Annotated in this window: 57 protein-coding genes and 1 tRNA gene (1 of these 58 cut by a window edge); 27 read left to right on the forward strand and 31 right to left on the reverse strand. The window is 46.7% G+C overall.

Annotated elements, in window-relative coordinates; all coding sequences use genetic code 11:
* Positions 1-166 precede the first annotated feature (166 nt).
* Positions 167-403, reverse strand: a complete 237-nt coding sequence (locus ACBP46_RS07185; RefSeq protein ID WP_371016066.1) for a hypothetical protein — start codon at positions 401-403, stop codon at positions 167-169.
* Positions 404-1,074: 671 nt separating this feature from the next.
* Here ACBP46_RS07185 and ACBP46_RS07190 point away from each other — a divergent pair.
* Complete coding sequence (locus ACBP46_RS07190) at positions 1,075-1,437, forward strand: DUF4870 family protein (protein ID WP_371016067.1); 363 nt, start codon at positions 1,075-1,077, stop codon at positions 1,435-1,437.
* Between the two features lie 64 nt (positions 1,438-1,501).
* Here ACBP46_RS07190 and purU read toward each other — a convergent pair whose 3' ends face one another.
* From purU to ACBP46_RS07205, 3 genes are all read right to left on the reverse strand, one after another.
* The gene (gene purU / locus ACBP46_RS07195) at positions 1,502-2,350 is read right to left on the reverse strand and encodes a formyltetrahydrofolate deformylase (RefSeq protein ID WP_371016068.1); all 849 of its coding nucleotides are present in this window, start codon (positions 2,348-2,350) and stop codon (positions 1,502-1,504) included.
* A 149-nt stretch (positions 2,351-2,499) separates the two neighbouring features.
* Complete coding sequence (gene pdxH, locus ACBP46_RS07200; protein WP_371016069.1) at positions 2,500-3,129, reverse strand: pyridoxamine 5'-phosphate oxidase; 630 nt, start codon at positions 3,127-3,129, stop codon at positions 2,500-2,502.
* A 2-nt stretch (positions 3,130-3,131) separates the two neighbouring features.
* A complete protein-coding gene (locus ACBP46_RS07205; RefSeq protein WP_371016070.1) occupies positions 3,132-3,746 on the reverse strand; it encodes a gamma-glutamylcyclotransferase in 615 nt (204 codons plus the stop codon).
* Positions 3,747-3,893: 147 nt separating this feature from the next.
* Here ACBP46_RS07205 and ACBP46_RS07210 point away from each other — a divergent pair, with 147 nt between their 5' ends.
* Complete coding sequence (locus ACBP46_RS07210; protein WP_371016071.1) at positions 3,894-4,697, forward strand: tRNA threonylcarbamoyladenosine dehydratase; 804 nt, start codon at positions 3,894-3,896, stop codon at positions 4,695-4,697.
* Here ACBP46_RS07210 and ACBP46_RS07215 read toward each other — a convergent pair.
* The 3 genes from ACBP46_RS07215 to uvrA are packed head-to-tail and all read right to left on the reverse strand — an operon-like array spanning position 4,687 to position 12,043.
* Positions 4,687-5,346, reverse strand: coding sequence for an aminotransferase class IV (locus ACBP46_RS07215; RefSeq protein ID WP_371016072.1), 660 nt, complete (start codon positions 5,344-5,346; stop codon positions 4,687-4,689). The two genes, ACBP46_RS07210 and ACBP46_RS07215, sit on opposite strands and share 11 nt — an antisense overlap.
* 4 nt (positions 5,347-5,350) lie before the next feature.
* Positions 5,351-6,463 carry an aminodeoxychorismate synthase component I gene (gene pabB, locus ACBP46_RS07220; protein ID WP_371016073.1) on the reverse strand — a complete coding sequence of 371 codons (1,113 nt, stop codon included), beginning with the start codon at positions 6,461-6,463 and terminating at the stop codon, positions 5,351-5,353.
* A gap of 3 nt (positions 6,464-6,466) precedes the next feature.
* On the reverse strand, positions 6,467-12,043 hold the full coding sequence (gene uvrA, locus ACBP46_RS07225; protein ID WP_371016074.1) for an excinuclease ABC subunit UvrA: 5,577 nt from the start codon (positions 12,041-12,043) through the stop codon (positions 6,467-6,469).
* A 134-nt stretch (positions 12,044-12,177) separates the two neighbouring features.
* Between uvrA and ACBP46_RS07230 the strand changes: the two genes are divergently transcribed.
* A complete protein-coding gene (locus tag ACBP46_RS07230; protein ID WP_257793892.1) occupies positions 12,178-12,306 on the forward strand; it encodes a hypothetical protein in 129 nt (42 codons plus the stop codon).
* 194 nt (positions 12,307-12,500) lie between these two features.
* Positions 12,501-13,454 carry a glycosyltransferase family 2 protein gene (locus tag ACBP46_RS07235; protein ID WP_371016075.1) on the forward strand — a complete coding sequence of 318 codons (954 nt, stop codon included), beginning with the start codon at positions 12,501-12,503 and terminating at the stop codon, positions 13,452-13,454.
* Here the strand turns inward: ACBP46_RS07235 and ACBP46_RS07240 are convergent.
* Positions 13,434-13,928: a hypothetical protein gene (locus ACBP46_RS07240; RefSeq protein WP_371016076.1), complete on the reverse strand. Its 495-nt coding sequence runs from the start codon at positions 13,926-13,928 to the stop codon at positions 13,434-13,436. The genes ACBP46_RS07235 and ACBP46_RS07240 overlap by 21 nt on opposite strands.
* An 83-nt stretch (positions 13,929-14,011) precedes the next feature.
* Between ACBP46_RS07240 and ettA the strand changes: the two genes are divergently transcribed.
* Positions 14,012-15,688: an energy-dependent translational throttle protein EttA gene (gene ettA, locus ACBP46_RS07245; RefSeq protein WP_371016077.1), complete on the forward strand. Its 1,677-nt coding sequence runs from the start codon at positions 14,012-14,014 to the stop codon at positions 15,686-15,688.
* Positions 15,689-15,833: 145 nt separating this feature from the next.
* On the forward strand, positions 15,834-16,061 hold the full coding sequence (locus ACBP46_RS07250) for a glycine zipper 2TM domain-containing protein (protein ID WP_371016078.1): 228 nt from the start codon (positions 15,834-15,836) through the stop codon (positions 16,059-16,061).
* 52 nt (positions 16,062-16,113) lie between these two features.
* Here ACBP46_RS07250 and ACBP46_RS07255 read toward each other — a convergent pair whose 3' ends face one another.
* Positions 16,114-17,016, reverse strand: coding sequence for a LysR family transcriptional regulator (locus tag ACBP46_RS07255; protein ID WP_371016079.1), 903 nt, complete (start codon positions 17,014-17,016; stop codon positions 16,114-16,116).
* Positions 17,017-17,111: 95 nt separating this feature from the next.
* On the opposite strand from ACBP46_RS07255, the gene mdlC reads away from it, so the two are divergent.
* From mdlC to ACBP46_RS07280, 5 genes are all read left to right on the forward strand, one after another.
* A complete protein-coding gene (gene mdlC / locus ACBP46_RS07260) occupies positions 17,112-18,716 on the forward strand; it encodes a benzoylformate decarboxylase (RefSeq protein WP_371016080.1) in 1,605 nt (534 codons plus the stop codon).
* 32 nt (positions 18,717-18,748) lie between these two features.
* Positions 18,749-19,309 (forward strand): TRAP transporter small permease, encoded by a 561-nt coding sequence (locus ACBP46_RS07265; RefSeq protein ID WP_371016081.1) that lies wholly within the window; start codon positions 18,749-18,751, stop codon positions 19,307-19,309.
* Complete coding sequence (locus ACBP46_RS07270) at positions 19,309-20,622, forward strand: TRAP transporter large permease (RefSeq protein ID WP_371016082.1); 1,314 nt, start codon at positions 19,309-19,311, stop codon at positions 20,620-20,622. Before ACBP46_RS07265 ends, ACBP46_RS07270 begins: the two co-directional genes overlap by 1 nt.
* 9 nt (positions 20,623-20,631) lie before the next feature.
* Entirely contained in the window at positions 20,632-21,669 is a 1,038-nt protein-coding gene (locus tag ACBP46_RS07275) for a TRAP transporter substrate-binding protein (RefSeq protein ID WP_371016083.1), read from the forward strand.
* A gap of 102 nt (positions 21,670-21,771) precedes the next feature.
* Positions 21,772-23,226 carry an aldehyde dehydrogenase gene (locus tag ACBP46_RS07280; protein WP_371016084.1) on the forward strand — a complete coding sequence of 485 codons (1,455 nt, stop codon included), beginning with the start codon at positions 21,772-21,774 and terminating at the stop codon, positions 23,224-23,226.
* A 43-nt stretch (positions 23,227-23,269) separates the two neighbouring features.
* On the opposite strand, the gene minE is transcribed toward ACBP46_RS07280, so the two are convergent.
* The 4 genes from minE to ACBP46_RS07300 all read right to left on the reverse strand — a co-directional run bounded on the left by minE (position 23,270) and on the right by ACBP46_RS07300 (position 27,023).
* Positions 23,270-23,536: a cell division topological specificity factor MinE gene (gene minE, locus ACBP46_RS07285; RefSeq protein ID WP_167662164.1), complete on the reverse strand. Its 267-nt coding sequence runs from the start codon at positions 23,534-23,536 to the stop codon at positions 23,270-23,272.
* Position 23,537: 1 nt separating this feature from the next.
* A complete protein-coding gene (minD, locus tag ACBP46_RS07290; RefSeq protein WP_371016085.1) occupies positions 23,538-24,353 on the reverse strand; it encodes a septum site-determining protein MinD in 816 nt (271 codons plus the stop codon).
* Positions 24,354-24,505: 152 nt separating this feature from the next.
* Complete coding sequence (gene minC, locus ACBP46_RS07295) at positions 24,506-25,216, reverse strand: septum site-determining protein MinC (protein WP_371016086.1); 711 nt, start codon at positions 25,214-25,216, stop codon at positions 24,506-24,508.
* Between the two features lie 49 nt (positions 25,217-25,265).
* Positions 25,266-27,023, reverse strand: coding sequence for a glutamine--tRNA ligase/YqeY domain fusion protein (locus tag ACBP46_RS07300; protein WP_371016087.1), 1,758 nt, complete (start codon positions 27,021-27,023; stop codon positions 25,266-25,268).
* Between the two features lie 107 nt (positions 27,024-27,130).
* On the opposite strand from ACBP46_RS07300, the gene ACBP46_RS07305 reads away from it, so the two are divergent.
* From ACBP46_RS07305 to recQ, 5 genes are read left to right on the forward strand one after another with little or no spacing between them, the layout of a single operon-like run.
* Positions 27,131-28,471, forward strand: a complete 1,341-nt coding sequence (locus ACBP46_RS07305; RefSeq protein WP_371016088.1) for a cytochrome ubiquinol oxidase subunit I — start codon at positions 27,131-27,133, stop codon at positions 28,469-28,471.
* Positions 28,468-29,517 carry a cytochrome d ubiquinol oxidase subunit II gene (locus ACBP46_RS07310; protein WP_371016089.1) on the forward strand — a complete coding sequence of 350 codons (1,050 nt, stop codon included), beginning with the start codon at positions 28,468-28,470 and terminating at the stop codon, positions 29,515-29,517. The genes ACBP46_RS07305 and ACBP46_RS07310 overlap by 4 nt, the downstream gene beginning before the upstream one ends.
* Positions 29,518-29,520: 3 nt before the next feature.
* Positions 29,521-31,293: a ClcB-like voltage-gated chloride channel protein gene (locus ACBP46_RS07315; protein ID WP_371016090.1), complete on the forward strand. Its 1,773-nt coding sequence runs from the start codon at positions 29,521-29,523 to the stop codon at positions 31,291-31,293.
* A gap of 10 nt (positions 31,294-31,303) precedes the next feature.
* Entirely contained in the window at positions 31,304-32,197 is an 894-nt protein-coding gene (locus tag ACBP46_RS07320) for a hypothetical protein (protein WP_371016091.1), read from the forward strand.
* A gap of 3 nt (positions 32,198-32,200) precedes the next feature.
* Positions 32,201-34,021 carry a DNA helicase RecQ gene (gene recQ, locus ACBP46_RS07325; RefSeq protein WP_371016092.1) on the forward strand — a complete coding sequence of 607 codons (1,821 nt, stop codon included), beginning with the start codon at positions 32,201-32,203 and terminating at the stop codon, positions 34,019-34,021.
* Here the strand turns inward: recQ and ruvB are convergent.
* The gene (ruvB, locus tag ACBP46_RS07330; RefSeq protein WP_371016093.1) at positions 34,018-35,076 is read right to left on the reverse strand and encodes a Holliday junction branch migration DNA helicase RuvB; all 1,059 of its coding nucleotides are present in this window, start codon (positions 35,074-35,076) and stop codon (positions 34,018-34,020) included. The genes recQ and ruvB overlap by 4 nt on opposite strands.
* A gap of 76 nt (positions 35,077-35,152) precedes the next feature.
* On the opposite strand from ruvB, the gene ACBP46_RS07335 reads away from it, so the two are divergent.
* Positions 35,153-36,124 (forward strand): threo-3-hydroxy-L-aspartate ammonia-lyase, encoded by a 972-nt coding sequence (locus tag ACBP46_RS07335; RefSeq protein ID WP_371016094.1) that lies wholly within the window; start codon positions 35,153-35,155, stop codon positions 36,122-36,124.
* Here the strand turns inward: ACBP46_RS07335 and ruvA are convergent.
* From ruvA to ACBP46_RS07365, 6 genes are read right to left on the reverse strand one after another with little or no spacing between them, the layout of a single operon-like run.
* Complete coding sequence (ruvA, locus tag ACBP46_RS07340; RefSeq protein WP_371016095.1) at positions 36,101-36,673, reverse strand: Holliday junction branch migration protein RuvA; 573 nt, start codon at positions 36,671-36,673, stop codon at positions 36,101-36,103. The genes ACBP46_RS07335 and ruvA overlap by 24 nt on opposite strands.
* A gap of 2 nt (positions 36,674-36,675) precedes the next feature.
* The gene (gene ruvC, locus ACBP46_RS07345; RefSeq protein ID WP_371016096.1) at positions 36,676-37,221 is read right to left on the reverse strand and encodes a crossover junction endodeoxyribonuclease RuvC; all 546 of its coding nucleotides are present in this window, start codon (positions 37,219-37,221) and stop codon (positions 36,676-36,678) included.
* 1 nt (position 37,222) lies between these two features.
* Complete coding sequence (gene purH / locus ACBP46_RS07350) at positions 37,223-38,812, reverse strand: bifunctional phosphoribosylaminoimidazolecarboxamide formyltransferase/IMP cyclohydrolase (RefSeq protein WP_371016097.1); 1,590 nt, start codon at positions 38,810-38,812, stop codon at positions 37,223-37,225.
* Between the two features lie 21 nt (positions 38,813-38,833).
* A complete protein-coding gene (locus ACBP46_RS07355) occupies positions 38,834-39,073 on the reverse strand; it encodes a helix-turn-helix domain-containing protein (RefSeq protein WP_371016098.1) in 240 nt (79 codons plus the stop codon).
* A gap of 21 nt (positions 39,074-39,094) precedes the next feature.
* Positions 39,095-40,126, reverse strand: coding sequence for a tRNA dihydrouridine synthase DusB (dusB, locus tag ACBP46_RS07360; RefSeq protein ID WP_371016559.1), 1,032 nt, complete (start codon positions 40,124-40,126; stop codon positions 39,095-39,097).
* 7 nt (positions 40,127-40,133) lie between these two features.
* On the reverse strand, positions 40,134-41,285 hold the full coding sequence (locus tag ACBP46_RS07365; protein WP_371016099.1) for a monooxygenase: 1,152 nt from the start codon (positions 41,283-41,285) through the stop codon (positions 40,134-40,136).
* Positions 41,286-41,442: 157 nt separating this feature from the next.
* On the opposite strand from ACBP46_RS07365, the gene ACBP46_RS07370 reads away from it, so the two are divergent.
* On the forward strand, positions 41,443-42,309 hold the full coding sequence (locus tag ACBP46_RS07370; RefSeq protein WP_371016100.1) for a cytochrome c oxidase assembly protein: 867 nt from the start codon (positions 41,443-41,445) through the stop codon (positions 42,307-42,309).
* Positions 42,310-42,321: 12 nt separating this feature from the next.
* On the forward strand, positions 42,322-43,800 hold the full coding sequence (locus tag ACBP46_RS07375) for a M48 family metalloprotease (protein ID WP_371016101.1): 1,479 nt from the start codon (positions 42,322-42,324) through the stop codon (positions 43,798-43,800).
* On the opposite strand, the gene ACBP46_RS07380 is transcribed toward ACBP46_RS07375, so the two are convergent.
* On the reverse strand, positions 43,797-44,888 hold the full coding sequence (locus ACBP46_RS07380; protein ID WP_371016102.1) for a YheT family hydrolase: 1,092 nt from the start codon (positions 44,886-44,888) through the stop codon (positions 43,797-43,799). The two genes, ACBP46_RS07375 and ACBP46_RS07380, sit on opposite strands and share 4 nt — an antisense overlap.
* A gap of 37 nt (positions 44,889-44,925) precedes the next feature.
* The gene (locus tag ACBP46_RS07385) at positions 44,926-45,129 is read right to left on the reverse strand and encodes a zinc-finger domain-containing protein (RefSeq protein ID WP_371016103.1); all 204 of its coding nucleotides are present in this window, start codon (positions 45,127-45,129) and stop codon (positions 44,926-44,928) included.
* A 118-nt stretch (positions 45,130-45,247) separates the two neighbouring features.
* Between ACBP46_RS07385 and ACBP46_RS07390 the strand changes: the two genes are divergently transcribed.
* Genes ACBP46_RS07390 through ACBP46_RS07400 form a run of 3 tightly spaced genes read left to right on the forward strand, consistent with a single transcriptional unit; the run spans position 45,248 to position 47,674 of the window.
* The gene (locus tag ACBP46_RS07390) at positions 45,248-45,955 is read left to right on the forward strand and encodes an AzlC family ABC transporter permease (RefSeq protein ID WP_371016560.1); all 708 of its coding nucleotides are present in this window, start codon (positions 45,248-45,250) and stop codon (positions 45,953-45,955) included.
* A complete protein-coding gene (locus tag ACBP46_RS07395) occupies positions 45,956-46,291 on the forward strand; it encodes an AzlD domain-containing protein (protein ID WP_371016104.1) in 336 nt (111 codons plus the stop codon).
* Positions 46,292-46,318: 27 nt separating this feature from the next.
* Entirely contained in the window at positions 46,319-47,674 is a 1,356-nt protein-coding gene (locus ACBP46_RS07400; protein WP_371016105.1) for a DEAD/DEAH box helicase, read from the forward strand.
* Here the strand turns inward: ACBP46_RS07400 and ACBP46_RS07405 are convergent.
* Entirely contained in the window at positions 47,654-48,037 is a 384-nt protein-coding gene (locus ACBP46_RS07405) for a thioredoxin family protein (RefSeq protein ID WP_371016106.1), read from the reverse strand. The two genes, ACBP46_RS07400 and ACBP46_RS07405, sit on opposite strands and share 21 nt — an antisense overlap.
* 59 nt (positions 48,038-48,096) lie before the next feature.
* Between ACBP46_RS07405 and ACBP46_RS07410 the strand changes: the two genes are divergently transcribed.
* The 3 genes from ACBP46_RS07410 (at position 48,097) to ACBP46_RS07420 (ending at position 50,599) form a co-directional block, all read left to right on the forward strand.
* Entirely contained in the window at positions 48,097-48,900 is an 804-nt protein-coding gene (locus tag ACBP46_RS07410; RefSeq protein ID WP_371016107.1) for an EI24 domain-containing protein, read from the forward strand.
* A gap of 10 nt (positions 48,901-48,910) precedes the next feature.
* The gene (locus tag ACBP46_RS07415) at positions 48,911-49,708 is read left to right on the forward strand and encodes a competence/damage-inducible protein A (protein ID WP_371016108.1); all 798 of its coding nucleotides are present in this window, start codon (positions 48,911-48,913) and stop codon (positions 49,706-49,708) included.
* Between the two features lie 96 nt (positions 49,709-49,804).
* Complete coding sequence (locus ACBP46_RS07420; protein ID WP_371016109.1) at positions 49,805-50,599, forward strand: IclR family transcriptional regulator; 795 nt, start codon at positions 49,805-49,807, stop codon at positions 50,597-50,599.
* Positions 50,600-50,636: 37 nt separating this feature from the next.
* On the opposite strand, the gene ACBP46_RS07425 is transcribed toward ACBP46_RS07420, so the two are convergent.
* A complete protein-coding gene (locus ACBP46_RS07425) occupies positions 50,637-50,930 on the reverse strand; it encodes a DsrE family protein (protein WP_371016110.1) in 294 nt (97 codons plus the stop codon).
* A 208-nt stretch (positions 50,931-51,138) separates the two neighbouring features.
* Here ACBP46_RS07425 and ACBP46_RS07430 point away from each other — a divergent pair, with 208 nt between their 5' ends.
* Positions 51,139-51,711, forward strand: coding sequence for a phasin family protein (locus ACBP46_RS07430; protein WP_371016111.1), 573 nt, complete (start codon positions 51,139-51,141; stop codon positions 51,709-51,711).
* 140 nt (positions 51,712-51,851) lie between these two features.
* On the opposite strand, the gene ACBP46_RS07435 is transcribed toward ACBP46_RS07430, so the two are convergent.
* The 5 genes from ACBP46_RS07435 to ACBP46_RS07455 form a co-directional block, all read right to left on the reverse strand.
* Positions 51,852-52,895 carry a quinone-dependent dihydroorotate dehydrogenase gene (locus tag ACBP46_RS07435; protein WP_371016112.1) on the reverse strand — a complete coding sequence of 348 codons (1,044 nt, stop codon included), beginning with the start codon at positions 52,893-52,895 and terminating at the stop codon, positions 51,852-51,854.
* A gap of 1 nt (position 52,896) precedes the next feature.
* Positions 52,897-53,613 carry an arginyltransferase gene (locus ACBP46_RS07440; protein WP_371016113.1) on the reverse strand — a complete coding sequence of 239 codons (717 nt, stop codon included), beginning with the start codon at positions 53,611-53,613 and terminating at the stop codon, positions 52,897-52,899.
* A 10-nt stretch (positions 53,614-53,623) separates the two neighbouring features.
* Positions 53,624-54,364 carry a leucyl/phenylalanyl-tRNA--protein transferase gene (aat, locus tag ACBP46_RS07445; RefSeq protein ID WP_371016561.1) on the reverse strand — a complete coding sequence of 247 codons (741 nt, stop codon included), beginning with the start codon at positions 54,362-54,364 and terminating at the stop codon, positions 53,624-53,626.
* Between the two features lie 20 nt (positions 54,365-54,384).
* Positions 54,385-54,966, reverse strand: coding sequence for an NUDIX hydrolase (locus ACBP46_RS07450; RefSeq protein ID WP_371016114.1), 582 nt, complete (start codon positions 54,964-54,966; stop codon positions 54,385-54,387).
* Between the two features lie 148 nt (positions 54,967-55,114).
* Positions 55,115-55,188 (reverse strand) — tRNA-Cys (locus tag ACBP46_RS07455).
* Between the two features lie 95 nt (positions 55,189-55,283).
* Between ACBP46_RS07455 and ACBP46_RS07460 the strand changes: the two genes are divergently transcribed.
* Complete coding sequence (locus ACBP46_RS07460; RefSeq protein WP_371016115.1) at positions 55,284-55,859, forward strand: DNA-3-methyladenine glycosylase; 576 nt, start codon at positions 55,284-55,286, stop codon at positions 55,857-55,859.
* 15 nt (positions 55,860-55,874) lie between these two features.
* On the opposite strand, the gene ACBP46_RS07465 is transcribed toward ACBP46_RS07460, so the two are convergent.
* Together ACBP46_RS07465 and ggt are read right to left on the reverse strand one after the other, a co-directional pair.
* On the reverse strand, positions 55,875-56,069 hold the full coding sequence (locus ACBP46_RS07465; protein WP_371016116.1) for a YqaE/Pmp3 family membrane protein: 195 nt from the start codon (positions 56,067-56,069) through the stop codon (positions 55,875-55,877).
* A 114-nt stretch (positions 56,070-56,183) separates the two neighbouring features.
* Positions 56,184-56,281 carry the final stretch of a gamma-glutamyltransferase gene (gene ggt, locus ACBP46_RS07470; protein WP_371016117.1) on the reverse strand. Its footprint extends 1,678 nt past the window's final position, so 98 of the gene's 1,776 nt are visible here — the last part of the coding sequence; its start codon lies beyond the right edge, outside the window — the gene reads right to left on this strand; the stop codon is at positions 56,184-56,186.

Genomic DNA, 56,281 nt, shown 5'->3' on the forward strand with positions numbered 1-56,281 from the left:
GAACAGGACAGTGAAACGCCTTTGCGCCGATGATAGTGGGCTGTGCGCCTGTGAAAGTAGGTCATCGTCAAGCTCTTATACTAAAAACCCCTGTTGGTGATCCAACAGGGGTTTTTTTTCGTCTTTTTTCCGTCTTTTCCGTCTTTTTTCTGCTTTGTGCTACGCGCTAACTGTACTGGGCTCGGGCGCAGCGTGCCGCAGCTAAGTCCCAAGCGGCACAGCCAATGGTTTTATACAGTAGGGGCGTGTGGTGCTTGCGGTGTGACTCATCTTGATGCAGGGCTTGCACAGCGGCCCAGTTGACGCGGGCTTGAATTAAATCCCCGGCCTCTTGGCGGGCGGCGTCATTATTATCAACAAAAATCTGGCTGCCTTGGACCGTACTGGGGTGAATTTCTGCCATGTCAGGGGTATACGCACCGACAGCAATGACGGGGCGGTTTCGGTAGGCTCACGCCATCACTTCCGGCAAAGTAGCTGAGCTACTAGAGCGCGCCACCCCATAGCTTCTTGTGCACACGTAGATAGTTTTTTGCGAACCATCCGGCTTGATACGCTTTTTAAGCTATTTAGCCGTGCCGACACGGCGTTCTTGAACGGGCGGTGGCTTCATCCGTGTTACTGTTTAACACCTGCCGTACTTGCTCCTGTTGTAGTCATGAGTCTAAAAAATCGGTAGATGCAAGCCCGCTTCAAGTGCGTGAACTGCGATTGCGAGGAAAATGCTGATCTTATTGGTGCGATCAATGTATTAAGGGCGGGACACACCCAGTTCACCAGTAAAGTGAGCGGTGCAGTAATGCCGCCAGCAACAGGAATCTCCCTAAAAAACGACTCAGAGGTGGCTCAATACCGCACTTGAGAGCTGTAGAAACTCTCACTCGTTAGGGTGGGGATGTCAATCAATTGTGGACTTTCAGTCACGCCTCAAAGCCTCTGCGGTCAGAATAGGTTCAAATTCGTATAATGAATTTATCTTTGCTGCAGAGCCACGGGTTTTTCTTTCCGTTTGGCGCAAACAAGGTAAAATAAGGATTGAAGGCGATCTGATTGAATTAGAACTTGGAGGAATACATGTCCCAACCTATGATGCCTGAACCTCAGTCGGGTTTATCACCACGCCAATTAACTCATGTGCTGTATGGCCTATTTATTCTTGCTTTAATAGCAAGTCCTATCCTTGGGGCAGCTGCACTGGCTGCTATCGTGGTGGCGTACTACAAACGTAGTGACGTGGCTGGCACCATTTACGCTAATCACTTTGATTGGATGATTAAAACCTTCTGGTGGGGTGTGCTTTGGGTGGGGCTTAGTGCGTTATTAACCGTGGTCTTTATTGGTTGGATTACAGGTATTGCCGCTTTTGTATGGTTAATTTATCGTTTTGCTAAAGGCTGGCTTGCTCTGTTTGAAAATCATGCGCCTACTTTAGAGTGATCTAAATCATAAAGTATTAAAAAGGCAGCCTAAAATTGGCTGCCTTTTGTGTTTGGTATAGCGTTTATTTAAACACCACCGTGCGCTCACCATTAAGAAAAATGCGATGTTCTACATGGGCTTTAACTGCACGCGCCAGTACTAGTGATTCCACGTCGCTACCGACCTGGGTTAACTCGTTGGGGCTCATGTCATGGGTTACACGCTCGATGTCTTGCTCGATAATGGGACCTTCGTCTAGGTCTTCGGTAACATAATGAGCAGTTGCCCCAATAATTTTCACGCCACGCGCATGAGCCTGATGATAGGGACGAGCCCCTTTAAAGCTAGGCAAGAAGCTATGGTGAATATTAATAGCACGACCTGAAAGTGCTTTACACATTTCAGGCGATAAGATTTGCATATAGCGTGCTAAGACCACTAAATCGACTTCAAGCTCATCCACAAATTGCAAAATCTGCTGCTCTTGCTGGGGCTTGGTTGCCGCAGTTACAGGCAGATGATGGAATGGAATATCATATGTAGCAGCTAGTGCTGCGTGATCAGTGTGATTAGATAGCACGCCTACAATATCAATAGGCAACTGGCCGCTATGGGTACGGAACAATAAATCGTTTAAGCAATGGCCTTGTCGACTAACTAAGAGCAAAACACGCGCTTTTTGCTTGGTGTCATAGATGTGGGCATCCATCTGGTAGCGGTCCGCAATATAGCTGAACTCTGCTCGTAGTTGCTCAGCGCTGCTAGGTTTTGGAATGCGGAAATGAATGCGCAAGAAAAAACGTTGAGTTTGTTCGTCTCCGAACTGCTCGGCTTCAATGATGTTTCCTTGTTTTTCTAAAAGCCAGCCTGTGACGCTATGTACAATGCCTGTGGTGTCTGGACAGGAAATAGTTAGAATGTAATCGCTCATTTTGACTCAGTACAAAAAGCGCTAAACCTCACTGACTAGAATGCCGTGAGGTTTAGCCTTTTAAATAAAGTTCAATTTTAGCCTATAGTCAGAGAGGGATACCAGCTAAAGCCCTTAAATAGCTGGGTAAATATTTATTCTGTGGTGATTTAAGGAGCCAGCCGTTGTATTTGCCACTGTTCATCGTCGAGTGTGTAGACAAAGCGGTCATGAAGACGGCATGTACGGCCTTGCCAGAACTCAATTAGGGTAGGAACCAGATAATAACCGCCCCAGTTATCAGGGCAGGGTGGGTTCTCGCCGTATTTGGCTGCTATTTCATCACAGCGCTGCTCGAGAGCAACGCGAGTAATGGGTTGGCTTTGGGGTGAGGCCAAGGCACTGATTTTTGAAGCCAATGGGCGGCTGGTAAAATAATCGGCTGAGACTTTGGCTGAGGCTTTGTGCACCGTACCCTCAAGACGAATTTGGCGTTGCAGAGTGGGCCAGAAAAAAAGTAAGCATGCTTGTGGGTTGTGAGCTAAATCATGCCCTTTTTTTGAGTCGTAGTTGGTGTAAAACAGAACACCTTTGGAGTCAAAGCCTTTCAGCAACACAATACGAGAGCTAGGTTGGCCTGATGGCGCGACGGTAGATAGACTCATAGCCGTTGGCTCGGGAGCTTGTAAGCGAATGGCTTCGTCTACCCATTGTGTAAATAGCTCTTTGGGGTCTGTGGTCAGAAGATGTTCTGGCAGATCAAACTTATCGTATTCGTTGCGAAAATCAGCAAGGCTCATAACTATAAATACTGTACAAGATGTTCAAGTTTAGGGTCTGCTATATTTGCCTGCTTTAGCGCCTGAGCAGTTTGTAATACGTAATCAATACATGCCCCATTTAAACCGTGGGCACGGTGAATGACTTGACGTAGTTGCTCTAAAGGCATGCTGGGCACATAAGCATCGGTTTGTGGGTTAATGATGAAAGTCAGTGCAGAAACGGTTTGGCCCTGCGCTGTATAACAATCAACCCATTTAGGATTGTACGCCCCACTGGGCATTTCGCGTTGCCATAATGCAGGAAAAGTGGCTTTTACCTGATCTGCCGCAAGACGATAGACCACGCCTTCACATTCTCCGCCCTGATCTAATGCGAAAACAATGCCAGGCAAATCGGGTGTGCCACGATTAATCCTAGACCACAAACATAATGAGCGATGATAACCCGCTAAACGAGCAGCACGTTGTTCTATAAATTCGAACTCGGGACGCCAAATAAGAGAACCGTAGGCAAACACCCAAACGTCGCTACATTGATCCCAGTGCAATAAACTGTTTTGTAACGAGAGCTGTAACTCGTCTGAAGTGAGTGTGCGGAATTGAGAAGAGACCGGAGCAGTAACGTAAGCATTCATGATCGTTATGAAATACAGGGTAAAATATAAACATAGCCTATTGCACAGAGAGATTGGCTATGTGCTTATTATTCTAAGCAAGAACTTCCTAGATATCTAATGCAATTGTTCAGGAAGAGTTGATTTTTACAAAACATAAGGGTTGTTATGGCACCGCAGCAACTAAATGCAGAGCGTCGTTTTGGTGGGTTAAATCGATTATACGGGGAAGGTAGTTTAGATCGCCTTCAGGCGGCACACATTATGATTGCTGGTATCGGGGGGGTAGGCAGTTGGTGTGTAGAGGCCTTGGCTCGTAGTGGAGTAGGTCAGTTAACATTAATCGACTTAGACCATGTGAGTGAGTCTAATATCAATAGACAGCTACCTGCATTAAGCTCTACCGTAGGCCAAGCCAAAATTGAAGCAATGCAAGCGCGCATTGTTGATATTAATCCAAGCTGTACCGTAAACGTAGTTGATGACTTTATTGGTATAGATAATGCCAGTCAATTGTTAGCAATGAACCCTGATGTGTTAATTGATTGTACAGATCAGGCTGAGGCTAAGATAGCCATGATTCTCGAGGCAAAACGCGCAAAAATTAAGTCGTTTATTTGTGGGGCAGCAGGGGGCAAGACGAATGCACTTGCTTTAAAACGTGGTGATTTATCACTTAGTACACACGATGCATTATTAGCCAAAATTCGTAATAAGCTTCGTAAAGAGCATGGTTTTGCTAAAGTACAGCCAAAACAAAACCAGCGCTCTGCTCGCATCCCTAAAATGGGCGTGGAAGTCTTTTGGGTAGAGCAAAATGCGGTATTGCCCAGTGCATGGCAGGCTGATTCTTTGGCTCAGGCACCTCAGGGGCTGTCTTGTGCAGGATACGGCTCAAGCGTCACAGTGACTGCCCCTATGGGGTTTGCGGCAGCACAGGCAGCCATAGACTACGTGTTAGCTAAATCTTAATGTCTAGCGCATCCACATGGGCATCAAGCCAGCCTCGTAATGCGTTGGAAACACGAATACGATCGGCCTGCATTAAATCGGTGCGGTACATGGTTTTTTCCTGAACTAGCCCCTGCGCAATTAATTTATTGCGATACACACCTGGTAGCAAAGCGTGTGTAAGAGGTGGAGTGAACCACTTGCCTTGTTGAAAAATATACAGCGTGCTGCGTCCCCCTTCAGTCAGCGCTCCATGTTGGTCGGTGTAAATAATATCAAAATAAGTGGGGTGTTTTTGTAGCCACCTTTCTCCATGCGCCCATTGGGCACGGACCGTCGTTTTATGGCGTAAATATAAAGGGTCGCAGTGGATAGGCTGAGCAGCTAAAGCCACACGTACTGGTCGTGGGGTGGTAGCTAAGGCAGAGCACTCCACGGTTACTTTGCCTGTTTTGTTTATGCTTAGTCTGATACGTTGAGGCTGGCAATAACATTGGTGCAGATAGGGTTTTAAACTATGCAAGATGGCATCTTGATCAAATTTAAACCCTAATTGGCAAGCAGAGCGGGCTAAGCGTTGTAAATGATAGGCCAACAAAAGAACTTGTCCGGTCCGCTCCAAACGCATGGTTTCAAAAAGAGCAAAAGATGAAGAAGCAGTATTCAGCATAGATTTACTCATCGAAACGAATGGGTGTACCCAAGACTCGCGCTTTCCAAAGGCATTCTTCCCATTCGTTATCGGGGTCCGAATCGATAACAATGGCCCCGCCTACACCAAACTGTGCGCTGTGATCATCATGGTACTCAATAGTCCTAATCGCTACATTAAGCTGTAGATCTCCGTTAGGAGCCAACCAACCTACGCTGCCACAGTAAATACCGCGGTCTCGTTGCTCTAGGTCATAAATGCAACGCATGGACGCAATTTTAGGCGTGCCGGTAATTGAACCACAGGGAAAGAGAGCTTGTAAAAGTTGCGCCACAGAGTGATTCTCACTTTGAGCCTGAATGGTTGACGTCATGGTCCAGACCGAGGGGTAGGCTTCTACGTCTAAAAGCCGTGTCACCTCTACCGTTCCGGTTTGTGCGATTTTTCCTAAATCATTACGCAATAAATCCACGATCATGATGTTTTCAGCCACGTCTTTTGCACTGTGCCGTAATTGGTGGGCGGCTTGCTGATCCAAAACGGGGTCCACATGACGAGCCGTAGTCCCTTTCATCGGTTTAACGCGTAAGGTTGAGCCAGTGCGCTCTACAAACAGTTCAGGAGAGAAAGATAAAATATGCCTAGACTCATCCTTAATATATGCCGCATAAGGAACGGGATGATTAAAAGCTAGCTGTTGGTAAAGCGCTTGCGGTGCAGCGGAGCTTTCAATAGCTATAGGAAGGCTGTAATTTATTTGATAGAAGTTACCCTCTTTAATGCCTGCTTGAATTTGTCGTATATGCTTTAGATACTCACTTTTACGGCGTAGCGCATGAGCTTGCAACTGAACAGTATGGGTAGGGGCTGCCCAAAGTTGGGCTTGTTGAGCAGAGCTAAACAAGTACACGCTTAATAAGGGGCGTGAACTAGCTGTAGCCCAATCTAAGTCCAATAGATGGGCTCCTAATTCGTAATTGATAACCAGTGCAGCCCAAAGGCCTTGTTGCTGAGCCTGCTCAAGTTGTTCCCAAAGGGAAGGCAGGTCTGCAGCACAATAAGCATACAGCTTTTGTACTAGACCTGTGAGCTCTAGAGCACGTTGATTTAAGCGGTTTTCAAAACGGCAATACATAAATTAGGGACGAGATAAAAAGTCGATTAAGGCCTGGCCTGTGTGAGAAGAGGGAGTATTTTGCACGGTATCAACGGTCCCTTCAACCACCAGTTTTCCACCGTCTACGCCACCTTCTGGCCCCATATCAATAATCCAGTCCGCTTCGGCTATTAAATCTAGGTTATGTTCAATCACCACCACGGTTTGCTGGGCATCTGTGAGGCGATGTAATACACGCAATAGCTTTTCCACGTCAGCGATCGCTAACCCTACTGTAGGTTCATCCAACACATACAAGGTATGGGGTTGTTTATAAGCACGACCTGTTTTAGTTAAGCCCTCATCTAAGCGAACTTTGCTGAGCTCGGTGACAAGTTTAATACGTTGAGCCTCGCCACCAGACAGAGTGGGCGAGGGTTGGCCTAGAGTAAGATACCCCAAGCCCACGTCTTGGAGTAGTTGTAGAGGTCGCAGTATGCGAGGGTGGGAGGCAAAATAGTCGACCGCCTCATCCACTTCCATGCGCAACACTTCACCAATGTTTTTACCTTGCCATGAGACGGAAAGAGTGTCGTTATTAAAGCGCAAGCCATGACAGCTTTCACATGGAATCTGTATGTCTGGCAAGAAACTCATCTCAAAGGTGACTAAGCCTTGGCCCCCGCATTCAGCACAACGCCCATCGCCGGTATTAAATGAAAAACGCGTGGGGGTCCAGCCTCGCATTTTAGCATCTCGGGTCTGAGCGAAAAGCTTTCTGATGTCATCCCAGAACCCCACATAAGTGGCAGGGCAAGAGCGGGGCGTTTTTCCTATAGGGGTTTGATCCACTTCTAAGACACGGTCCACATGCTCCCAACCGGTTATCGCTTGACAATGTTGCCAGTGATGCTGTTCAGGGGCAGCTAAATGGTCTTTAAGATTAGCAAGTAAAATATCGCGTGCCAGTGTGGATTTACCGGAGCCCGATACGCCAGTAACAACAGTCAAACGATTCAAAGGTATGCGAGCGTTAACATTTTTTATGTTGTGTAGATGGGCCTGTTCTATAGTTAAAAAATTTGTATCAGTTTCAATAGGTCTATAGCCCATCATGGGGTGGACTATAGGCTGACGTAAATAATGCCCCGTTAAGGAATGGGGATTAGCCATAATAGCGGCTAGATCGCCTTGGGCCACCACTTCGCCACCTCGTATGCCAGCGCCTGGGCCCATATCGATAATATGTTGCGCTTGACGTATGGTGTCTTCATCGTGCTCAACCACAACCAAGGTGTTGCCATTGCTCTCAAGGCGTTGTAAAGCCTGCAATAAAATACGGTTGTCGCGGGGGTGCAAACCTATGGTGGGTTCATCAAGTACATAACACACCCCTTGTAAGTTAGAACCTAGTTGGGCAGCCAAACGAATACGTTGTGCTTCGCCGCCAGATAAGGTGGGGGCGGCGCGGTCTAAAGCTAAATAGCCAAGCCCAACTTCTTCCATAAAATTCAGACGGCTTTGAATTTCGCTAAAAATATCCCGAGCTATTTGTTGTTCACGCTCAGATAGGTCGAGCTCGGCAAAAAAATGCTTGGCTTCGAGGATAGGCAGAGCAGAAAGTTGGGCTATACCTTGATTTTTCCACCGGAAAGCTAAAGCCACGGGGTTAAGGCGTTGCCCTGCACAGCTCGGGCATATGATGGGCTCGGCAGTAACCTCATCCTGATCATGGAGCCACTTAGCTTCTTCACCGCTTTGCTCGGCATCGAAGTTTGGCACGATACGTCCAGTACCAAAGCAACTCGTACACCAGCCATGTTTAGAGTTGTAAGAAAATAAACGCGGATCGGGTTCGGGGTAACTGGTATTACATGAAGGACAAGCGCGTAGCGTTGAAACTGTTTGATGATGAGAGCCAGACACTAGCACCATACGCTGCTGCCCATGCTCTAAAGCGCTGTGTATTGCTTGACGTAGCTCATCCTCGGAACCGGCACTAATAGTGAGCTCTGCAATAGGCAATTCAATAGTATGTTCTTTATAGCGATCTAAGCGGGGCCAATTATCAGTAGCTACGAGCTCTCCGTCAACACGTAGTGCGGCATAGCCCTTGCTGTGAGCCCATTTAGCTAAGTCAGTGTAATACCCTTTACGCGCCACAATGAGTGGAGCATAGAGGGCAATGTTTTGTCCGCTGTGATTACGTAACAGTTGTGCCATAATTTGCTCAGCTGTCTGGGGCTCTACGGGCACATTGCAGCATGGGCACATTTGCGTTCCTAGCTTCACATACAGCAAACGTAAAAAATGATGGATTTCTGTCATGGTAGCAACGGTGGATTTATACCCCCCGCGGCTAGTGCGCTGTTCAATGGCCACAGTAGGTGGAATACCATAGACAGCATCTACATCAGGTTGACCAGCTGGTTGCACTATAGAGCGCGCATAGGCATTAAGCGATTCTAAATAGCGGCGTTGCCCCTCATTAAATAATATATCAAACGCGAGGGTAGATTTGCCTGACCCAGAAACCCCTGTAATTACAGTGAAGGTATCACGCGGAATACTGACCTGAATGTTTTTGAGGTTGTGTTCGCGGGCATTCAAAATGTGAATGTTGGAGTCCGTGTTTGTGTCCGTTATATACTCGCCCGAGGTTTCTGCTAAGGTAGGAATGAGGTTTTTTCCTATGATTTGTTGTTCATACTCAGTTAAGGCTTGCCCCGTTAATGATTGCGGTGTGGCTTGAATCTGTTGAGGGCTGCCTGTAGCTACGAGATGACCACCTGCTTCTCCGCCAAAGGGGCCTAAATCAATAATCCAATCTGCAGCACGGATTACATCTAAATTATGTTCAATAACAATTAGCGAGTGCCCCGCCTGTAAAAGCTTACGAAAAGCGCGCATAAGTTTGGCAATATCATCAAAATGCAAACCTGTGGTGGGCTCGTCAAATAGAAAGAGTTTGCCTTTTTTGGCGACACGCGCACTGGCTAAGCGACTTTTAGAGGCTTCAGCAAGATATCCAGCTAATTTCAAACGTTGTGCCTCACCTCCCGATAGGGTGGGAACGGGTTGGCCTAAACTCAGGTAATCAAGCCCTACATCGGCAAGCGGAGCCAGAGCCCGCTGTACTTCGTTAAGCCCGGTAAAAAAGAGTAGGGCCTCGTTAACCGTCATTGCTAGAACTTCATCAATTGAGGCGGTGCGTCCTAAATGCTCAAGACGGACCTCGAGTATCTCAGGGCGAAAACGCTTGCCTTCGCAATCAGGACAACGTAAATACACATCAGATAGGAATTGCATTTCTATGTGTTCGAAGCCCGTACCTCCACAAGTAGGGCAGCGACCATCGCCGCTATTAAAACTAAAGGTACCTGGCTTGTAACCACGCTCTACCGCTAAGGGGGCGCGTGCAAAAAGTTTGCGTATAGCATCAAAAGCACCGACATAGCTGGCAGGATTAGAACGTGCAGTACGACCTATAGGAGATTGGTCTACCAGAATCACCTCTGCAATACGTTCTGCGCCCAGCAATGCCTCGAACCTTCCAGGCGCTTCGGTGGCCTCACCAAAATGTTTAAGTAAAGCGGGGTACAGCACATCTTGAATTAAGGTGGACTTGCCAGAGCCTGATACCCCAGTTACACATACCAAGCGCTCTAGCGGGAACGCCACATCAATATGCTTTAAGTTATGGGCTTGTACCCCTTCTAGTAATAGACGTGGGGTGTTCTCAAGTACAGGTTGGGGGTGAGGAGCTTCGATGGTTTTACGACTGCTCAAGTAGTCCCCAGTGAGCGTAGGGGCTGCACGCAGTTCACTAGGGGGGCCATCAAACAAAATAGTGCCCCCGCGTTCGCCAGGGCCAGGTCCTATATCTAAAATTCGGTCTGCGGCCACCATGACTTGGGGGTCGTGCTCGACCACGACTAAGGTGTTACCACGTTGACGCAGACGTTGCATGATGCGCACAATACGTTGCATATCGTGGGGGTGCAAACCAATAGATGGCTCATCAAGCACAAAAAGTGTGTTGACTAGAGAGGTGCCTAAAGCGGTAGTTAAATTAATGCGTTGAACTTCACCGCCTGATAAAGTGCGGCTCTGACGATCTAGAGATAAATAGCCTAGGCCCACTTCACATAAAAAGCGTAAACGCGTGGTGATTTCATCGCGTAATAACTGTGTTGCGGCGTTTAAATCACCATGGAATTGTAATTCCTGAAACCAAGACAGCACCGAACTGATCGGTAGGCGCATGAGATCATGAATGTGAAAACCAGGCAGCATTTTTAGCTGCTCGGTACTCCATGCGGTAGCAACAGGCATAAAGCGGGTGTAGGGCGCGGGGTCTTGGTCTGCTGTTTGCTGACCTAATCGCCATAACAAAGCATCGGGCTTTAAGCGCGAGCCAGCACAAGTAGGGCAGGTGTTGTAACTGCGATATTTAGACAACATAACGCGTACATGCATTTTATAGGCACGAGACTCTTGCCAGTCAAAATAACGTTGAACCCCATACCATTGCTGTTTCCAAGCCCGTGTCCCCCTTTTAAAGTCAGGCGCTCCGTAAATAACCCAGTCTTTTTCTTCTTGAGTTAGGGTATTCCAAGGGGCAGCTAGGCGTATTTGAGCCGCTTTGGCGTAACGCTCTAAGTCTTGTTGATGCACCCGGTTGGACTCGGTTTGCCAGGGTTTGATAGCACCCTCAAGCAAGCTTTTGTTTTCATCAGGAATAACCAAACCATAGTCAATGCCCATGACTCGACCAAAGCCTTTGCACGTCTCGCATGCCCCATACGGTGAGTTAAAGGAAAACGTACTAGGCTGTGGGCTGGCGTAATCAATATTACACTGAGCGCAATGTAAACCTGCACTAAACTCCCACTGTTCCTCGGTTTGATCGGCTGCAATAGCAAACACAGTGAGGTGTCCATTGCCATAATGCAAAGCAGTATCTAAGGCTTCCATAAGACGCTCAGGTTCAGCACGGCTGAGCCTAAAACGGTCTTGGATTACATAGAGTCGTTGAGTTGAGGTTTTGCCTTTTGGCTTGCTGCTAGGCGTGGGGTGGGTGCGCGTATAGCCTTGCTGCTCTAAGAACTGTTGCACTTCTTCGGTAGTGAAATTGGCCGGCACGTCCACCGCAAAGCTGATAATCAAACGCGGGTCGTTGTCGGCGCAGCGTTCGGCCAGTAAACCGGCTATACGTTGAGCATCTTCATGATGTACTTCCTGCCCACATTGCTTGCAATGTAAGTGGCTTAGGCGAGCATACAGCAGTTTGAAATAATCGTTTAACTCGGTCATTGTGCCGACAGAGCTGCGCGAGTTACGTACTGGGTTGACCTGGTCAATAGCAATGGCAGGAAGAATGCCTTCAATTTTATCAACTTGCGGCTTGTCCATGCGGTCGAGAAACTGACGCGCATAGGGTGAAAAGGTTTCTACATAGCGCCGTTGGCCTTCGGCATACAGGGTGTCAAAGGCTAGAGAGGATTTACCGGAGCCAGACACACCGGTCAATACCGTAATTTTGCCTGTGTCAAAATTGACATCCAGGTTTTTGAGGTTGTGTTGACGAGCACCAAAGATGCGAATTTGAGAGGTCATAGTACGAATCGAAGAAAAACGGGCAAGAAAAGTATTTTCTTTGTATATGAGGGCAGTATGGGCTAAAATCTATTGTATTCACAGCTAAGTCTACTTGTATAATCCTTAGCTTTGTTCATGTACCGGAGATTTTCATGGCTGAAATCAAACGCACACGTCGCAACACGCTAGAGCGTCGTTGCTTGGGTAAAGCATTCAAACGTTTGTATGTTCGCTCTCCCAAAAGCGTTTTCAAAATGCTAGAGAAAGTTAAGCGCGCTTAATTTTCCGTCTGATCACACGCTACATTCATTAATCTGTCGTAGATCTACTACGTTGAATAAATGTGTCTAGGTGTAAGTAAGGCAAAAAAAACCACAGATTCCTGATCTGTGGTTTTTTTTCGTCTACTATTTAATTAAGTGCGTGCTTTCACGTTTTACCTATTAAGCATGTTGAGCAAAGGAGATGTGCTGTTATGTCAATACACTCTGTTAGAGGCCCATCTGCTGTATGGCGGTATCAGTTTACCGTGTTAACACCTACGTTTAACCGTGCCCATACCTTGCATCGCGTGTATGAGTCGTTATGTGAGCAAACCTATCAGGATTTTGAATGGGTGGTAGTGGATGATGGCTCTACAGACGATACACAAGAGTTAGTCGCTATATGGCAACAAGAGGCAGTCTTTCCTATTCATTATATCTGGCAAAAAAATCAACATAAAAAAGTCGCCTTTAATCGTGGAGTACAAGCAGCACAGGGCGAGCTTATTGTGGCGCTAGATAGTGATGATCGTTTAGAGTCAAATGCGTTGTATGATATGGCTCGTACTTGGTGCGATATTCCTAAAACTGACCGTGCTTACTATGCGGCAGTGATTGGGCTGTGCAAAGCGCCTAACGGAAAAATCGTAGGCGATATGTTTCCCTACGATCAGCTTGATGCTAACCCTCTTGATATGCAGTTTAAATTTAATATCAAGGGCGAGAAATTTGGCTGTTTAAGCACTGAAGTATTACGACAATTTCCTTTTCCGGAAAATATCCCTGGTTTTGTACCCGAGAGCCTCGTGTGGCGTTGTATTGCTCGTGCAGGTTTTAAAACACGTTTTGTGAATCAAGTTTATCGTGTGTATTACGATAGTGGCGATTCTTTGTCCGTTCAAGGGCAAACTAATGTAGGACATCATGCGCTCGGGTTATGGTTGTTAGCTCATGATACGGTGGTATCTAGTGTGCCCTGGTTTCATTACCGTCCCCGAGAGTTTTTTAAAGCCGCTGCGCGTTATACCCGCTTTGGCTTGCATATGCGTAGTCAGGCCATACACAAACCACGGGGTTATGATTTAAAAGGCTTAATATCCCGAGCTCTGGTTTATAGTATGTCACCCATAGGGGCTCTGTTATATTTAAGAGACCGTTTTAGTTAGTGGCGCTGTTTGAGGGGCTGGCTGAATAAATGCCACGTCCTCGGGTGTGCTGTCATCGTCGTCAGCTAAAGGGTCGCTAGACAAATCAAAAGGTAGGATTTCTTGAAGGGTTTCCCCCCAGGCATTTTCCTCGCCCTCATGATTTATCTTGATGTATTTTACGGGGTCTAAATCGGTGCGTTGCACGGCCCACATAAAACGGCACGTATAGGTTTCATTTTCATTAACGTGTACCCCACCTTGGCTTCCCAAGAGCTGGGCATTTGCACCACCTATCTGAACTACTGGTATATCGCTATCATCTTCGTTAATATCTAAGGGGATAGCAAAAATAGCCCATTCAAAGCCTGTTTCGCTCGCATCAATGAGCTCAACTAAAACCGGTTTTCCCAGATAAGAGCTTAAAGCATCGGCAGTACGAGCTAATAGTTCAATGTCTTCGGTGCTAAATACAAGTGCGGCGGAATCTGTCATTTTGTTGGCCTATCTGTTTTCTATAATTAAGTCGCTTTTGCGATGCTATGTACTATAGCCTTATTCATCCTACTTAGGTTTCTATGGCCCAATACGTTTATACAATGAATCGGGTTGGCAAAATCGTGCCACCCAAGCGTCAAATTCTACGCGATATTTCTTTATCTTTCTTCCCTGGTGCCAAAATTGGTGTACTAGGTTTAAACGGTTCAGGTAAATCGACCTTACTCCGTATTATGGCTGGCGTCGATAAAGAAATTGAAGGTGAAGCCATCCCGATGCCGGGTATTCATATTGGCTATTTGTCTCAAGAGCCAGAGCTTGACCCCACTCATACTGTGCGCGAAGCGGTTGAGGCAGGTTTAGGCGAGGTGTTTGCAGCGCGCCAACGTTTAGATGAGGTGTATACTGAATACGCCGAACCTGATGCCGATTTCGATGCGTTGGCTGCAGAGCAAGCTGAGCTAGAAGCCATTATTGCTGCAGCTGCGACTAGCGGCAGCGATGACACCAATACACAAATGGAAATAGCAGCAGATGCGTTACGTCTGCCCCCATGGGATGCTGTAATTGGTAATTTATCTGGTGGTGAAAAGCGTCGTGTTGCTTTGTGTCAGCTTTTGCTTTCTAAGCCGGATATGTTGTTACTTGACGAACCCACTAACCACTTAGATGCTGAAAGTGTGCATTGGTTAGAGCAATTCCTAAGCAAATTTCCTGGTACTGTAGTTGCAGTAACCCATGATCGTTATTTTTTAGATAACGCAGCAGAGTGGATCTTAGAACTAGACCGTGGGCATGGAATCCCTTGGAAAGGGAATTACAGTTCTTGGTTAGAACAAAAAGAAAATCGACTCAAACAAGAAGAAGCCAATGAGTCAGCTCGTCAGCGTACGATCCGCAAAGAGTTAGAGTGGGTTCGCCAAAACCCTAAAGGGCGTCAAGCCAAATCTAAAGCCCGCTTAAATCGTTTCGAAGAGCTAGCCTCGCACGAATACCAACGACGTAATGAGACTCAGGAAATTTTTATTCCTGTTGCCGAGCGTCTAGGAAATGAGGTTATTGAGTTCAAAAACGTTTCTAAAGGTTACGGCGATCGCTTGTTAATTGATGATCTTAGTTTCACTATTCCTCCGGGTGCCATCGTCGGTATTATTGGCCCTAACGGTGCAGGTAAATCGACGTTGTTCCGTATGCTCGCTGGCGAAGAACAACCAGATAGCGGAGAAATTAAACTCGGCCAAACCGTACAATTGGCCTATGTTGACCAGTCTCGCTCTTCATTGCCAGATGAAAAAACGGTGTTTGAGGCCATCTCTGAAGGCGGCTCTGATATTTTACAAGTAGGACGGTTTGAGATCCCAGCCCGTGCTTATATTGGGCGTTTTAATTTCCGTGGTGCTGATCAAAATAAACTCGTGGGCAATTTGTCAGGGGGAGAGCGTGGACGCTTGCATTTAGCCAAAACTCTGGCTGCGGGCGGCAACGTGCTGTTGCTAGACGAACCCTCTAACGACTTAGACGTAGAAACATTACGAGCCCTAGAGGACGCACTGCTTGAGTATGCTGGCTCAGTATTAGTAATTAGTCATGACCGTTGGTTCTTAGACCGCATTGCCACGCATATTTTGGCTTTCGAAGGCGATTCTCATGTGGAATTCTTTAGTGGTAACTATCAAGAATACGAGGAAGACAAACGCCGTCGTCTAGGCGAGGAAGCCTCTCAACCCAAACGCATCCGCTACAAAGCGTTGAAATAATAACCATATTAACAGTAACAGCCCTGGTGCCAGGGCTGTTACACTTTTTGCGCTTATTCACAGAATAGAGCCGTTTTTGACTTGAGTTTGAGAGGTAGGGGTTTTATTGTAGAGGGAACTAGATTTATTACCCAAGGAGTTAAAAATGACACGTCAATCCATTATGAAGCTTACTGCCGCTACAGCACTCATTACTTTAATGGCAGGATGTTCGACTTGGGATAGCATGAGCTCACGCCAAAAAGGTGGTGTTGCTGGTGCCGGTGCCGGTGGGGTTGTAGGTGCAGCTGTAACCGGTGGTAGCGTATTGGGTACAGTTGGTGGTGCCGCGATTGGTGGTGTTATTGGCGACCAAGTAGGTAAACACCGTTAATGTTTTGCCATTGAATATTTAAAAGCCAGATGGGGTGTGTCTGGCTTTTTTATTATTTTAAAGGTAAATTTAAAAGTATATTACGAAACCAACTATGCATGGCTTTATGTTCATGGCGCTTACTCCAATGTAAAGCCACATTAAAATAGCGTAACGGCAAACCAACATCAATAACAGTGCAGTTGCGCTCTGAGCTAAATCCTTTGGCTATATCATACGGCATGATGGCAACTAGATCGGACGGGCCTACTATATCAGGCAATGCCAAAAAATTGCTAACTCTTAAACGTACACGATGTTCAAGTTGCAAGCTTTGCAGTATATGTAAAGTCACGGCATGTGAATGCACAGCCACGAACTCAAGCTCTTGCAATCGAGTCTTTATATGCTGTTGATTGCCCATCATAGATAAAAATGGATGCTGATTACGCATTAACAAACCATAATAATCCATTAAAAAAGTTTGTTTTACGCATCCCTCTAAGGTAGGAATGTACCCTAAAGCAAAATGCAATTCACCAGCATCAAGGGCTGGCACAATACTATGTAGAGGCCAAGCTTTTGATTCAACTCGCATATTGGGTGCTAACTGCTCAAGCTGCTGCATAATTACAGGCAAAAAACGAGCTTCCCCTATGTCGGTTAAATGAAGATGGACAGTGTCTGTTGCGCGAGACGGATCAAAGTTTTCTCCTTGGCGTAATGCGTAGTCTAAAGTTTCTAATCCTAAGCCAATCTGCTGAGCCATTTGACGAGCACGTTCTGTAGGACGAACTCCGTTCCCAGAGCGTTCGAACAGAGGGTCTTTTAAAATTAAACGTAATCGTGTTAAGGCTTGACTCGTTGAGGGCTGCGATAAACCTAGCTCTTCTGCAGCTTGCGACACATTTCTACGACGATAAATAGCGTCAAAAACACGAAGTAAGTTTAAATCAATGGTCCTGATATTAGCCATACCAATAATATAAATAAGGTTTATTTAATAGCCCTATATTAGATCGCTTCCTATACTAAAACAAACAAAATCGTGGATTAGGATTGGGATCTAGTATGAATAAAATAGCAAATAAGCAAATACCCACTGTACGCGACGCGATGTATCGTTTTTTGCGTGATAAAGGGGTTAAAACAATTTTTGGTAATCCGGGCTCGACTGAATTAGCCATGTTTCGGGATTTCCCCAATGATTTTCAGTACGTACTAGGGTTACAGGAGTCTGTTGTTGTTGGTATGGCTGATGGTTACGCACAAGCTAGCCGTAACGCTGCCTTAGTTAATTTGCATTCGGCTGTAGGGATAGGACATGCAATGGGGAATATTTTTACGGCCTACCGTAACCAAACCCCTCTAATTATTACAGTAGGACAGCAAGCCCGTTCTATCTTACCTTACGATCCTTTTTTAGGCGCTTCGCATCCAGAGCAAATGCCGCAGCCTTATGTGAAATGGGCTATTGAACCAGCACGTGGTGAAGATGTGCCCCATGCAATTGCTCGGGCTTATCACATTGCAATGCAAGCTCCACGTGGCCCCGTCATGGTATCTGTTCCGGCAGATGACTGGGATAAACCTTCGGAATGGATAGAGAATCGTGAGGTTAGCTATGATCGTGCTGTAGCGAAAAAAGATATTGAAGCTATAGCTCAACAGCTAGATCAGGCGCAGCGCCCTTATTTCGTTGTGGGAGCAGGAGTCGATCGAGACTTAGCCGTTGATTTGGTAATTGAGTTAGCTGAGCGTCATCATGCCAAAGTATTTGTTGCTCCCATGAGTGCACGCTGCAGTTTTCCTGAAACACACCCACTGTTCGGGGGATTCCTTCCTGCTATGCGTGAGCGAATTGTAGAAAAGCTAACGGGAGCAGATCTGATTTTGGTGCTTGGGGCACCAGCCTTTACCTATCATGTACATGGTGAAGGTCCTCATTTGCCTCCTCAGGCAGAACTCATTCAGGTTGTAGACAATCCGGATGTAGCAGCATGGACGCCCACAGGAAAAGCAGTGGTGGCAAGCCTACATTTGGCGTTAAAAGCATTGCTTGAGATTTCCATGCCTATTGCAAGACCTGCACCAACACCTAAGCCTGTGGTGCAAAGGGCAATTGCGTCACTACCCATGTCAGAGCATTATGCTCTGCAGTGTTTATCAGAAGCCCGTCCCTTGGATTCTATTGTAGTAGAAGAAGCCCCTGGTTCACGGTCTGCCATACATGACTATTTACCTATGCAAGGACAAGAGAGCTTTTATACCATGGCGAGTGGAGGGTTGGGTTATAGCATGCCAGCTTCTGTTGGGATCGCTTTGGCTCGTCAAAAGGCAGGGAAAACAGGACGTGTCATTGCTTTAATAGGTGACGGATCTAGTATGTATTCCATTCAGGCTTTATGGACTGCACAACATTTAAATCTACCTATTAGCTTTGTTATCTTAAATAATCAGCGCTATGCTGCCTTACAAGATTTTGCTCCTGTATATGGATTTAAGCCAGGGGAGCATCCGGTTGGAACAGACCTACCACAGTTAGATTTTGTGCTTTTAGCAGAAGGCCAAGGTGTTAAGGCGCAACGTGTAGAAGAGCCTACTTTATTACCAGAGGCATTAAAAGAAACCTTAACAGAAACTGGACCGTGCTTATTAGAAATAATAATTAATTAACACATATTTAGTGATCTAAAAAGGAGACAGTGATGAGCGAGGTTTTGGTTGAGTATACGGCTGATGCACGCATAGATAATTCAAGGTTAGGGCGCAGTTTATTACGAGTGAGTCAGCTATTAGCCATCATTGGAGGAGTGATTTTTCTACTATTAATTTTGATTACTGTAATCTCTATCATCGGACGCAAGCTTTTTGCTTTACCTGTGCCTGGTGATATCGAAATAATGCAAATGGCTGCAGCCTCAGGTTGTGCTTGTTTTTTTGCTTATTGCCATATTACTTTTAATGACTTAAAGGTTGAGTTGCTAACAGTAATGTTAGGTAACCGCAGTAAAGCAGTACTAAATACGATGGCATCACTAGGTGTTGCAGTATTTGGTTTTTTCTTAACATGGCGCACATATGCTGCAGCAATAGCCACTCTGGAGTCAGGGGAAAGTTCAGCTATTTTGGCATGGCCCGTTGCATGGTTCCAATTTGCCATGATACCAGGGTTTTTTGTATTAACTTTGGTAGGAGTATACACCGCCTATTTGCATAGTCGTGCTGCGTGGCAGCCATTTTCTGCTCTTTCTCAAAAGGAAAAATAATGATAACGGGTTTAATTATTTTTGCTTTTGTACTGCTTTTAATCGCATTACGTTTCCCTGTAGGAATAGCCATGTTTGCTGCTGGCTCTTTAGGGTACATGTATTTAATGGATTGGAATATAGCTTTGTGGTTGAACTTGTTAAAGTCAATTCCTTATGCACGGCTATCAAATTATGATTTAGTTGTTATTCCTATGTTTTTATTGATGGGACAGTTTGCGATACACGGTGGTCTTAGCCAAAGTTTGTTTAATAGCGTAAGTGCTTTTATTGGTCATCGTCGGGGAGGATTAGCTTTAGCGTCTATAGGAGCTTGTGCTGGATTTGGTGCTATTTGTGGTTCCTCTGTGGCTACTGCTGCCACAATGAGTCAGGTAGCTCTTCCCGAGCTAAAACGCCATAATTATTCAGACTCATTAGCTACGGGCGCTTTGGCTGCGGGAGGTACATTAGGAATTTTAATTCCTCCTTCTGTTCCTCTTATTATCTACGGCATCTTGACACAAGAATCTATAGGCAAGTTATTTATAGCTAGCGTTCTGCCTGGGGTGATTGCCATAAGTGGTTATTTGCTTGTTATTTTATTTATGGTGTATAGAGACCCTAGTGCTGGTCCAGCAGGTGTTAGACAATCTTGGGCAGTACGCTGGGTACGTTTGCTAGAAATTAGCCCGGTAATTTTTGTTTTCTTAGTTATCATTTTTGGAATATATGGTGGATGGGCAACACCAACTGAGGCTGCTGCGATAGGAGCAGCAGCATGTGGCTTTCTTGCTTGGGCAAAAGGTCGCCTAACTTGGCAGGGCTTAATTCAATGCTTGCTCGGCACGGCACAAAGCTCGGCTATGGTTTTGTTGATACTGCTAGGCGCTGATTTTTTAAATAGTGCTTTAGCTTTGTCACGAATGCCAGTTGAATTAGCAGACTGGGTGCTGACTTTAGAGATGAGCCCCCTTTTAGTTTTAGCAGCCATATTAATAATTTATATCATTTTGGGCTGTGTGATGGATTCACTAGCAATGATTCTGCTAACTATTCCTATTTTTTATCCTATTGTGATGGGGATTGACTTATTTGGGTTATCAATTCCAGAGAAGTCTATTTGGTTTGGGGTGTTGTCATTGATGGTAATCGAAATAGGTTTGATCACGCCGCCAGTTGGTATGAACGTTTTTATTGTTAATAAGATGGCGAAAGAGGTGTCATTAATAGAGTCATATAAAGGAGTTATGCCCTTTTTATTATCAGATTTACTACGAATTATTTTATTGGCCTCTGTGCCAGCCATAACGCTTTATCTATTAAACCTATAGGGGGAGACAATGAAAAAAAGTACAAAGGCAATCGTTTTAGCCAGTTTGTTTGCTATCAGTGGCACAGCTTTTGCAAATAAGCCAATCACTTTACGTGTTCATCACTTTCTAGCCTCACATTCAAATGCACAGGAAAATATCATTGAGCCATGGTGTAAAAAGGTACAAGAAGAGTCAAAAAATCGTCTTCAGTGTCAAATTTACCCCGCCGCTCAGCTAGGAGGAACGCCAGCACAGTTTTTTGACCAAGCCAAGGATGGAATTGTTGATCTTGTGTGGACAATACCTACCTATGCTTCAGGTCGCTTTACTAAAACAGAGGTATTTGAGTTGCCTTGGTTAACTCAAGACGCTGAATCGGGAAGCAAAGCCTTTTGGGAGTACATTAATGAGTATGCTGATGAGGAGTATAAAGGGGTGAAACCCATTTTTGTGCATGTTCATGATGGCACGCTTTTGCATTTGAAAGGTAAGGAAGCTCATACTATGGAGGACTTAAAGGGCTTGAAAATAAGAGTGCCGACACGTATTAACTCGCGAGTTATTGAGTTGCTAGGCGCAACTCCTGTGCAAATGCCTCAGCCTCAAGTGCCAGAGTCTTTAGCAAAAGGGGTAATTGATGGGGCAACCTCGCCATGGGAAGGAACGTTAGCGATTAAGTTAAATGAAGTAGCAAAATGGCATTTAGATGTACCAGAGGGGAAAGGACGGTTATCCAACACTACATTTTTATTTGGCATGAACCCAAAAAAGTATGAGGGTTTACCTGATGATTTGAAAGCGGTTATTGATGCAAATAGTGGACTGGAAGTATCTGGATGGGCAGGGCGAGTAGGCTTTGATGAGCAGCGTGAACGTTTTATGGATGATGCCCGTCAATACGACGGACAATTTGTCACTATCACTTCGGAAGAGTATGACCGCTGGGTTAAGAAAACAGCACCTATTGTGGATGAGTGGATTACAGAGGTAAATGCCAAGGGGGGTGATGGCGAAGCCTTATATAAGAAAGTGGTGGAGCTCACCACAAAATACCAGACGCAATAAATAACTAAAGCATAAATAAACAATGCCATCACACTGTTTTACTAATGTAAGGCAGTGTGAGAACCGGCGAAATTAGTAATGGCTTTTAATTGGAATAGATTTATGGTCGAGACAACGTTATTAATTAATGGGGAAAGTCGTCCCGCTTCAAATGGGGCGTATTTTGAGCGATTAAGTCCTTTGAACGAGCAAGTTGCATCTAAAAATGCAGCAGCTACTATAGAAGACGTTAGCGCTGCAGTGGAGGCTGCTGCTGCGGCCTTTCCTTCTTGGTCTGCTTTAGGACCAACTACTCGGCGTACTTATTTGTTAAAAGCAGCTGATATTATGGACAGCTATAAAGATGAGTTTATGCGTTTAGGGGTAGCTGAAGCAGGAGGTACGCCAGGTTGGTATGGTTTTAATGCCATGTTGGCTGCAAATATGTTGCGTGAGGCAGCAAGTATGACAACTTTGGTTCAAGGGCAAATAATACCTTCTGATGTACCTGGTAATTTAGCTTTGGGAGTACGTCAGGCGTGTGGAGTCGTTGTGGGTATTGCGCCGTGGAATGCGCCTTTAATTTTAGGTACACGAGCAGTTTGTATGCCCTTAGCATGTGGCAATACGGTTATTTTAAAAGCCTCAGAGCTAACACCTGCTATGCACCGTTTAATAGGAACTGTATTTGTTGAGGCGGGATTTCCTCCAGGAGTTGTGAATGTTATTACTAATGCTCCTGAGGATGCGCCGGTGGTTGTAGAGAGTCTGATTGCCCACCCATTAGTCAAGCGGGTGAACTTTACTGGTTCTACTCAAGTTGGACGCATTATCGGTACCTTAGCAGCTCAACACTTTACTCCAGCTATTCTAGAGTTAGGAGGTAAAAATCCTATGCTGGTTTTTGAGGATGCTGATTTAAATCAAGCAGTGCAGGCTGCTGCTTTCGGCGCTTTTTTTAACCAAGGGCAAATTTGTATGTCGACAGACCGTTTGATTGTGCATGAGTCTGTTGCAGATGAGTTTTTGTCGCGACTGACTACCAAGTTGAAAGAGCTTGAGACTGGTCTACCCAATGTATCTCAGGCGGCTTTAGGAGCGATGGTGAGTGAGGCTGCTGCTCAGCGGATTGAGGAGTTAGTAGAAGACGCTTTAAATCAAGGGGCTAAGCAACTAACAGGGCCTACACAGCGTCAAGGTGTGTTGGTTGAGCCTATTTTGCTAGATGCTGTAACGCCGGATATGCGTCTTTATAAAGAAGAGGCTTTTGGTCCAGTAGTGACTGTACTGCGTTTTAATGACCAAGCTGAAGCTATTCGACTCGCTAATGATAGTGAATATGGACTAAGCGCTTCTATTTTTAGTGGCGATATCTCACGTGCTATGCATGTAGCTCAGCAGATCGAGTCTGGAATTTGTCACATCAATTCATCTACTGTACATGATGAGGCTCAAATGCCATTTGGTGGTGTTAAAGCTAGCGGCTATGGCCGGTTTGGCAGTCAGTCAGCAATAGAGGCCTTTACAGATTTACGTTGGATGACGATCCAGACTACACCTCGTCAATACCCAATTTGAAAACATTAAATTAAAAAAATCGGCTCGTAATTGAGCCGATTTTTTATGGTTTTTCTGCATTTGGTAGCTCAATTTTTACCTCGAGAACCTCGAGGGCGTCTTGGCGATCTACGTTTACTTGGATGTCGTTAGGCTGAATTTGCACATAACGAGATATGACCTCGATAAGCTCTTTCTGCAAACGAGGTAGGTAGTCGGGGCTGACTCCGTCTATGCCACGTTCATTAATTAAAATGAGTTGCAAACGGTCTTTAGCTACACTTGCTGTTTGGTTTTTTTTGTTGCCGAGGAAAAAAGACAGCAAAGACATATTACTTACCCCCGAAGAGGCGCTTTAAAAAGCCAGGTTTTTCGTAATCTACAAAACGCAGTGGACGTTCTTCACCTAAATAGCGAGCGACCACGTCTTCGTAGGCTTGTGCGGCAGGGGTGTTGTTAAGGTGAATCACGGGCGTGCCTTGGTTTGAGGCGTGCAGTACGTCTTCGGACTCGGGGACTACACCGATGAGCTTGATGCGTAAAATGTCTTCGATGTCTTGAAGAGAAAGCATTTCGCCGTCGGCTACGCGTTTAGCACTGTAACGACTGATAAGAAGATATTCATTAATTGGAGTATCTGCATTTTCAGCGCGTTGTGATTTAGCAGAAAGAATGCCTAGAATACGATCGGAGTCACGTACTGAGGATACCTCGGGGTTGGTGACTACGATAGCATCGTCAGCAAAATAGGCAGCCATTAATGCACCTGTTTCAATGCCTGCAGGAGAATCACAAACAATATACTCGAACTCCATTTCCTTTAAGTCGTTTAAGACCTTTTGCACACCGTCTTTGGTTAGTGCGTCTTTATCACGAGTTTGGGAGGCAGGAAGAATAAATAAATTGTCTAGTTTTTTGTCGCGGATTAGGGCTTGATTAAGGCTAGCTTCGTCTTGAATGACATTTACGAAGTCGTATACAACACGTCGTTCGCAGCCCATGATCAAGTCAAGATTACGTAGGCCCACGTCAAAGTCGATGACTACAGTTTTATGGCCGCGTAGGGCTAAGCCAGAAGCAAAACTTGCACTTGTTGTGGTTTTACCCACCCCACCTTTGCCTGAAGTCACCACAATTATTCGAGCCATGATAGTGTAGATCCTGTAGAGTGTAGGGACATGTGCTTATAGAGATAAAAATAAAATAAAGGGCAGAAGAAGAGCTTCTACTTTTGAGCATTAGGCGATAGTTTATTAGACTCGCACGAAGAGAAGCGCGGCGCAAGCAAAATTAACATCTCTTAACCTAATGGCTCAAATTTTAAGGATTCTCCCTCTAGTTGTATCATAACGCTTTGTTTATGGTGTGGGTTAGATTCAGGGTTTTCGATGACACTGTATACCCCTGCAATAGCGATTAATTCAGGGTCATATTCGGTAGCAGCGATAAAAGCAGTGGTGTTGCCTTGTGCACCTGCAATGGCTTTGCCACGCAAGGGGCCATATACATACACATTGCCAGTTGCAATCACCTCGGCCCCTTGGCCTACCATGCCAATAACGATTACATCGCCATCAGGAGCGTAAACGCGCTGCCCAGAGCGTAAGGTCTTACGTAAAATTATGGGGGCAGCGGGCAGAGACAACGTCGGGGTAGGGTCGGCAGAGGGTTCGATAGTGGCAGCACGTGTTGCTGCGAGCTCTACGGCAGTTAGTCCGGCTGAGGCAGCCTCTAGTTCTTGGTCTGGATGACCACACACCCCAATAGGGTGGAGTTGGTGTTGACGCAGGGCCTGGATCAAGGCAGGCCAATCAATTGGCTCGGTAACAGCGCTGCTGTCAATGACCACCGGTTCATCTTGAAAAAAAGCGCCGGCTTCTTGCATACGCCAGTCTAGGGCCTCGAGCAGTTCGGCGGTGTCTGAGCTATGCAAAACCAGTCGAACTGTGTGCAATGTCGCGCTTTTTATATCTAAAGCCTGTGGGCCTTTACGAGTAGTAGGTGCGTTCACTTAGTAACCGTTTCAAAGAAAGGGGGCCGAGCCCCCTAAGATTGATCATTTAGCTCCAGTTATCTTTTAGCGTCGCTGTGCGGTTTAAAACCGGTTTTTCTGTGGTAGAAAGCTCGCGATCTGCTACAAAATAACCAAGGCGTTCGAACTGCCAGTGAGCTCCTGGTGCGGCCTGTAGACCAGGCTCTAGCCAGGCCTGTACCACTTGTTTGGAGTTTGGGTTCACTAAAGCAAGAAAATCTTTGTCTCCGACATCAGGGTGGGCATCGGTAAAGAGTCGGTCATAAAGGCGAACTTCGGCTTGAATGCCGTGCTTCGCGCTAACCCAAGTGATATTACCACGCACCTTTACTGAATCGGCTCCGGGCGTACCGCTTTTGGTATCGGGTAGGTATTCAGCATAGACGGTAGTGACTTGACCATTTTCGTCTTTTTCAAAGCCTGTGCAGGTGACTATATAGCCATATTTTAAGCGCACGGTATTACCTGGGTAGAGACGAAAATAACGTTTTTCAGGGACTTCACGGAAATCATCTCGTTCAATCCATAGCTCACGGCTTAGGTGAAATTGACGTTGGCCTGCATCGGGGTTGTGCGGATGTACGGGTGCAAAACAAAGCTCGTCTTGATCTTTGGGGTAGTTGGTGAGGATGAGCTTAATGGGGTCAAGCACCGCTACATGACGTGGCGCTTTAGGGTCTAAATCGTCGCGTAATGATTGCTCAAGCACACTGTAATCAATGCGTGAGTCGGCTTTAGATACACCAATACGCTCACAGAAAAGACGAATTGCGCTAGGAGTGTAGCCACGTCTACGTAAGCCTACCAAAGTGGGCATACGTGGATCGTCCCAGCCTTCTACGTACTGACCCTCGACCAATTGACGCAGTTTACGTTTGCTAGTTACGACGTAGCTGAGATAGAGGCGTGCAAATTCGTATTGGTTTGGTAACGGATCTGTAAAAAAACCTAAATCTCGTAGATGCTCTAAAATCCAGTTGTAAAATGGGCGTTGATCTTCGAACTCAAGCGTACAAATACTGTGAGTGATCATTTCCAGAGCGTCTTCGACCGGATGGGCCCAACTGTACATAGGATAAATGCACCATTGATTGCCAGTACGATGGTGTTCAGCATGACGAATACGGTACATCACTGGGTCACGCATATTGATATTTGGTGAACCCATATCAATTTTTGCGCGTAAACACAGGCTACCGTCGGGATGCTTGCCATCACGCATTTCACGTAATAAGGTCAATGATTCTTGGGCAGGGCGATTGCGCCAAGGGGAATCGGCTCCTTTTTCCGTTAAGGTGCCTCGGTTTAAGCGAATTTGTTCGGGGGTTTGTTCATCCACATAGGCATGGCCTGCTTGGACTAGGGCTTCGGCAAACTCGTACATAAAACCAAAGTAATCACTAGCGAAATATAGGTTTTCCTCTTGGTTGAATGTCCAGTCATAACCTAACCAGTGCACCATATCGATGATAGCATCCACATACTCTTGCTCTTCTTTTTCGGGATTCGTATCATCAAAGCGAAGGTGACAGGCACCTTGGTAGTCTTCGGCTAAGCCAAAGTTAAGGCAAATACTTTTAGCGTGACCGATGTGCAAGTAGCCATTGGGCTCGGGGGGAAATCGCGTACGAATTCGTGCTGTGTCCACTTGACCGGTCGATTGGATGGCGGCAGGGCCTGGACGACCAGCCCACAAGTTAGAAGCATGACGTTGATTTTTTAAATCTTGGTCGATGATATTTCGTAAGAAATTAGATACTGGAGGGGTGGAAGGTGCAGTACTCATACGCAAAAACAAATAAATAATTGAATAATGGTCTATTTTGCCACGTAATGTGGTTAGACTTGATAGGTATAGCAATAAAAAGAAATTAACTTACTTTAGCGCACACTATGTCTTACTCCGCACTTTGGTTTTCACAGCTGCAGTTTTTTAGCAGCGTGAGCTTTATGGCCGTTAGTTTAGCCATGAGCTTAGGGTTGTCGTGGCTACTCGTTTACATACGAGTTCGCGCATTGGGCGAACAGCATTTGCTGTGGCTTCCCGTATACCGGTTTTGGGTGCGGATCTTTGCGTTGGCTTTCATATTAAGCTTTGCCTCTAGTATGCCAGTCTTAATTCAACTTGGCAGCTTATGGCCGCGTTTATTGCCAAAAATATACGCGGTAAGTGGTCCTATTTTAGCAATGACATTATTTGGTGCGCTGGTTTTTAAAGCCAGCTTTCTAGGCTTGATGTTATATGGTCAACGGCAGTTAAGCGAATGGCTCCATGCTTTGGTGGTCTGTGGTGTGGCGGTAGGCAATACGTTTGTGGTGTTGTGTTTAATGGTGCTGGTTTCTTGGGTTTATACGCCTACTGGAGTGCTGTGGTTAGAGGGCAGCTATCAGGTTCAGCGTTGGACCGAGGTCATTTTTAACCCTAGCTTTGGATGGTATAGCGCACAATTTTTCAGTACCAGTTTTTTGATGGTAGCAGGTTTGGTTATGGCTATCTTATCCATGCAGTCCTTACGTAAACCATTAGGTGAGGGCGAGCGCCGAGTTTTTAAAATAGCCGTGTTTTTGGGTAGCGGGGCTTGGTTGGCATTAGCTGGCGTTATGGTGGCGTCAACTATCTCGTTAGCAGACTACCAGCCCATGAAAGCCGCAGCCGCAATGGGGTATTGGGGTGGGGGCTCTGTGCCCCGTTGGCTATGGGTGGCTTGGCCTTCTACTGCTGATTTAACCAATTATTATGAAATGGGCTGGAACAGCAAGCAGGCTTGGTGGTTAGCCTATGATGCCGAGGGGCAGCCTATAGGCCTAGATAAAATGGTGGGTATGACACCTCCTGTTGGTATTGTTTTTTGGGCGGTGCGCCTAGGTTTAGTTGCCAGTGCCGTCATGGCATTCGTGCTTTTAAAAGCGTGGCGTACAGGCTTAAAGCGGCATTATGATCCCAGCGCACTAAGCCCTCGTGGACGGCATACCTTTGTGGCGGCAGGGTTTGTGACACCTTTAATTTTATTATCAGGGCTAGCCTATCATTATTTTGGTGCTTTTCCTTATATGGTGGGACAAGCCATTACTTTTGCTGAAATAGCGGCAACCAGATCATTAAGTGAAAGTATGGTCAGTGTGGTGGCATATGGCCTAGTGTATTTTTTATTGATTATTGGTTTTATTAGTTTAGTTCGTTATGTAGCTCGGTATGGGGTGATTTCTGTTGCACGACGTAGGGGGCGGGCATGATTCAACATTTAGCCACTTCTCTTAGTTTGACACCTAGCGACCCTGCTTTTTGGTTACCGCTCGCTTTTTTGTTTATTTTATTTGCTACCGTATTAGCTGGCACGGTATTAGATGGGTTTGATATTGGTGTAGGTTGCTTATCTCTGGTTGCGCCAGCAGCACTACGCCCACGCATGTTATCGCTGCTTAATCCATGGCGCGATGCGAATGAGTTCTGGCTCTTTTTGGGGTTAGGGATATTTGCGTTGGCTTTTCCTTATGCGTGGGCCGAGGTCATGGGGCAGTTAAGCTTCCCGTTGTTACTTTTGGCTTTGGGGACTTTAGCGCGCTCGGTGTGCTTTGAATTCCGCTTACGTGCCCCAACTGAGCAACAAGGGTGGTGGCAGCTTGGTTTCGCATTAGGCTCTGTCAGCACAGCATTTGCACATGGTGTGCTGTTAGCGCAGGTCATCATTAATTATGATAGTAGTGCGGGCTATGGCTGGTTTTTAGCCTTTATGGGGTTCTGTGCGGTGGCCGCTTATGTATTGCTTGGGGCCTCTTGGTTATTGATGCGTGAAACAGGCGAGTTACGTTTCAGAGCGGTGGTGTGGGGGCGTCGTGCGGTACGTTGGTTTGCAGCCGGTGCCGTAGCTGCATCAGTGGTACTGTCTTTAGCTAACCCAGGGGTTTTATTAAAATGGAGTGAAGGCGCGCCGCGCAGTGGCGTGCTCATTTTATGGTTAGCTATTTTGTTGGGTTTTGTTGTCATAGAGATGAGTCTTCAACGTCTACTTAATGTCAGCGCGCGCAGCACAGCGTTACCTTTTATTATTACCTTAGCCATTTTTATTGCTGTATTAGTTGGTTTGGGTTTTAGCTTTTTTCCTTTTATTGTGTTGGACCAAATCACCCTTTGGGATGCGGCAGCAGATCCGGACACCTTGCATATCATATGGGTACTCAGCCTATGTGCTTTGCCTTTTTTAGCACTATTTAGTCTTTGGGTATATTGGCGTATTTTTGGTTTGTCTCGCCCACCCACTCCACCTAATTTTAAACAGTAGTGTATGCCCTATAAAAAATACATACGTTTTACTCGACAACGCATTCGTCACTGGCACTGGTTATCTGATACGCCAGCAATGTTGTGTTGGGCGGTGGTTATGGGGGTGTTGGGTGCGTGTGCTATTTTGATTTTTTACGAAGGCATTTATTTGGTGCAGCGCTTAATGACTGGGCACTATGGCAGCATTACTCAAGTAACGCGTTCGTTAAGTTGGGAAATGCGTCTGCTTTTTCCTACATTAGGAGGGCTGTGTGCGGGGGTTTTGTTATGGTTAGCTGGACGTAAAAAAGTGTCCGCTTCGGCGGATTACATGGAGGCCGTTGTTATTGGTGATGGCCGCATGTCGGTGCGTCAAGGTGTGCTACGTATCTTATCGTCTTTGTTTACGGTGGCCTCCGGAGGAGCCATAGGGCGCGAAGGGGCCATGATTCACTTTTCCTCTCTTGCCGCTTCTGTGTTTGGTCGCTTTATTTATGTACGCCCAGAGCGCTTGCGCTTGCTCGTGGCCTGTGGTGCAGCAGCGGGGGTGGCTGCTGCCTATGGTGCGCCCTTGGCAGGGGCTATTTTTGTCGCTGAAATAGTATTGGGCTCAATGAGCATTCAAGTGCTTGGGCCGTTGCTTATTGCCTCTGCGGCAGCCAATATGACTATGCGTATGCTAGGCCACTACCAGGCACCGTATGAGATGTTGGATATTGTCGCGGTACAGGGCTGGGAAATTATTAGTTTTGTCATTTTAGGTTTGTTAATCGGGCTGGTGGCTCCGGGTTTTTTGAAGCTAATGACTTTTACTAAACAGTTGTTTGTGCGTAGCGGGTTACCTTTGGTTGCCCGTTTAACGGTAGGGGGCTTTATGCTAGGCTTACTGCTTATAATGATCCCAGATGTAGCAGGCAATGGGTATAGTGTAGTCAGCTCTTTTTTGCATAGCCCGTGGACTTGGCATGCTATTTTTGCCATGTTGTGCGCCAAAGTTTTAGCTACCACGCTGAGTGTGGGGTCCGGAGCCATCGGGGGGCTGTTTACCCCTTCATTATTTGTGGGGGCTGCTTTTGGGACCTTGTTTGGCATTGCCATTCACGCTGTATTACCAGGTCATGCGGTAGCCACCCCTATTTATACTTTAGTGGGAATGGGTGCTTTCTTAGGCGCTGCGACTAGTGCCCCACTGATGGCTATTGTAATGCTAGTCGAGATGACTCTAAGTTATCCCTTAATGGTTCCATTAATTGTCGCTTCGGTAACCGCATATTTTCTTTCTCGTACTTTGGCGGCAGTAGCCATGTATGACATTACGCTGACTCGAGAGCGCGACCAAACGTTACGCCACGCCCTAAGAACCACTCGCATTAGCGAGTTAGTGCGCACCAATGATACGGTATTGAATATGAATGCGACCGTAGGCGATGTGTTGCAAATGTTTTTGGATTACCCGGTACGCTATATTTATGTAGTGGATGACGAGAATCAGTATTTAGGCGTGATCGCTCAGCCCGAGGTCTTAAATTTGCTAGTTAACCATAACGATGCGCCAGAGCAGTTAATTGCTGATGTGTTAAAGCTGGACTACATTAAAACATTAACGCCAACCATGAGCCTTGACGAGGCACAGGAGCATTTTTCCGGTTTTGCCGGAGAGCGTTTGCCTGTAGTTAGCAGCTTAGAAAATCCGCGTTTGTTAGGGGTAGTGTATAAGTCGGCCCTATTAGAAAAATACTCAGCATTAAAGCGTTCTTTTGATGCGAGCAGCGAGGTGTTAGTACGGCTTAAATAAAAGGTGGTATATGCGAGCCGATAAAATAGTTTGGGGGTGGGTAGCTATAGTCTGGATGACTCCGTTGTATGGAGCTCAAGATATCGCTAGTCCCCCAAGTATTTTCAAAAGTGAAATGGTACGGGCTATTTCTGCTACCGAGCAGTGGTCACACCAAGACAGAACATGGCGTTATCAAACGCAAGCCCAAACGCGCTGGTTAGTGGGTAATTCAACCCCTAAGCTGTCGTCGGGCATACAGCCTGCCGAGCTCGGAGGTATTGGATTAACAGACCAATGGCAGCCAGAGCTATTTGGCAATACATTGCAGTGGCGATATGGTGCAACGGTAGGCTTAGTTGATCACAGTCAAGCCTTGCACCAGTTTGATTATCGTACTGGTGCTGCCCGCGCCTGGTTTGATGTCGCACTCAGCGATGGTTTTTCTATCGATGGTATTTATCAGCGTGCTCATGATTATGAGCAAATTGGGTTGGGTACCCATTACCGATTAGGCACATGGGGGCAGTGGGCGTTAAATATGGCACATAGCCAGGCGGCTGGGCTCAATACAGGGCAGCGCTATCAAACCCTGATTGAGCTAGAGCTTTCCGAGCAAACCCAGTTAGCTTTACGTAGTGAGCAATACATAGGTGAGTTCAGCGCTCTGAGCCAACGGCGGCAACGTCCTACCGCTGCACAGCGTAAACATCAGGCAGCAATCTATTGGAATACCGGCACTTGGGGAACACTGAAAGCCAAATACGATCATAGTGTGGTTGCAAAAGGCCAACAAAACCATGTGTTCGGTTTAGGGCAACAGGTTTGGTATAGTCCCAATGTTCGCATTGATGTCGATGCCCAACGCCAAACTCATACTGGGGACTATAATATGGGTTTGCGCTTTTCTTTCCCTCTTTTTTAATTTATGTCTGATCCCGCTTTGCAGGCCCTACAACAGGTGTTTGGTTACGATGCGTTTCGTGGCGAACAACAAGCCATTATTGACCAAGTCGTAGCTGGCGGTGATGCGTTGGTATTGATGCCAACAGGGGGAGGGAAATCGTTGTGTTACCAAATTCCCGCTCTAGTGCGTGAGGGTACTGGTATTGTGGTGTCGCCGTTAATTGCCCTCATGCAAGATCAAGTAGACGCGCTCACCGAGCTAGGTGTTAAAGCCGCTTACTTAAACTCTAGCCAAGACTGGCAAGAGGCACGCACAGTAGAAAAACGTTTTTTGCAGGGTGATTTAGACTTGCTTTATGTAGCCCCAGAACGTCTTTTAACTGATCGGTGTCTAGACATGTTGGCACGCGGTAGATTGGCGCTTTTTGCTATTGATGAGGCGCATTGTGTTTCGCAGTGGGGGCATGATTTCAGACCAGAGTACCTGGGCTTATCGTTTCTTGCCGAGCGCTGGCCCACTGTACCGCGCTTAGCCTTAACCGCTACTGCTACCGCAGAAACCCGTCAAGAAATTGCACAGCGCCTAAGCCTAACAGATGCTCCGCACTTTGTGGCAAGCTTTGATCGACCCAATATCAGTTATCACATTGTTGAAAAAATCGAGGTGCGCAAGCAGCTGCTGCAGTTTATTCAAAAAAATCATTTGGGTGATTGCGGTATTGTGTACTGCTTGTCGCGCAATCGAGTTGAGGAAACGGCCGAGTTTTTGCAAAGCCAAGGCATACATGCTTTGCCTTATCATGCGGGGCTTTCTACCCAGCAGCGGGCGGCAAATCAAAACCGCTTCTTGCGAGAGGATGGGGTTGTTATGGTAGCTACTATTGCGTTTGGAATGGGTGTTAATAAGCCCGATGTCCGCTTTGTTGCTCATATAGATCTACCCAAGTCCATCGAAGGGTATTATCAAGAAACAGGGCGGGCTGGGCGCGATGGTGAGCCTGCAACGGCTTGGCTCGCCTATGGGTTGCAAGACGTGGTGCAGTTGCAGCGTATGGTAGCCGAATCATTAGGCGATGCCACTCATCAACGTAACCAAGCTCGCAAAATTGAGGCGATGTTAGGTTTATGTGAAACCGTTTCATGTCGGCGTCAGCTTTTACTGGATTATTTCGACCAACAAGTAGACCCTTGCGGTAATTGTGATACGTGTTTAAACCCACCCGAAACATGGGATGGCACGGTGGTAGCTCAGAAATTATTATCGGCAATTTATCGTTTGTGGCGTGAACGCGGTCAGAGCTTTGGTGCGGCACATATTATTGATATTTTGCGTGGCAAGCACACAGAGCGAGTTAAATCCTATGACCATCATAGTCTTTCCGTCTTTGGGGTGGGGGCGGATCTAAGCATAAAAGAATGGCGTGGTGTACTGCGGCAGTTAATCGCACATAAATTAATTTGGGTGCAGCCTGAAAACTTTGGTACGTTAAGTTTGACAGAGCAAAGTCGTGCTGTATTAAAAGGTGAGCAGTCGGTTCTGTTACGCAAAGCCGAACTCCACCAAACCGTAGCACCAAAACGGGCTATGGCTGATGAGCAGCTACCCCCCGAGGCTCAGGCTTGCTTTGATCGCCTGCGCGAGTGGCGCACCCAAATAGCTAAACAGCACGAAGTTCCGCCTTATATTATTTTTAACAATGCAACCTTAAAAGAGGTGGCTTTATTAAGGCCTGCCACATTGAATGAGTTGAGCCGCATATCAGGCATAGGAGCCCGCAAGTTAGAGGCGTACGGCAATGCGTTGTTAACGTGCTTGGATCAGTACGAACAGGCCTTGGTTTAGTCAAATAAGTCGTGGCTTTGCCGAGGGGGCGTTAAACCCAAATGCCCCCATGTAGCTGGGGTAGCTACACGTCCACGTGGGGTACGATGCAAGAAACCATGTTGAATAAGATACGGCTCGATAACGTCTTCAATCGTATCGCGCTCTTCACTAATAGCGGCGGCTAAGCTATCTACCCCCACGGGCCCACCGTTGAATTTATGCACAATGGTTTCGAGCAGTTTGCGGTCCATAAGATCTAGCCCTAGTGGGTCTACCTCAAGCATAGAGAGGGCTTGGGCCGCACAGCTCTCGTCAATAAGCCCCCCATTTTTGACATCCGCATAGTCGCGCACACGACGTAACAGACGGTTCGCAATACGCGGCGTACCGCGAGCCCGACGTGCAATTTCTAAAGCGCCCTGTTCAGCGCATTCGACGTTTAATAAGCCAGCACTGCGTTGCACAATGGATTGAAGATCCGTAATGGTGTAAAACTCGAGTCTGGATACAATACCGAAGCGATCCCGTAAGGGGTTGCTGAGCATTCCTGCGCGCGTAGTAGCCCCTACTAAGGTAAAAGGCTGTAAATCGATTTTCACACTGCGGGCAGCAGGACCTTCGCCGATAAGAATATCAATTTGAAAATCTTCGAGCGCCGGGTACAGAATTTCTTCAACTATAGGCGACAAGCGATGGATTTCATCAATAAACAATACATCGTTGGGCTCTAGACTGGTTAAAATAGCAGCAAGGTCACCAGGGCGCTCGAGCACTGGGCCCGAGGTTTGGCGTAGTTGTACACCCATTTCCTGTGCCACAATATGTGCCAGTGTGGTTTTACCTAGGCCGGGTGGGCCGAAAAGCAAAACGTGATCCAAGGCTTCGCCGCGTCGTTTAGCGGCAGTGATAAAGATATCTAGTTGCTCGCGAACACGCTGTTGCCCTACATAGTCCTGTAAGGCTTTAGGTCGTAAGGCGCGCTCGATGGATTCTTCGTTTGGCGTTAACGGAGCGGCGGTCACCACTCGTTCGGGCATAGGAGTAGAGCTGAGCGAGTCAGAGTAAATTGCCATAAGTACCTGCTGATTAAATATACAGCCTATATTACACCATCTCAGATGCCTTGTTGTAGGCAAAAGGATCTAAAGAATGAAATTGCCCAGTTATGATGAGGTGTTACAAGCCGCACAGCGCTTGCATTTGGTGGCTCATACCACCCCTGTGCTTCGTTCCAGTTGGCTTGATTTACAGCTTGGTGCTCAAGTCTTTTTTAAGTGTGAAAACTTTCAGCGTGTTGGCGCATTTAAGTTTAGAGGTGGCTATAACGCATTAGCGGCTCTTTCGCCTAAGCAGCGACAGCGTGGAGTGGTCGCTTTCTCCTCGGGCAACCATGCTCAAGCTGTGGCCTTAGCGGCTCAACTACTGGATGTTCCTGCCGTCATAGTCATGCCGCGTAGTGCACCGGCCATAAAAAAAGCCGCGACGTTGGGTTATGGGGCAAAAATCATAGAATACAATCGTTTAACTGAGGACAGAGAGCAAATTGCACAGCAATGGGTAGAGCAACATGGCATGACCTTAATTCCCCCTTTTGCTGATCGGGCGGTGATCGCAGGCCAAGGTACTGCCGCTAAAGAGTTATTTGATGAGGTGGGTGGTTTGGATGTGCTCTATGTGCCCCTCGGGGGTGGGGGGCTACTTTCAGGCACATTATTAAGCGCTCATGCGTTGAGTCCTGAGTGCAAGGTGTATGGGGTAGAGCCCGAGCAGGGCAACGATGCCCAACAATCGCTAGCTCAAGGCGAAATCGTCACTATTGCGCCGCCCCAATCCATTGCAGATGGTGCGTTAACGCAAGCACTTGCTCCTTTGACCTTTGCCATATTGCAACGCTATGCAGCGGGTGTATTGACCGTGAGTGACGCTGAATTAATCCATATGCTGCGTTTTTTTGCTGAACGGATGAAGATCGTGGTGGAGCCCACAGGGTGTTTGGGTGCTGCTGCTTTATGGCAGCAGCGTGATCAACTTCAAGGCAAACGGGTAGGGGTAATAATCAGTGGGGGTAATGTTGATTTAAGCGATTATGCTCAGCTATTAACGTCCGGACAAAATTTGTAAAGCTAAGCGAATACCTTCTGAGACATTTACATCAGTAGGCACTTTTTTAATGGCTTTGTTGGCTTCGGTGTTGTTGTAACCCAAAGCCAACAAGGCATTTAAAATATCGCTGCGGTCGGTAGTGGGGGCGGTGGTGGTGATGCTGCCCACATCGAATTTATCCCGCAGCTCTAAAATCATGCGCTCAGCTGTTTTTTTGCCTATACCAGGCGCTCGGGTTAATAAGGCGATGTCTTGGGCTTGGATTGCGGCCGCTAAGTCATCTACTGATAGCCCAGACAAAATGCCTAAAGCTGTTTTAGGGCCAATACCACTAACTTTGATCAAGGTTCTAAAAGCACTGCGTTCTGATGCTTTGCCAAAGCCAAACAAGACGTGAGCGTCTTCACGTACGCTTAGGTGGGTATGCAAGCTGACCGTAGCGCCTAGCTCGGGCAAATCATACAGGGTGCTCATAGGTACGTCTATTTCATATCCAATGCCATTTACATCGACGCAAATGGTAGGAGGATTTTTTTCTATTAACGTACCTGTAATACGACCAATCATAGTTATTTACCTATAAAGCGACCGCTGCGAGTACGTAGTTGTGTCGTAGCGAGGTTATTTTGATCTACCAGACGTTGTTGTAATGGGGCGTGATGCGCATGGCAGATTGCACACGCTAAGGCGTCTGCGGCATCAGGAGCCGGTGTGCCGTTTAAGCGCAGCAGATGTTGAACCATTTGCTGTACTTGTTCTTTGGCAGCATGACCGCGTCCTACCACTGTTTTTTTTATTTGTAATGCCGTGTATTCGTTTACCTCTAGCCCTAAATCGGCCAAGGCACAGAGGGCGGCACCACGCGCTTGCCCTAACAGTAAGGTGGAGTGCGGGTTGGTGTTAACAAAGACTTGTTCTACGGCACTATGTGTGGGTTGATGATGCGCAATAATTTCTCGTAAATGCGTCAAAATCACATGTAAACGCTGTGCAAGTGGTACGTCTGTGGGGACCACAATAGTACCACTTGCTACATAGTCCAGGTGTTGCCCTTGGGCTTGAATAATGCCAAAGCCTGTTTTACGTAGTCCAGGGTCTACACCTAAAATACGCATTTTAGTGACGGAAGTGACGTGTTCCAGTGAAAACCATCACCACATCACGCTCGTCTGCTGCAGCAATCACTTCGTCATCACGAATGCTGCCGCCGGGTTGAATCACACACGATGCGCCTGCATCAACGACCACGTCTAAGCCATCACGGAAGGGAAAAAACGCATCAGAAGCCACAGCGGAGTTTTGTAAGCTAAGCCCTGCATTTGTGGCTTTAATGGAGGCAATGCGTGCAGAATCCACGCGACTCATTTGCCCAGCACCAACCCCTAAGGTCATACCGCTGCCACAAAACACGATGGCATTGGATTTAACGTATTTGGCTACATTCCATGCAAATAAGAGGTCTTGCATCTGTTGGTCGGTGGGTTGTTTTTTACTTACCACCGTAAAGCCTTCGATTTGATCTCGGTAAGTGTCAGGTGTTTGTACTAATACACCGCCACCGACTCGTTTAATGTCAAACGGATTATGTGACTCGCCTGCTTGGACTTTAAGAACACGTACGTTCTTTTTGGCAGCAAACACAGCCAGTGCATCCGAGGTGTAGTCAGGAGCAAGTAGAACCTCAACAAATTGCTCAGAAACAGCCTGAGCCGTTGTAGCGTCTACCGTTTGATTAAAAGCAATAATGCCACCAAAGGCAGAGGTGGGGTCCGTTTTAAACGCATTTTGGTATGCTTCAGCTGCTGTTGCACCCAGTGCCACACCGCATGGGTTGGCGTGTTTTACAATTACACAAGCACCGCTGTCAAAGCTACGCACACATTCCCAGGCTGCGTCGGCATCGGCAATGTTGTTGTAGGAAAGCTCTTTGCCCTGAAGCTGCTCGTAGTTAGCAAGCAAGCCAGCACCCACCTGATGGTCGCGATAAAACGCCGCACTTTGGTGTGGGTTTTCACCGTAGCGCATGAGCTGTTGCTGTTGTACTTGTAAGGTTAAAACGCGCGGCCATGGGTTGCGCTCGGGCTGTTGGTCTTGAGCGGGCTCTGCCACAGTGAGGCTGCTGAGATAAGCGGCAATAGCACCATCGTATGCGGCGGTATGGGCGTATACCTTGGTGGCTAACTCTAAACGCAAGCCGTAGGAGGTGTGACCATTAGCATCGATTTCAGTCAAAACGCGCTCATAGTCACTAGGGTCAATAATAACGGTCACACCACCTGCTGTTGTGCCATGATTTTTGGCTGCTGCACGCAACATAGCTGGGCCGCCAATATCAATATTTTCTACTGCATCGGCAAAGGTACAGTCGGGCTTAGCAATGGTTTCACGAAAGGGGTAAAGATTAACCACGAGCATATCAATACGCTCAATTTGATGTTGCTCTAGGGTCTCAAGATGCTGGGCATCATCACGACGAGCTAATAAACCACCATGGATTTTTGGGTGCAGCGTTTTGACACGTCCATCAAGGATTTCTGGAGAGCCAGTGTGCTCGGCTACCTCGGTCACAGTAAGACCTGCGTCCTGTAATAATTTGGCTGTGCCACCTGTAGAGAGCAAACGCACGCCACGCTGAGCCAAAGCCTGTGCAAATTCAACAATTCCTGTTTTATCGGAAACCGATAAGAGGGCGGTTTGGATTTTCATGATAAATGTTTCGTTAGAAAGTTAAGGTTGGATATTGTGGGCTAGCAGCTTCTTGCGCAAAGTGCTGCGAGTAATACCTAGCATTTCGGCAGCTTTAGACTGATTGCCATTTGTTTTCTCTAAGGCTATTTGCAAAACAGGGCGTTCGACGTAATTAATAACCATAGCGAGCACATCACGTGGTTGAGATTCGCCAAGGTCTGCAAAATAGCGTTCTAAGCTGTCGCGTACCGATTGCTCTAAAGGGTTGGTGTGGGACATGTTTTTATTCAATTAAAACGGTCAGCGCAAAACGGTGTCAGGGTCCACTGAGACAGAGGTTTGCGTAAAGAAATCATGAGGGTTGTGCTGATCAAACCAGCGTGCTACGGCATCGAGTTGCTGCTTAGTACATTCAATTTTGTTGATGGTGGCAAGCCACTCTGCAGCATCAGGGGAGTCAGATAAATACCAACCTATATGCTTGCGAGCTGAACGCACACCAATAAACTCACCATAAAAATCATAGTGGTCTTCAAGATGATCAAGCAAGACTTGCTTCATTTCACCGTAGGTGGGGGGCGCTAATAATGTGCCATGCTGGAGGTAATGGTGTATCTCACGAAAAATCCAGGGGCGTCCCTGAGCGGCTCGCCCGACCATAATGGCATCGGCCTCAGTATAGTCTAGAACGAACTTAGCTTTTTGTGGTGAGTCTATGTCGCCATTAGCAATAACGGGAATGGTTAGCGCGGCCTTAACTTCCCGAATTGTATCGTATTCAGCCTCACCTTGGTAAAAGTCACAGCGTGTGCGTCCATGTAAAGTAAAAGCGCTAATGCCGGCGTCTTCGGCGCGCTTTGCGACTTGTAATGCATTTTTATGGGTGCGGTCCCAACCTGTACGTGTTTTTAACGTAACGGGAATGTTGTGTGGGGTACACGCATTGACCACGGCTTCGACAATGCGAGCCACTAAGTCTTCGTCTTTGAGTAAGGCGGAACCTGATAAGACATTGCATACTTTTTTGACAGGGCAGCCCATATTGATGTCAATGATATGGGCACCGCGATCAATATTAAATAAAGCGGCTTCGGCCATCATGGCAGGATCTGAGCCGGTAATTTGTACAGCAATGGGGTCGGGTTCCCCTTTGTGGTCTAAGCGCCGTGACGTTTTGACGCTATCCCATAGTTTAGGGTTGCTAGCTGCCATTTCAGTAACGGCATACTCTACACCTAAGGCTTTACACAGGCGGCGATATGGGCGATCGGTTACGCCTGCCATGGGAGCCACAAAAGCACGGTTGGCAAATTGCCACGAGCCAATTTTCATCATAAAGCTAAGTGCGTAAACCTTGGAGTAATTGTCGAGCCAATGGAAGACGAGCCCCTGCGATTAAGTCCATAGATAACAGACCTAAACCACATGCATGCTGGACCAGAGGGTTCTGTGTAGCAAAGAGACGCGGTAATACATCGGTAATGGAACCAGTAAGCCAACGGTCGGTTTGACGGTGTTGAGCATACTGCTCTAAGTACGGTTGAATGTCAGTTAGAGGCTGCGCTTGCCATGCTTTAAGACTAAGAGCAAGCTGGCCTACATCACGTAAGCCTAAGTTTAACCCTTGTCCTGCCACAGGGTGTAGGGTTTGTGCAGCATTGCCTATTGCAACTTGGTAAGGTGATGGCAGGCTTGGACCAGCCGCTAAACCTAGCGGGAAAGAAATGCGTTCGCTGACTAAATGCAAACGCCCTAATCGAGCACCAAATTGTGTTAAGAGCTCGCGTTCAAATTCAGCAGTATCTAGCCCTAAAAGATGTTGGGTACGAGCCGGGGAGTTACACCAAACTACCGCATAACAGTCGTTTTGGTTGGGATGTGGCAATAGCGCTAAGGGGCCGTGAGACGTAAAGCGTTCATAGGCCCACTGAGATCGAGGACGCTGACTTTGTACTGTAGCAAGCAGCGCGTATTGGTTGTACTCACGTAGAATTTGCTGGGGACGCACCCCGTCAGACTGAATAGCTAGCCGTGCGGTATACGTGGTGTATTGATGCGTGAGGTGTGCATGACCTGAGAACGACCGCACATTGACTGGGTGCTCAACTTCTATGTATTGGACTGCGCTTTGTTGTAACTGACTGCGTAATTTAGTTAATAAGTCGTCATAATTCACCACATGGCCTAAGTGTTGTACTCCTAGTTCTTGGGGCGTGATGATGGTGCGACCAAGACGCCCTTTTTGTGACACATGGACGTGACGAATAGCCGCTGCTGGTGTAGGCCATGCCGATAAAGGTTCAAGTAGTTGTTGACTGCCATGATTGAGCGCCAGTGTACGTGGGTCAAGCTTTTGGCCTTGGGCTGGCACGGCTTGGCCAAAGACGGCAATGCGGCTGGGGTCTGGATGCTGAGCTTGCAGCAATAATGCAACAGAACAGCCTACTGGGCCGGCTCCACAAATGGCTATATCAAAATCAGGGCGGGTCATAACGAGTTAAAGAGCTTATGAGCACTAGGTGCGTGATGAACGAAATATCCGTATTGTAATGGATAGTTGAAAAGTCGCAGGGAAACTTTAGCGTAAATGCGAAGCCTAATCGTTATCGCGTAAACTATACTTTCTTTTATTTGGCATTACACACCCAATGACATTATTGGATTGGCTCACTCCGTGGGAGTTTTCTCCCGTGCTACTGGCTCTATTTGCTCTGAGCGGATTTTTATTTTGGCGTGGCTCTCGCGTTCGCAAGGTCCAGACAGGCCGTCAATGGCTGTTTTGGATAGGTTGGATAGCGCTGTATTTGAATCTGCACACGATGGTGGATTATTACTCCGAGCGCATGTTTTTTATTCACCGCATTCAGCATTTGTTTTTGCATCATTTGCTGCCTTTCATCATTATGTTGGCTTATCCAGGGCAGGTTATGCGAGCCGCTTTGCCTTTGTCTTGGCGTAAGCGGGGACGTGACTTTTTACAATATCAAGCCGTTGGTCAAGCCTTACAGCGTTTCTTTACGCATCCCGTCCTAGTACCTATTTTATTTGTATTTTTTGTATTGGTTTGGTTGTTGCCTACGCCTCAGTTTTATTCCATGATTGATTGGCGCTTGTATCGCGTTATGAACTGGTCTGTGGTGATTAGTGGTTTCATGTATTGGAATTTAATCTTGGATCGCAGACCACATCCGCCTAGTGCAATGCGACCTTGGGGGCGAGTGGTATCGCCACTATTAACGATGGCCCCACAAATAGCAGTAGGTATTTATATTACGTTTGCCACGCAGGATTTGTACCCTATTTTCGATCTTTGTGGGCGGGCTTTACCTGGGTTTGATGCGTTAAAAGACCAGGCCGTGGGTGGGTTGGTAATGTGGGTGGCTGCGGGGTTGGTGGAGATGTTTGGTTTTGTGTATGCTCTAGCCACTGTACTTAGACTTTCAGCTAAAGGCCGCCTGCATTCAGAACTACTGACGCATTTGCACCTTGCTTCGCGCCCTAAGCTCTCTTCATAATATGAGGCAACGATGAAAAAACTGACTCGGTTCGTCGTGATAGCAGGGTTGAATTTAAGCCTGAGCTTAACGCCTGCGTGGTCACAGCCTATGGGTATTCCTAGCATGGGCTCAGCCTCTGGGGCCGAGTTATCACCCAACCTGGAGCGTACTTTAGGTGATGCCATCATGGAGCAAGGACGGCGCGATCCTCATTATGTGGCCGAGCCTGTGATCACCCAGTACTTAACGCAATTAGGGCAAAAACTAGCCAAGCACTCGCCAGTACCTCTGCATTATCCTATTCAAGTCTTTGGTATGCGCGATGCCAGCATTAACGCTTTTGCTTTACCGGGTGGCTATGTGGGTATTAATACAGGGCTCATCACTGCCGCTGAGAGTGAGTCAGAGCTTGCTTCGGTGGTAGCGCATGAAATTGCCCACGTGGCCCAACGACACGTAGCCAGAGGGATGACGCAAAGCTCTAGCTCCAGTCATTTGATGTTGGCCTCATTAGTGGGGGCCTTATTAGCTGGATTAGCCGGTAGTGCAGATTTAGCCATGGGGGTAGCGACTTTTGGGCAAGCTGCCGCTGTAGATAGGCAATTAGGTTTTTCACGTCAAGCCGAGCAAGAGGCGGATCGTGTGGGCTATCAAATGCTGAAAGGTGCAGGTTTTAAGCCCCAAGGCATGGCAGCTATGTTTAAGCGCTTAATGCAAAATGCTCGCTTAAATGAGTCAGGGCAAAGCTATGCCACGACTCACCCTCTATCAGCACAGCGTTTAGCCGATGTAGAAAACCGATTAATGTCATCACCAGCAACCAATACGTCTGTAGAAAGTGATGATTTTTGGTTCGTACAAGCGGCTGCTTTGGTATTGCAGTCTACCAGTGGCTCTGCATTGCAAAGCATACAGCAACGCTTTCAAAGTTTAGCTAGCAGTCGGTCGGGGGCCGCTCAGGCTGCTGCATTTTATGGGCTGGCGTATATTGCTAAAAATCGAAAGCAATACACACAAGCCCAACAGTACCTCGCACAAGCGCAGCAAATTAAGACTCCTTCACCTTTGCTAGATGTGTTGCAGATAGAGCTTGAGTTGGATCAAACACAGTTTGCCCAAGCGCTGCTAACGGCACAGACAGCATGGCAACGTTGGCCTCAGAATCAGGCTGTAGCATTAGGTGTAGTGGCCGCGATGCAAAAACAAGCGCCTATTAGTACCCAAATTGATTTCTTACAACAGCGTATTGATCAGTGGCCTGAAGAGGCACGCTTCTATCAGCTCTTAGCCCAAGCTCTAGAAAAAAATAATCAGCCCATTGCAGCACGAGAGGCCATGGCTCAGTATTATGTGTTAGTGGGGGCTGTTTCTAGTGCTGTTAGTCAATTACAGCAGGCGCGCACTCTCAGCACAGATTTTTACGAGCAATCAACCCTAGACACACGTATACGAGAGCTACGCGAGCAGTTAGAACGAGATCGTTTGCTTTTAGAGCGTTTTAAGGGCTAAGTACGGGTTTCGAAAAACCGTGCTAAGCGCAAGGGTAGCCAGTGAATATGCCCAGGAAAAGCACCACTGACAAAACCGACATGACCCCCATTTTGAGGTTGATGCAACAGAACCGCATCGGAGCAATCCTGTGGCTGAGCTAAAGAGTTTTCCGGAATAAACGGGTCGTTTTTAGCGTTAAGCATCAGCGTAGGGGTGCTAATTTGCCCCAACAAAGGCTTGCTTGAGGCCTGTGTCCAGTAATCCAAAGCATGTTGGTAGCCATGCATAGGCGCTGTATATACATCATCAAAGTCGCGTAGAGTGCGAGCTTGACCTAGACGTAAAATATCAATCATGCCAGGGAAGCGCTTGGACTTTTCAAAGATTTTACTGCGCATTGTTTTTAAAAAATGGGGGCAGTAAATGCGGCGTCCGGCAAAGCCTTCGGATAGGTGACGACCACAGCTGACCAAGTCTGAAGGTGCAGAGATAGCCGCAGCGGCTTCGATCCAGTTGCAAGCAGAGCCTTGTTCACCCAGATATTTCAATAAAGCATTGCCGCCCAAAGATACCCCTACTGCATGCCACTGCGCATAAGGAAGCTTTTGCCTTACGGTATCTAAAATAAACTTTACTTCCTCGCTGTCCCCAGAGTAATACGAACGTGCCATGCGATTAGGGAACCCAGAGCACCCCCGAAAATGGGCTACTACGACTATCCAGCCTCTGGCTCGGAAGTACTGAGCAATGGCTTGGGCATAATGGCTTTTACTGCTGCCCTCAAGACCATGAAAAATAACAAGAGCTTGAACTTGATGGTTTTGAGGTAGCTGATCCCAGTCCTGATCTAATACCCATCGCCTTGCTGCTGTTTGACTAAGATGTGAGTCTTTAGGGGCCGTTTTGCCATTAGGTAGACGGTCTGCAAATAGACCGGGCCCTGTCCAGTCGAGATCAAGAAAGTCGCCATCAGGCGTGTTAATGCGTTGACGTACAAAATTAATACGCTGATGGTGCGCTAAATAGGCACCATAAATGGTTTGAAGGTGTCCGCCCGGTAGCCAAATAGGGGAAGGGCAGTCGGAAAGATCTATTTTGGCGGTCACAAGTAATACAAACGCAATAAAGGGTCAAATAATAGGGTTATTCGGGGTGGTTTTCAGGAACCAGTTGGTAGGTAGCGCTACAATAAGGACAGCTAGCACGCCCCTCTTTTTCTATTTCTATATAAACTCGGGGATGCATATTCCATAAAGGAGCATTGGGTGGTGGACAATATACCGGTAAATCTGCTTCGGTCACAAAATGGGTTTCAGACTGCTGCTGGGCATTTGGGACTGCACTCATAGTGGCTCCTTTAGGGCAAATAAGCGAATGATGGGTAATTGTAGCAAGCCCAGAGAGTCAACGTGCATTTAACACAGGGGATAGAGTGTTTTTATTTAACAAGTTCTGGCCTGGGGCTATATCCGATCGAAAACGCTATTATTTTAGCCTAGGTTTAAAGGATACGGCGGCACCTTTAATTGCGACGGGTATTTGGGGGTTTGTAACGGGCATTGCTATGATGAAATCAGCCTTAGGCGAAAGCTTTTCGGCACTGATGACATTAATGGTATATGCCGGCTCAGCCCAATTGACCTCTTTACCTTTAATCAACAGCAATTCACCACTCTGGCTGATCTTTGTTGCTGGCATGATCGTAAATATACGCTTTATTATATTTTCTGCTGCTTTACAGCCTTTTTTTAGGCATTTGGCCTGGTATAAGCGATTACTTTTAGGCTATATCACTACCGATATGGGGTTTGTGTTGTTTATCTCACGCTTTGGTCATGACTCAACTCGAGAGCGAATGCGCCACGTGTGGTATTTTTTAGGGTTGGTTATTCCCAATTGGTTAGTGTGGCAAACCACGTCATTTATGGGTATATATGCTGGGCGTTTGGTGCCCGAGTCGTGGGGGATTGAATACGCTGCGGTTTTAGCGTTGCTAGCTGTGGTGGTGCCTCTTTTGAAAACACGACCTTTTATCATGTGCTTGGTTGTTGCAGGTCTAGTAGCGTGGGCAGGGCAACTGTTGCCGTTACGGATGGGGCTTGGGGCTGCTGTCATTGCTGGGGTGATTGCAGGCGTGGTGACTGAGCAACTTCAAAGCAAAAGAGAGACCTAAATGGCATTAACACAGTATGATTGGTATATTTTAGGGGTAGTTGTCTGTTTAACCTTGGTTAGTCTTATTTCCAGATCTAGCTACTTCCTTTTTGGTGATCACCTTCCCCTACCTGAAAGTGTGCGTAGTGCATTACGTTATGCACCTGTGGCTGCCTTAACTGCCATTATTATCCCAGAAATTTTTCCTTGGTCGGCTCACGACGCACCGAGCCTAGACCTTAATAAACTCATTGCTGCTGCAGTGGCTGTTTTGGTTTATTTGCGTACGCAAAGCACCGTATTATTAATGATAGCGGGCATCGCCATTTACGCCTTGGGCAAAGTATTTTTCTAAGACCCAGCAGCGCTATATACATACTAAATGAAAGAAACATCTACAGATACAGTTACTAGCTTTTCTAGCTTTGGATTACATCCCGATTTATTGTCTTCAATCTTAGCGGCAGGTTATTCCACTCCTACTCCTATTCAAGCACAAGCGCTTCCAGTCGTTATGCAAGGGCGTGACGTCATGGGGGCAGCCCAAACAGGAACGGGAAAAACCGCTGCATTTTCGTTACCTATTTTGCATCGTTTGATGCCTTTTGCTACGCATAGTGCGTCGCCTGCTCGGCATCCTGTCCGCGCCCTGATTTTAACCCCCACTCGCGAGCTAGCCGACCAGGTTGGGGAAAGCGTAAAGCTTTATTGTAAAAATACACCACTGCGCTCAGCTGTGGTTTTTGGTGGTGTAGATATTCATGCGCAACGCGATGAGTTGCGTCGTGGCTGTGAGATTTTAATTGCCACGCCCGGGCGCTTGCTTGATCACATTGAGCAGAAAAACGTTAATTTATCCCAAGTCGGTATTTTGGTATTGGACGAGGCCGACCGGATGCTGGACATGGGCTTTTTGCCTGATTTAGATCGTATTGTGCGCCAGCTACCTCCGCAGCGCCAAAGTCTATTGTTCTCGGCAACATTTAGTCCCGAAATCCGCAAGCTGGGAAATAACTTTTTAAATAATCCAGTTAGTATCGAAGTGGCGGCACGCAATGCCACCGCAGATACCGTGCAACAAAGTGCTTATAGCGCAGAGGGCGATGAGAAACGTCAAGCTGTTATACACGTAGTGCGTAGCAAGAAACTTAGCCAAGTGATTGTGTTTACGAACACCAAAGCGGGGGCAGCGCGCTTAGCTCGTCAGCTTGAGCGCGACGGCATTAAAGCCGAATCCATTCATGGCGACAAAAGCCAGCTTGAACGCATGAAAGTGCTAGAAGCCTTTAAAAGCAACCAAGTTGAAGTACTGGTCGCAACCGATGTAGCGGCTCGTGGCCTAGATGTGGCGGGTGTACCGTGTGTGATTAACTTTGACTTGCCTTTTAATGCAGAAGACTATGTGCATCGTATCGGGCGTACAGGCCGTGCCGGGGCCAAGGGCGAGGCAATTGCCTTGGTTAGCACAGAGGAAATGCACTTATGGGCAGATATTCAAAAACTAACCGGTAAAAAGCTCAGTTTGCAACGTCTTAATCTGCCTGCGGCTTCAAGCCGACAGCGCGAACCTAATCGTCGTCAATACAAAGCACAAGATGAAATCTTTTATAAGCCGTATCAGCCCAATTCAACTACAGCACCACGTACGCAGACTGCGCCGCGCCGATCGGGTGCTGCAGGTGTAAGCCATAGCAAAAAGCGTAGTGTGGGCATTTTGCTAGGTGGCGGCTACTACTAGAGCGTTAAAGTCGGCAGCGGTATGTGTAAAGATAGGTTGTTTGCTTGCTTGTTGCAATAACCGATCTAAGTGCTCTGCAAAAGGCAACAAGGGACCATAAAATACGGTCCCTTTTTTATTTTGGATAAGAATAGTAGGGAAGTCTTCGATGTCTTCGTCAATTAAAAGATCTTCGTGCTCCTCTATGTCTACCCATACAAAAAGATGTTGGGGATATTTTTGTTCGAGTTGAGCTAGTTGTGACTCAAACCCAGCACAGGTTTTGCACCACGCTGCGCAATAGCACACGATAACAAATTGATCTGCCTGCAGCGCTTCCAACCCCTGTAGCAGTTCAGTACGATTTTTTTCTGGATAAAGCACTTTTTCACCTTAAAATCAAAAAGCAGTGCTTTGATTATGCCAAATTAACGTGTTCTTGTATGAATCATTCAGTTATTTCTTCTACTCAATCTTCCTCTCCTTGGCGACGAGTACGTGTTGCATTTAGTCGGGCGCTAACTTCTCAGTTGCATCCCAAGATGCTGGCAGCACTTGTTATGCCTTTTTTAGTGGCATTGCTCGGCGCTGTCCTATTGTTGTGGTTCTTTTGGACACCCCTAAAAGAGCATATTGCGCTGTGGTTAACACAGTGGGGTATTTTTACAGAACAACCCGACCTTTGGTTGGTCGGAGCAGGCTTATTTGCGATTAAGTTCTTTATTGTGCCTTTGCTAACAGCGGGAGCTTTATTGCCTATTGCTGGCATTGCCGGTCTGATTGTATCGGCTGTATTGGTGATGCCACTGGTATTAGCTTTTGTGCAAAAAAAACAAGCTGCGCCCATTCATAAGCACGGTCAGTTTGCTCTGAGTTACAGCGCAGGCAATGCGTTGTGGGTGGGCTTTTTATTTATTGTGGGCTGGTTAGTGACTTTACCCCTGTGGTTAATTGGTCCTTTAGCATTGATTTTGCCTGTTTTTTGGTGGGCTTTTGCTTTTACCCGTTTGCTACGAGTGGACTCCATGGTTGAGCATGCGAGTGCCAAGGAGCGTAAAATTCTTTTAGCACGACACAATAAAGAATACTGGTTTATGGGTATGATGTTGTCATTGTTAAATTTGCTCCCGCTAGCGTGGTTTGTACTCCCCGTTTTTTCTGCGTTGGTGTTTGCGCACTTTAATTTAGCAGCCTTAGCTGAATTACGCGCAGAGCAAACTGAGCCAATGGAATTAATGCCCTTATAAGGATGCAGCAATGAGTCAACCCCACATTCGATTGATTATTATTGGTGATGAGATTTTGTCGGGTCGTCGCGAAGACAAACACTTTGCACGACTGGTCGAGCTGCTTAAAGAGCGAGGTTTAGCGTTACACAGTGCACAAATTATTTCCGACGATCCCGATCACGTAGAAACCGTACTGCGACAAAGTTTTGCTACGGATGATATTGTGTTTAGTTGTGGCGGTATTGGGGCCACTCCTGACGATCAAACACGCCAAGCGGCCGCCCGTGCTTTAGGTTTAGAGTTAGCTTTGCACCCGCAGGCTGCTGCTTTAATTGCCGAGCGCACCAAAGAACAAGCAGAGGCAGGCCAAGGGGATGCGGATATGTCATTACCTGAAAACCAACAGCGTCTTCAGATGGGGGTATTTCCAGTCGGTGCCGATATTGTGCCCAACCCCTACAATAAAATTCCGGGGTTTTTCATACGCAATCATACCTTTATGCCGGGTTTCCCTGTGATGGCATGGCCCATGATGGAGTGGACTTTAGACAACCGCTACAGCCACTTGCAGCATCAAACGGTCAAAGCTGAACATTCTTTTCTTGCTTTTGGCTTACCCGAGTCACGCATCACCCCATCGCTTGAGCAGTTAGAGCGCCAATGGCCAGGCATCAAAGCATTTAGCTTACCCAGCGTAGGTGACAACCAGCGTCGGGCCCATATTGAACTAGGCGTAAAAGGGGAACCCCAAGCCTGTGCTGAAGCATTAGCTTTCTTACGCAGCGAAGTGGAGCGCGTAGGCGGTAAACTGACAGTAATAGACTAAAGTGGGGCTTGCCATGTTATGGGAAATTTCATAACATGGAATTGTTGCGATGCATCAATATCGCGTGCCATCCGGCTTTTTTGGTGTGAAACAAATATGTCCACGACAAGTTTTAGCTCTGGTTTAATTACTATTCAGGTGTTGGAGCGCGCTATGCTGCTTCTGGATGAACTGGCGCGTCAATCCGAACCCATGGCCCTAAAAGATTTAGCCAAGGCCACTGGGTTGCATACATCTACAGCGCATCGAATATTGAATGATTTGGTGGTGGGGCGCTATGTAGAGCGCGTGGATAGCGGCGTGTATCGGCTAGGTATGCGTTTATTAGAGCTCGGTTCTTTAGTGAAAGGGCGCTTAAACGTGCGCACTGTGGCGATTGATGCTATGCGCGAACTGCACAAAATTACTGGTCAAACGGTCAACTTGGCTTTAAAACAAGCTGATGAGATTGTGTATGTAGAACGAGCCTGGAGTGAAACATCGGGCATGCAGGTGGTACGTGCTATTGGTGGTCATGCTCCATTGCATTTAACTTCTAGCGGAAAACTCTTTTTGTCCGAGCTAGACCCACGCCAAGTACGAGCCTATGTAATGCGTACAGGGTTGGCTGGAAACACGCGCAACAGCATTACCCAAATGGCCGAGCTTGAAAATGAATTGGCTCTAGTACGGCGTCATGGCTATGCTCGCGATAACGAGGAGCTAGAGCTAGGTGTGCGTTGTATAGCCGCAGGCATTTATGACGATGCAGGAACCTTGGTGGCAGGCTTGTCTTTATCTGCACCGGCAGAACGCCTGCGTGATTCATGGATTCCCACTTTGCAAGACACGGCTCGGGAGATCTCGATAGGTTTAGGCTTTGAGCCTTTGTTAGCGTCTTCTCCGGCCTAAAAACAAGCCTCTATACTGGTTCATGCCTTAGGCTCTATTAAGCCCTAACGTAAACCCATCCTTCTTGTTGTTTTTCAATTAAATACACGATGGCAGCGGGAACCACTTGTTGTGTTCCTGCTTGTTGGTGCGTGTTTTTCAATGTGTTCTCACATACGCGTAACAATGCGTCCGTATTGTGTGCTTGAGCCAGAGCGGCAGCGACAGCACCAGCGTTCACTACAATTTCGACTTCGGCCTCGGGCATACTAAGCAATAAGTTGTTGGCATTGTTGCGTGCACGCTGCAGTGAATCAGCACAGGCGGCATGAATAATAACTCGTGTTGTCATGGTTAATCTCCTTTAATACTAATGCTATTTGCTGTTTTAGCACCACGAAAAATAAGAGCTAAAAGCAGGTACTTGCTATTCAATTAATACCTAGTACAATGAAATTGTTGCGGTGCAACATGAAGGTGGTCCTCAGGGTAAACGCTGTAAGGGTTGAACCTTCATCTACTATTTTCCTTTAACTATCAAAGTATTACGAGGAAGCATCATGAGTCCATCTGCACAACAGTTTATTGAATCCCAACAACGCAACCTAGATAATGCCATTGCTATGCAAAACGCACTTTTCTCTGGTTTTGAGAAGCTGGTGTTATTGAATCTTGGTTTAGTGAAAAGCTCTTTAGAGGATCTCTCTGCGAAAACTCAGCAAGTCACAAACTTACAGGATGTGCAACAAGCTGCTAAGCTTGTGGGTGAGGTAAGCAAACCTTCTGCTGAGCAAGCCTTGAGTTACAGCAAAAATGCCTATAGCATTTTAAATGAGGTGCAAAAAGAGATCATTAGCCTAACGGAAAAACAAATTGCTTCAAACCAGCAGCAAGCCGTAGAGCTAGTCGAGCAATTAGCAAAGAAAGCGCCTACTGGCAGTGAAAGTAGTGTAGCGCTTTTAAAAGCTGGATTGCTTGCAAGCACCAACTTAACTGATACAATTTTAAAAGCTGGGCGTCAGGCAGCCGAATTGCACGAGTCCAATGTTAATGCCGCTACCGGCGCAGCATTTAAAACGGCAGAGCAGGCCGCCGAGGTCGTAGAAAAAAATTTAGCTCGAGCTCGTAACTAAACGAGTTCAGCTCCGAATTACTTTGATGTACTAGGGGTAGTACTATCAAGGTAATACTTGGCATAAATTTATTTATGTCATTCCTGTGTGGTGTGTTGTTTTTTTATAGCCCTTAGCGTCATGCTAAGGGCTTTTTTGCTTTAACGCGTCAAATTGCGCAAGGCATCTACACAGTCGCGAATTAACAAAGGACCTTGATAGATAAGTCCGGTGTAAATCTGAACAGCATTTGCGCCAGCTTGAAACTTTTCTACGGCTTGTAGCCCTGAGTAAATGCCGCCTACACCAATTAGAGGATAATCGGCACCTAATTGCGCACGTAAACGTGCTAAGACCTCTAAAGACAGCGCATGTACGGCTGGGCCTGACAACCCCCCTTGTTCATTAGCGTGGGGCTGTCCTGCCACAGCGTCTCGCGTTAGGGTGGTGTTGGTGGCGATAATGCCATCTATCTGCGTTTGTTGAACAGCATGAGCAATACTGTCTATTTGTTCTATCGAGAGGTCAGGAGCGATTTTGACAACGATGGGTACATAGCGTTGGTATTGCTGTTGAAGCGCTTGGCGACGTTCATTTAAAGCACTCAGTAGGCCAATCAATTCATTTTCTGCCTGCAAAGCCCGTAAATTTTGGGTATTAGGCGAGGAAATATTAACCGTTACATAGTCAGCATGGGGATAAACGCCGTCTAAGCCTTTGAGGTAATCGCTAGTGGCTTCTTCAATAGGGGTAGCTGCATTTTTGCCTATATTTAACCCTAGGATGCCACCGTGTTGATGCCATTGGCTTTGTTTGACGTTTTGAATGAATTGATCTAGCCCTTGGTTATTAAAACCAAAACGGTTAATTAGGCTTTGTTTAGCGGGTATACGAAATAAACGCGGCTTAGGGTTGCCTGATTGAGCCAATGGGGTCACTGTTCCTACTTCGACAAACCCAAACCCCAGCGCACCCAGAGCGTCAATATGGGCTCCATTTTTATCTAAGCCCGCAGCCAAACCCACTGGATTCTTTAAGCTTAATCCCATCAGCTCCGTGGGCAGAGAAAGATCTTGTTTAAGTAAGCTACCAGCAAGCTGATGCACTCGATCTAATGCTTTTAATGTGAATTCATGGGCTTGCTCTGCGTCCATTTTAAAAAGAAGAGGACGAACTAAGCCGTAGGTATGAAGAAGTAAGGACATATTAGGGTGACGGCGCGATCCATTGGCCATTGGAAAAAAGTTGATAAGGGGTAAAGCGTGTTTTGTAAGCCATTTTACGACTTTGTTTGATCCAGTAGCCTAAATAAAGCCAATCCAGTTGTTTTTGTTGGCAATAACGGGCTTGCCAAAGAATGGCATATGTACCTAGCCCAGAAATAGTCGGATTGAAAAAAGTATAAACGGCTGATAAACCAGAGGGAACTTCATCAACCAGTGCCACCATAACCAGCTCGGTCCCGTCTTTGAATTCGAGTAAATAGGAGTTCACGTAGCTAGTCAGCAAAAAATCAATGTATTGTGAGCTGTCGTCATTATCCATTTCGGAGCCACTATGGCGAGCAGCTTGATATTGACGATATAAAGCGTAGTGATCGTCTTGCCAAGCCAGCGCTCTGCGATAGACTTGCAAGTGGCTAAAGCGTTTTAGAGTGCGACGTTGACCACGACTGGGTTGAAAATTTTGTACATCTAAACGAATAGGCATACATGCTTGGCAGTAGTTACATTGCGGCTTGTAGGTAAAAGTGCCACTACGCCTAAATCCGTTTTCTAATAGCGTTGGATACGTTTGGCTTGTGACAAGGTAGGACGGTGCTGCCACCAAAGAGCGTGCACGCTCTTCGGGCAAGTAACTACAGGGGTAGCTACTTGTTAGATAAAACTGGATGGTCTTTGATGTTGAATGAATACCCCTCATAGGATTTTCCTTATTGAGCTGGGTAAAGCTGTCCTTGTGCACTAAGCTGACCTTGCCCCCACGGTGTCGTGTCAGCGCTCGTTAACTGTTTTAGCAGTTGGCTAAACTCAGTACGAGCAATAGTGGTAGCACCTAAACTAAGCAGGTGAGCTGTTTCTTGTTGGCAGTCTATGTATTTAATCCCATGTGCGTTGTGTAAATAACGCGTCAAGTAATACAACGCAATCTTACTTGCATCACTGATCAGGCTAAACATGGATTCACCAAAAAAGAATTGTCCTAACTGAACACCATACAAGCCACCTACCAACTCGGCATCTTTCCAGACTTCAATGCTATGGGCATGATTGATTAAATGCAGATTGTAATACGCATGAATAATATCAGCCGATATCCAGGTGCCTTCTTTATGACGTCGTGTTTGCGAACACAGCTGAATAACCTGTAAAAAAGCCATGTTGGTGGTAACACGCAATCTAGGCGTAGGGGAGAATTCGTCTCGAGCAACTTGCCGGCAGCGTTTGGCTAAGGACTTCGATACTTTGAATTGATCGCAGCGCAGTATGGTCCTAGGGTCAGGTGACCACCATAAGATAGGTTCGCCTTCATTAAACCAAGGAAATAAGCCGTGACTATACGCATTTAAAAGGCGCGAGATGGATAAATCTGCGCCTGCTGCGACCAGACCATTGCTTAGAGCCATTTCCACAGACGGAAATGGACTATGAGCATCAATCCAAGGGATAGAGATCAATGGCATAAAAGCAAGGATTATAAGTTTTCGTTTAGGCTGTAGTAATGAATGTCGAATTGGCCTCGTTTATGATCGGCTAAAAAATGCTCGATGGTGGTGCTAACCGTTCTAAAAGACAGGTTATCCCATGGGATCGCATCAAACTCAAAGTACGCGGCTTCAAGGGATTCGGGGCCAGGGTTTAAAGCCGGGTCAGTGACCTTGGCTAAATAATAAACATGGACTTGGCCTGCATTAGGCACATCAATGAGAGTAAAGAGTTGACCTAGCTCTAGGCCTGCAATACCGGCTTCTTCATCGGCTTCACGCAAAGCCCCTTCGCTGGTGCTTTCTTTTAGTTCCATAAAACCGGCAGGCAGCGTCCATGTATTGGCGCGTGGTTCAATAGCACGCTTACACAACAGAATTTTATTTTCCCAAATGGGAACAATACCTACTACATTGCGCGGATTTTGATAATGGACTGCACCGCATTGTAAACACACGTCGCGAACACGGTTGTCATCGGGAGGGATAATGCGCGCTAACGGGTTTGCGCATTGTGTGCAATAAGTAATGGTGCGTGGGCAGGGGAAGTAAAAATCAGATGGCTTAGTCATAAGTGCGGCTGCTCGTTAATATCATTTGATTGTAGATCAGTTGTCTACAGATATACAAAGCTTTGGCAATAGCAGTGCACGCCGAGTGTGGAAAACAAAGATGCAATGAAAAAGGCCTAGGTAAAAATACCTAAGCCTTTGAAATCTTTGGAGGCGCAAACCGGAATCGAACCGATCTACACGGATTTGCAATCCGGTGCATAACCACTCTGCCATTGCGCCGCAAAAAAATGATTATATCAATAAGAAACGGTTAAGGCAAGAGACTCCAAAGCCTGCTACAGTAAGAGGCAGTTCAAATTTAAGAGGGACGTAGTGTGTCGAAGCTTAAACGAGATTTTTACGCAAATCCGAATTGTGCTCAGGTAGCACAACAGTTAATTGGTAAAACGCTAGTGGTTCATAGGCCTGGACAGCCCAAGCGGGCGGGGCGCATAGTAGAAACCGAGGCCTACTTAGGCCCACATGACTTAGCAGCGCACTCCTCTAAGGGGGTTACAGCGCGTACCCAAATTATGTTTGGGGAACCAGGTCATGTCTATGTATATTTAATTTATGGTATGCATCACTGCATGAACTTAGTGAGTGGGCCGGTGGGCAGTGGGTCTGGGGTATTGCTTAGAGCACTAGAGCCTGTTGAGGGAATCCTATTACCAACGAATGGACCAGGTCGTTTGTGTAAAGCACTTGGGGTAACGCGTGCGGATTATGGCACGGATGTGTGTGAGGATCAGATTTATGTATTAGATACGCCACTGGCCCCGGGTGAGCAGGTCGAAAAAAGCCCCCGTATTGGGGTGGATTATGCGGGTGAGTGGGCCCAGGAGTTGTTGCGGTTTTCAATGAAAGATAACCCGTATGTATCCAAGCCCAGAAAAAGTAAAGCCACCTAAAAGGTGGCTATTTGCTTAGATACGTCCACTAAGAGTGTTACGGATTTTTTTGTCGGTGTTGTATTGGCTTAGAGCATAGGTTGCCCAAATGGCGGCTGGAATCCAACCAATTAACGTAATTTGCAAAATTAAGCACAAAATGCCGGCAAGAGGGCGACCAATGGTAAAAAACACCATAAAAGGCAAGAAAATAGCAAGAAGCAAGCGCATGAATGAATCCTTTGGGTCAAGCTAAATAATAGTGTGCATTATAAGAATGATTCATGACATCGAATGTAAAAGAATGTGTAGAGCAAGCCGCTTTAACAGCGGCTTGCTTACAGTTTAATACCCTAATGTGGAGCCATCAGGATTGCGTGGATCAGAATAGCCCCACAACATATCGCCTTCGCGCTGTACGGTTTGGGTGCGCCCCATTGATG

This window comes from Paenalcaligenes hominis (genome assembly GCF_041359055.1).
Taxonomy (GTDB): Bacteria; Pseudomonadota; Gammaproteobacteria; order Burkholderiales; family Burkholderiaceae_B; genus Paenalcaligenes; species Paenalcaligenes hominis_A.

What these genes read in the sequence shown, in the direction of transcription:
- ACBP46_RS07185 (WP_371016066.1), bottom strand. Translation starts at nt 403, where the DNA reads ATGGCAGAAATTCACCCCAGTACGGTCCAAGGCAGCCAGATTTTTGTT.
- ACBP46_RS07190 (WP_371016067.1), top strand. Translation starts at nt 1,075, where the DNA reads ATGTCCCAACCTATGATGCCTGAACCTCAGTCGGGTTTATCACCACGC.
- purU (WP_371016068.1), bottom strand. Translation starts at nt 2,350, where the DNA reads ATGAGCGATTACATTCTAACTATTTCCTGTCCAGACACCACAGGCATT.
- pdxH (WP_371016069.1), bottom strand. Translation starts at nt 3,129, where the DNA reads ATGAGCCTTGCTGATTTTCGCAACGAATACGATAAGTTTGATCTGCCA.
- ACBP46_RS07205 (WP_371016070.1), bottom strand. Translation starts at nt 3,746, where the DNA reads ATGAATGCTTACGTTACTGCTCCGGTCTCTTCTCAATTCCGCACACTC.
- ACBP46_RS07210 (WP_371016071.1), top strand. Translation starts at nt 3,894, where the DNA reads ATGGCACCGCAGCAACTAAATGCAGAGCGTCGTTTTGGTGGGTTAAAT.
- ACBP46_RS07215 (WP_371016072.1), bottom strand. Translation starts at nt 5,346, where the DNA reads ATGCTGAATACTGCTTCTTCATCTTTTGCTCTTTTTGAAACCATGCGT.
- pabB (WP_371016073.1), bottom strand. Translation starts at nt 6,463, where the DNA reads ATGTATTGCCGTTTTGAAAACCGCTTAAATCAACGTGCTCTAGAGCTC.
- uvrA (WP_371016074.1), bottom strand. Translation starts at nt 12,043, where the DNA reads ATGACCTCTCAAATTCGCATCTTTGGTGCTCGTCAACACAACCTCAAA.
- ACBP46_RS07230 (WP_257793892.1), top strand. Translation starts at nt 12,178, where the DNA reads ATGGCTGAAATCAAACGCACACGTCGCAACACGCTAGAGCGTCGTTGC.
- ACBP46_RS07235 (WP_371016075.1), top strand. Translation starts at nt 12,501, where the DNA reads ATGTCAATACACTCTGTTAGAGGCCCATCTGCTGTATGGCGGTATCAG.
- ACBP46_RS07240 (WP_371016076.1), bottom strand. Translation starts at nt 13,928, where the DNA reads ATGACAGATTCCGCCGCACTTGTATTTAGCACCGAAGACATTGAACTA.
- ettA (WP_371016077.1), top strand. Translation starts at nt 14,012, where the DNA reads ATGGCCCAATACGTTTATACAATGAATCGGGTTGGCAAAATCGTGCCA.
- ACBP46_RS07250 (WP_371016078.1), top strand. Translation starts at nt 15,834, where the DNA reads ATGACACGTCAATCCATTATGAAGCTTACTGCCGCTACAGCACTCATT.
- ACBP46_RS07255 (WP_371016079.1), bottom strand. Translation starts at nt 17,016, where the DNA reads ATGGCTAATATCAGGACCATTGATTTAAACTTACTTCGTGTTTTTGAC.
- mdlC (WP_371016080.1), top strand. Translation starts at nt 17,112, where the DNA reads ATGAATAAAATAGCAAATAAGCAAATACCCACTGTACGCGACGCGATG.
- ACBP46_RS07265 (WP_371016081.1), top strand. Translation starts at nt 18,749, where the DNA reads ATGAGCGAGGTTTTGGTTGAGTATACGGCTGATGCACGCATAGATAAT.
- ACBP46_RS07270 (WP_371016082.1), top strand. Translation starts at nt 19,309, where the DNA reads ATGATAACGGGTTTAATTATTTTTGCTTTTGTACTGCTTTTAATCGCA.
- ACBP46_RS07275 (WP_371016083.1), top strand. Translation starts at nt 20,632, where the DNA reads ATGAAAAAAAGTACAAAGGCAATCGTTTTAGCCAGTTTGTTTGCTATC.
- ACBP46_RS07280 (WP_371016084.1), top strand. Translation starts at nt 21,772, where the DNA reads ATGGTCGAGACAACGTTATTAATTAATGGGGAAAGTCGTCCCGCTTCA.
- minE (WP_167662164.1), bottom strand. Translation starts at nt 23,536, where the DNA reads ATGTCTTTGCTGTCTTTTTTCCTCGGCAACAAAAAAAACCAAACAGCA.
- minD (WP_371016085.1), bottom strand. Translation starts at nt 24,353, where the DNA reads ATGGCTCGAATAATTGTGGTGACTTCAGGCAAAGGTGGGGTGGGTAAA.
- ACBP46_RS07300 (WP_371016087.1), bottom strand. Translation starts at nt 27,023, where the DNA reads ATGAGTACTGCACCTTCCACCCCTCCAGTATCTAATTTCTTACGAAAT.
- ACBP46_RS07305 (WP_371016088.1), top strand. Translation starts at nt 27,131, where the DNA reads ATGTCTTACTCCGCACTTTGGTTTTCACAGCTGCAGTTTTTTAGCAGC.
- ACBP46_RS07310 (WP_371016089.1), top strand. Translation starts at nt 28,468, where the DNA reads ATGATTCAACATTTAGCCACTTCTCTTAGTTTGACACCTAGCGACCCT.
- ACBP46_RS07315 (WP_371016090.1), top strand. Translation starts at nt 29,521, where the DNA reads ATGCCCTATAAAAAATACATACGTTTTACTCGACAACGCATTCGTCAC.
- ACBP46_RS07320 (WP_371016091.1), top strand. Translation starts at nt 31,304, where the DNA reads ATGCGAGCCGATAAAATAGTTTGGGGGTGGGTAGCTATAGTCTGGATG.
- recQ (WP_371016092.1), top strand. Translation starts at nt 32,201, where the DNA reads ATGTCTGATCCCGCTTTGCAGGCCCTACAACAGGTGTTTGGTTACGAT.
- ruvB (WP_371016093.1), bottom strand. Translation starts at nt 35,076, where the DNA reads ATGGCAATTTACTCTGACTCGCTCAGCTCTACTCCTATGCCCGAACGA.
- ACBP46_RS07335 (WP_371016094.1), top strand. Translation starts at nt 35,153, where the DNA reads ATGAAATTGCCCAGTTATGATGAGGTGTTACAAGCCGCACAGCGCTTG.
- ruvA (WP_371016095.1), bottom strand. Translation starts at nt 36,673, where the DNA reads ATGATTGGTCGTATTACAGGTACGTTAATAGAAAAAAATCCTCCTACC.
- ruvC (WP_371016096.1), bottom strand. Translation starts at nt 37,221, where the DNA reads ATGCGTATTTTAGGTGTAGACCCTGGACTACGTAAAACAGGCTTTGGC.
- purH (WP_371016097.1), bottom strand. Translation starts at nt 38,812, where the DNA reads ATGAAAATCCAAACCGCCCTCTTATCGGTTTCCGATAAAACAGGAATT.
- ACBP46_RS07355 (WP_371016098.1), bottom strand. Translation starts at nt 39,073, where the DNA reads ATGTCCCACACCAACCCTTTAGAGCAATCGGTACGCGACAGCTTAGAA.
- dusB (WP_371016559.1), bottom strand. Translation starts at nt 40,126, where the DNA reads ATGAAAATTGGCTCGTGGCAATTTGCCAACCGTGCTTTTGTGGCTCCC.
- ACBP46_RS07365 (WP_371016099.1), bottom strand. Translation starts at nt 41,285, where the DNA reads ATGACCCGCCCTGATTTTGATATAGCCATTTGTGGAGCCGGCCCAGTA.
- ACBP46_RS07370 (WP_371016100.1), top strand. Translation starts at nt 41,443, where the DNA reads ATGACATTATTGGATTGGCTCACTCCGTGGGAGTTTTCTCCCGTGCTA.
- ACBP46_RS07375 (WP_371016101.1), top strand. Translation starts at nt 42,322, where the DNA reads ATGAAAAAACTGACTCGGTTCGTCGTGATAGCAGGGTTGAATTTAAGC.
- ACBP46_RS07385 (WP_371016103.1), bottom strand. Translation starts at nt 45,129, where the DNA reads ATGAGTGCAGTCCCAAATGCCCAGCAGCAGTCTGAAACCCATTTTGTG.
- ACBP46_RS07395 (WP_371016104.1), top strand. Translation starts at nt 45,956, where the DNA reads ATGGCATTAACACAGTATGATTGGTATATTTTAGGGGTAGTTGTCTGT.
- ACBP46_RS07400 (WP_371016105.1), top strand. Translation starts at nt 46,319, where the DNA reads ATGAAAGAAACATCTACAGATACAGTTACTAGCTTTTCTAGCTTTGGA.
- ACBP46_RS07410 (WP_371016107.1), top strand. Translation starts at nt 48,097, where the DNA reads ATGAATCATTCAGTTATTTCTTCTACTCAATCTTCCTCTCCTTGGCGA.
- ACBP46_RS07415 (WP_371016108.1), top strand. Translation starts at nt 48,911, where the DNA reads ATGAGTCAACCCCACATTCGATTGATTATTATTGGTGATGAGATTTTG.
- ACBP46_RS07420 (WP_371016109.1), top strand. Translation starts at nt 49,805, where the DNA reads ATGTCCACGACAAGTTTTAGCTCTGGTTTAATTACTATTCAGGTGTTG.
- ACBP46_RS07425 (WP_371016110.1), bottom strand. Translation starts at nt 50,930, where the DNA reads ATGACAACACGAGTTATTATTCATGCCGCCTGTGCTGATTCACTGCAG.
- ACBP46_RS07430 (WP_371016111.1), top strand. Translation starts at nt 51,139, where the DNA reads ATGAGTCCATCTGCACAACAGTTTATTGAATCCCAACAACGCAACCTA.
- ACBP46_RS07435 (WP_371016112.1), bottom strand. Translation starts at nt 52,895, where the DNA reads ATGTCCTTACTTCTTCATACCTACGGCTTAGTTCGTCCTCTTCTTTTT.
- ACBP46_RS07440 (WP_371016113.1), bottom strand. Translation starts at nt 53,613, where the DNA reads ATGAGGGGTATTCATTCAACATCAAAGACCATCCAGTTTTATCTAACA.
- ACBP46_RS07450 (WP_371016114.1), bottom strand. Translation starts at nt 54,966, where the DNA reads ATGACTAAGCCATCTGATTTTTACTTCCCCTGCCCACGCACCATTACT.
- ACBP46_RS07465 (WP_371016116.1), bottom strand. Translation starts at nt 56,069, where the DNA reads ATGCGCTTGCTTCTTGCTATTTTCTTGCCTTTTATGGTGTTTTTTACC.